The sequence below is a fragment of the Rhizobium sp. NLR8a genome (genome assembly GCF_019685235.1).
Taxonomy (GTDB): Bacteria; Pseudomonadota; Alphaproteobacteria; order Rhizobiales; family Rhizobiaceae; genus Rhizobium.
Map to the genome: position 1 here is coordinate 1 of NZ_JABDWI010000015.1, position 54716 is coordinate 54716.

The 54716-nt window shown below is 60.7% G+C and carries 60 protein-coding genes and 2 pseudogenes; 13 read left to right on the forward strand and 49 right to left on the reverse strand.

The window, feature by feature from the left end; translation table 11 throughout:
• The 5 genes and pseudogenes from HJC04_RS25625 to HJC04_RS25645 form a co-directional block, all read right to left on the reverse strand.
• Positions 1 to 196 (reverse strand): annotated as a pseudogene (locus tag HJC04_RS25625) (sugar ABC transporter substrate-binding protein); the annotation flags it as partial.
• Positions 197 to 295: 99 nt separating this feature from the next.
• The gene (locus HJC04_RS25630) at positions 296 to 1804 is read right to left on the reverse strand and encodes an aldehyde dehydrogenase family protein (protein WP_221123479.1); all 1509 of its coding nucleotides are present in this window, start codon (positions 1802 to 1804) and stop codon (positions 296 to 298) included.
• Positions 1804 to 2583, reverse strand: a complete 780-nt coding sequence (locus HJC04_RS25635) for an enoyl-CoA hydratase/isomerase family protein (protein WP_221123478.1) — start codon at positions 2581 to 2583, stop codon at positions 1804 to 1806. Before HJC04_RS25635 ends, HJC04_RS25630 begins: the two co-directional genes overlap by 1 nt.
• On the reverse strand, positions 2576 to 4189 hold the full coding sequence (locus HJC04_RS25640) for an acyl CoA:acetate/3-ketoacid CoA transferase (protein WP_210628225.1): 1614 nt from the start codon (positions 4187 to 4189) through the stop codon (positions 2576 to 2578). The genes HJC04_RS25635 and HJC04_RS25640 overlap by 8 nt, the downstream gene beginning before the upstream one ends.
• Before the next feature lie 22 nt (positions 4190 to 4211).
• Positions 4212 to 5267 (reverse strand): LacI family DNA-binding transcriptional regulator, encoded by a 1056-nt coding sequence (locus HJC04_RS25645; RefSeq protein WP_210628226.1) that lies wholly within the window; start codon positions 5265 to 5267, stop codon positions 4212 to 4214.
• A 400-nt stretch (positions 5268 to 5667) separates the two neighbouring features.
• Here HJC04_RS25645 and HJC04_RS25650 point away from each other — a divergent pair, with 400 nt between their 5' ends.
• Together HJC04_RS25650 and HJC04_RS25655 are read left to right on the forward strand one after the other, a co-directional pair.
• Complete coding sequence (locus HJC04_RS25650; protein ID WP_221147426.1) at positions 5668 to 7200, forward strand: PAS-domain containing protein; 1533 nt, start codon at positions 5668 to 5670, stop codon at positions 7198 to 7200.
• Positions 7201 to 7318: 118 nt separating this feature from the next.
• A complete protein-coding gene (locus HJC04_RS25655; RefSeq protein ID WP_210628228.1) occupies positions 7319 to 7942 on the forward strand; it encodes a carboxymuconolactone decarboxylase family protein in 624 nt (207 codons plus the stop codon).
• Positions 7943 to 7975: 33 nt separating this feature from the next.
• Here HJC04_RS25655 and HJC04_RS25660 read toward each other — a convergent pair whose 3' ends face one another.
• Both HJC04_RS25660 and HJC04_RS25665 read right to left on the reverse strand, forming a co-directional pair.
• On the reverse strand, positions 7976 to 8950 hold the full coding sequence (locus HJC04_RS25660) for an alpha/beta hydrolase (protein ID WP_221147487.1): 975 nt from the start codon (positions 8948 to 8950) through the stop codon (positions 7976 to 7978).
• A gap of 40 nt (positions 8951 to 8990) precedes the next feature.
• Entirely contained in the window at positions 8991 to 9314 is a 324-nt protein-coding gene (locus HJC04_RS25665; protein WP_210628229.1) for a hypothetical protein, read from the reverse strand.
• On the opposite strand from HJC04_RS25665, the gene HJC04_RS25670 reads away from it, so the two are divergent.
• Entirely contained in the window at positions 9304 to 9867 is a 564-nt protein-coding gene (locus HJC04_RS25670) for a nucleoside 2-deoxyribosyltransferase (protein ID WP_210628230.1), read from the forward strand. The two genes, HJC04_RS25665 and HJC04_RS25670, sit on opposite strands and share 11 nt — an antisense overlap.
• A gap of 12 nt (positions 9868 to 9879) precedes the next feature.
• Here the strand turns inward: HJC04_RS25670 and HJC04_RS25675 are convergent, their stop codons facing one another.
• Positions 9880 to 10767, reverse strand: coding sequence for a LysR family transcriptional regulator (locus tag HJC04_RS25675; protein ID WP_210628231.1), 888 nt, complete (start codon positions 10765 to 10767; stop codon positions 9880 to 9882).
• Between the two features lie 113 nt (positions 10768 to 10880).
• On the opposite strand from HJC04_RS25675, the gene HJC04_RS25680 reads away from it, so the two are divergent.
• From HJC04_RS25680 to HJC04_RS25695, 4 genes are all read left to right on the forward strand, one after another.
• Positions 10881 to 11732, forward strand: a complete 852-nt coding sequence (locus tag HJC04_RS25680) for an oxidoreductase (RefSeq protein ID WP_221147427.1) — start codon at positions 10881 to 10883, stop codon at positions 11730 to 11732.
• A gap of 151 nt (positions 11733 to 11883) precedes the next feature.
• Positions 11884 to 12882, forward strand: a complete 999-nt coding sequence (locus HJC04_RS25685; protein WP_210628233.1) for a ketopantoate reductase family protein — start codon at positions 11884 to 11886, stop codon at positions 12880 to 12882.
• A gap of 216 nt (positions 12883 to 13098) precedes the next feature.
• Positions 13099 to 13410, forward strand: coding sequence for a DUF1883 domain-containing protein (locus HJC04_RS25690; protein WP_210628234.1), 312 nt, complete (start codon positions 13099 to 13101; stop codon positions 13408 to 13410).
• 247 nt (positions 13411 to 13657) lie between these two features.
• Complete coding sequence (locus HJC04_RS25695) at positions 13658 to 14332, forward strand: VIT1/CCC1 transporter family protein (protein ID WP_210628235.1); 675 nt, start codon at positions 13658 to 13660, stop codon at positions 14330 to 14332.
• Between the two features lie 13 nt (positions 14333 to 14345).
• Here the strand turns inward: HJC04_RS25695 and HJC04_RS25700 are convergent, their stop codons facing one another.
• Complete coding sequence (locus tag HJC04_RS25700) at positions 14346 to 15662, reverse strand: replication-associated recombination protein A (protein WP_221147428.1); 1317 nt, start codon at positions 15660 to 15662, stop codon at positions 14346 to 14348.
• On the reverse strand, positions 15659 to 17062 hold the full coding sequence (locus tag HJC04_RS25705; RefSeq protein WP_221147429.1) for a DegQ family serine endoprotease: 1404 nt from the start codon (positions 17060 to 17062) through the stop codon (positions 15659 to 15661). Before HJC04_RS25705 ends, HJC04_RS25700 begins: the two co-directional genes overlap by 4 nt.
• A gap of 133 nt (positions 17063 to 17195) precedes the next feature.
• On the opposite strand from HJC04_RS25705, the gene HJC04_RS25710 reads away from it, so the two are divergent.
• Together HJC04_RS25710 and HJC04_RS25715 are read left to right on the forward strand one after the other, a co-directional pair.
• On the forward strand, positions 17196 to 17576 hold the full coding sequence (locus HJC04_RS25710) for a YkvA family protein (RefSeq protein ID WP_221147430.1): 381 nt from the start codon (positions 17196 to 17198) through the stop codon (positions 17574 to 17576).
• Positions 17577 to 17595: 19 nt separating this feature from the next.
• Entirely contained in the window at positions 17596 to 17946 is a 351-nt protein-coding gene (locus HJC04_RS25715; protein ID WP_210628239.1) for a lysozyme inhibitor LprI family protein, read from the forward strand.
• Between the two features lie 49 nt (positions 17947 to 17995).
• Here the strand turns inward: HJC04_RS25715 and ilvD are convergent, their stop codons facing one another.
• Complete coding sequence (gene ilvD / locus HJC04_RS25720) at positions 17996 to 19834, reverse strand: dihydroxy-acid dehydratase (RefSeq protein ID WP_210628240.1); 1839 nt, start codon at positions 19832 to 19834, stop codon at positions 17996 to 17998.
• Positions 19835 to 20174: 340 nt separating this feature from the next.
• On the opposite strand from ilvD, the gene msrP reads away from it, so the two are divergent.
• Entirely contained in the window at positions 20175 to 21122 is a 948-nt protein-coding gene (msrP, locus tag HJC04_RS25725) for a protein-methionine-sulfoxide reductase catalytic subunit MsrP (protein WP_210628241.1), read from the forward strand.
• Positions 21122 to 21778 carry a protein-methionine-sulfoxide reductase heme-binding subunit MsrQ gene (msrQ, locus tag HJC04_RS25730; protein WP_210628242.1) on the forward strand — a complete coding sequence of 219 codons (657 nt, stop codon included), beginning with the start codon at positions 21122 to 21124 and terminating at the stop codon, positions 21776 to 21778. Before msrP ends, msrQ begins: the two co-directional genes overlap by 1 nt.
• Before the next feature lie 28 nt (positions 21779 to 21806).
• On the opposite strand, the pseudogene HJC04_RS25735 reads toward msrQ, so the two are convergent.
• Positions 21807 to 22199 (reverse strand): annotated as a pseudogene (locus HJC04_RS25735) (DUF2809 domain-containing protein); the annotation flags it as partial.
• Positions 22200 to 22372: 173 nt separating this feature from the next.
• On the opposite strand from HJC04_RS25735, the gene HJC04_RS25740 reads away from it, so the two are divergent.
• Complete coding sequence (locus HJC04_RS25740) at positions 22373 to 23107, forward strand: phosphotransferase enzyme family protein (RefSeq protein WP_221147431.1); 735 nt, start codon at positions 22373 to 22375, stop codon at positions 23105 to 23107.
• 149 nt (positions 23108 to 23256) lie between these two features.
• On the opposite strand, the gene rplQ is transcribed toward HJC04_RS25740, so the two are convergent.
• The 31 genes from rplQ to rpsL all read right to left on the reverse strand — a co-directional run bounded on the left by rplQ (position 23257) and on the right by rpsL (position 42552).
• Positions 23257 to 23679, reverse strand: coding sequence for a 50S ribosomal protein L17 (gene rplQ / locus HJC04_RS25745; RefSeq protein ID WP_088685497.1), 423 nt, complete (start codon positions 23677 to 23679; stop codon positions 23257 to 23259).
• Positions 23680 to 23802: 123 nt separating this feature from the next.
• Positions 23803 to 24813 carry a DNA-directed RNA polymerase subunit alpha gene (locus HJC04_RS25750; protein WP_003547579.1) on the reverse strand — a complete coding sequence of 337 codons (1011 nt, stop codon included), beginning with the start codon at positions 24811 to 24813 and terminating at the stop codon, positions 23803 to 23805.
• A gap of 97 nt (positions 24814 to 24910) precedes the next feature.
• Positions 24911 to 25300, reverse strand: a complete 390-nt coding sequence (gene rpsK / locus HJC04_RS25755) for a 30S ribosomal protein S11 (protein WP_003547577.1) — start codon at positions 25298 to 25300, stop codon at positions 24911 to 24913.
• 133 nt (positions 25301 to 25433) lie between these two features.
• Entirely contained in the window at positions 25434 to 25802 is a 369-nt protein-coding gene (rpsM, locus tag HJC04_RS25760; protein WP_011424992.1) for a 30S ribosomal protein S13, read from the reverse strand.
• Between the two features lie 222 nt (positions 25803 to 26024).
• Positions 26025 to 26675 (reverse strand): adenylate kinase, encoded by a 651-nt coding sequence (locus HJC04_RS25765; RefSeq protein ID WP_210628244.1) that lies wholly within the window; start codon positions 26673 to 26675, stop codon positions 26025 to 26027.
• Positions 26672 to 28012 carry a preprotein translocase subunit SecY gene (secY, locus tag HJC04_RS25770; RefSeq protein ID WP_085777822.1) on the reverse strand — a complete coding sequence of 447 codons (1341 nt, stop codon included), beginning with the start codon at positions 28010 to 28012 and terminating at the stop codon, positions 26672 to 26674. Before secY ends, HJC04_RS25765 begins: the two co-directional genes overlap by 4 nt.
• Before the next feature lie 233 nt (positions 28013 to 28245).
• A complete protein-coding gene (rplO, locus tag HJC04_RS25775) occupies positions 28246 to 28722 on the reverse strand; it encodes a 50S ribosomal protein L15 (RefSeq protein WP_221147432.1) in 477 nt (158 codons plus the stop codon).
• Between the two features lie 16 nt (positions 28723 to 28738).
• Entirely contained in the window at positions 28739 to 28948 is a 210-nt protein-coding gene (gene rpmD, locus HJC04_RS25780) for a 50S ribosomal protein L30 (RefSeq protein ID WP_011424988.1), read from the reverse strand.
• A 13-nt stretch (positions 28949 to 28961) separates the two neighbouring features.
• Entirely contained in the window at positions 28962 to 29531 is a 570-nt protein-coding gene (gene rpsE, locus HJC04_RS25785; RefSeq protein WP_003573784.1) for a 30S ribosomal protein S5, read from the reverse strand.
• A gap of 130 nt (positions 29532 to 29661) precedes the next feature.
• Entirely contained in the window at positions 29662 to 30024 is a 363-nt protein-coding gene (gene rplR / locus HJC04_RS25790; RefSeq protein ID WP_210628246.1) for a 50S ribosomal protein L18, read from the reverse strand.
• Positions 30025 to 30036: 12 nt separating this feature from the next.
• Entirely contained in the window at positions 30037 to 30570 is a 534-nt protein-coding gene (rplF, locus tag HJC04_RS25795) for a 50S ribosomal protein L6 (protein WP_008521309.1), read from the reverse strand.
• Between the two features lie 42 nt (positions 30571 to 30612).
• Positions 30613 to 31011 carry a 30S ribosomal protein S8 gene (gene rpsH, locus HJC04_RS25800; protein WP_003547562.1) on the reverse strand — a complete coding sequence of 133 codons (399 nt, stop codon included), beginning with the start codon at positions 31009 to 31011 and terminating at the stop codon, positions 30613 to 30615.
• Between the two features lie 12 nt (positions 31012 to 31023).
• Positions 31024 to 31329, reverse strand: a complete 306-nt coding sequence (rpsN, locus tag HJC04_RS25805) for a 30S ribosomal protein S14 (protein WP_003573787.1) — start codon at positions 31327 to 31329, stop codon at positions 31024 to 31026.
• Positions 31330 to 31361: 32 nt separating this feature from the next.
• Complete coding sequence (gene rplE, locus HJC04_RS25810; protein ID WP_004674930.1) at positions 31362 to 31919, reverse strand: 50S ribosomal protein L5; 558 nt, start codon at positions 31917 to 31919, stop codon at positions 31362 to 31364.
• Positions 31912 to 32220 carry a 50S ribosomal protein L24 gene (gene rplX / locus HJC04_RS25815; RefSeq protein WP_008521328.1) on the reverse strand — a complete coding sequence of 103 codons (309 nt, stop codon included), beginning with the start codon at positions 32218 to 32220 and terminating at the stop codon, positions 31912 to 31914. The genes rplE and rplX overlap by 8 nt, the downstream gene beginning before the upstream one ends.
• Positions 32221 to 32230: 10 nt before the next feature.
• Positions 32231 to 32599, reverse strand: a complete 369-nt coding sequence (gene rplN / locus HJC04_RS25820; protein ID WP_003573790.1) for a 50S ribosomal protein L14 — start codon at positions 32597 to 32599, stop codon at positions 32231 to 32233.
• 261 nt (positions 32600 to 32860) lie between these two features.
• Entirely contained in the window at positions 32861 to 33100 is a 240-nt protein-coding gene (rpsQ, locus tag HJC04_RS25825) for a 30S ribosomal protein S17 (protein ID WP_004674926.1), read from the reverse strand.
• Between the two features lie 12 nt (positions 33101 to 33112).
• A complete protein-coding gene (rpmC, locus tag HJC04_RS25830; protein WP_004674925.1) occupies positions 33113 to 33313 on the reverse strand; it encodes a 50S ribosomal protein L29 in 201 nt (66 codons plus the stop codon).
• Positions 33314 to 33324: 11 nt separating this feature from the next.
• Positions 33325 to 33738 carry a 50S ribosomal protein L16 gene (gene rplP / locus HJC04_RS25835; protein WP_003573792.1) on the reverse strand — a complete coding sequence of 138 codons (414 nt, stop codon included), beginning with the start codon at positions 33736 to 33738 and terminating at the stop codon, positions 33325 to 33327.
• 38 nt (positions 33739 to 33776) lie between these two features.
• A complete protein-coding gene (gene rpsC, locus HJC04_RS25840; RefSeq protein ID WP_003573793.1) occupies positions 33777 to 34511 on the reverse strand; it encodes a 30S ribosomal protein S3 in 735 nt (244 codons plus the stop codon).
• Positions 34511 to 34900: a 50S ribosomal protein L22 gene (gene rplV, locus HJC04_RS25845; RefSeq protein ID WP_004674922.1), complete on the reverse strand. Its 390-nt coding sequence runs from the start codon at positions 34898 to 34900 to the stop codon at positions 34511 to 34513. Before rplV ends, rpsC begins: the two co-directional genes overlap by 1 nt.
• A gap of 2 nt (positions 34901 to 34902) precedes the next feature.
• Positions 34903 to 35181 carry a 30S ribosomal protein S19 gene (gene rpsS / locus HJC04_RS25850; RefSeq protein WP_007531666.1) on the reverse strand — a complete coding sequence of 93 codons (279 nt, stop codon included), beginning with the start codon at positions 35179 to 35181 and terminating at the stop codon, positions 34903 to 34905.
• Between the two features lie 15 nt (positions 35182 to 35196).
• Entirely contained in the window at positions 35197 to 36033 is an 837-nt protein-coding gene (gene rplB, locus HJC04_RS25855) for a 50S ribosomal protein L2 (protein WP_184452872.1), read from the reverse strand.
• Between the two features lie 11 nt (positions 36034 to 36044).
• Complete coding sequence (locus tag HJC04_RS25860; protein ID WP_003547550.1) at positions 36045 to 36338, reverse strand: 50S ribosomal protein L23; 294 nt, start codon at positions 36336 to 36338, stop codon at positions 36045 to 36047.
• Positions 36335 to 36955 (reverse strand): 50S ribosomal protein L4, encoded by a 621-nt coding sequence (gene rplD, locus HJC04_RS25865; protein ID WP_004674918.1) that lies wholly within the window; start codon positions 36953 to 36955, stop codon positions 36335 to 36337. Before rplD ends, HJC04_RS25860 begins: the two co-directional genes overlap by 4 nt.
• Before the next feature lie 13 nt (positions 36956 to 36968).
• Positions 36969 to 37610, reverse strand: coding sequence for a 50S ribosomal protein L3 (rplC, locus tag HJC04_RS25870; RefSeq protein ID WP_004674916.1), 642 nt, complete (start codon positions 37608 to 37610; stop codon positions 36969 to 36971).
• Positions 37611 to 37643: 33 nt separating this feature from the next.
• Positions 37644 to 37952: a 30S ribosomal protein S10 gene (gene rpsJ / locus HJC04_RS25875; protein WP_003547547.1), complete on the reverse strand. Its 309-nt coding sequence runs from the start codon at positions 37950 to 37952 to the stop codon at positions 37644 to 37646.
• Positions 37953 to 38259: 307 nt separating this feature from the next.
• Positions 38260 to 39435, reverse strand: a complete 1176-nt coding sequence (gene tuf / locus HJC04_RS25880) for an elongation factor Tu (protein ID WP_011424970.1) — start codon at positions 39433 to 39435, stop codon at positions 38260 to 38262.
• A gap of 68 nt (positions 39436 to 39503) precedes the next feature.
• Positions 39504 to 41603 carry an elongation factor G gene (gene fusA / locus HJC04_RS25885; RefSeq protein WP_210628248.1) on the reverse strand — a complete coding sequence of 700 codons (2100 nt, stop codon included), beginning with the start codon at positions 41601 to 41603 and terminating at the stop codon, positions 39504 to 39506.
• A gap of 29 nt (positions 41604 to 41632) precedes the next feature.
• The gene (gene rpsG / locus HJC04_RS25890; RefSeq protein WP_004669085.1) at positions 41633 to 42103 is read right to left on the reverse strand and encodes a 30S ribosomal protein S7; all 471 of its coding nucleotides are present in this window, start codon (positions 42101 to 42103) and stop codon (positions 41633 to 41635) included.
• Positions 42104 to 42180: 77 nt separating this feature from the next.
• Positions 42181 to 42552 (reverse strand): 30S ribosomal protein S12, encoded by a 372-nt coding sequence (gene rpsL / locus HJC04_RS25895; protein WP_003547537.1) that lies wholly within the window; start codon positions 42550 to 42552, stop codon positions 42181 to 42183.
• A 496-nt stretch (positions 42553 to 43048) separates the two neighbouring features.
• Between rpsL and HJC04_RS25900 the strand changes: the two genes are divergently transcribed.
• Entirely contained in the window at positions 43049 to 43342 is a 294-nt protein-coding gene (locus HJC04_RS25900; protein WP_085777819.1) for a transcriptional regulator, read from the forward strand.
• 101 nt (positions 43343 to 43443) lie between these two features.
• Here HJC04_RS25900 and rpoC read toward each other — a convergent pair whose 3' ends face one another.
• The 6 genes from rpoC to rplK all read right to left on the reverse strand — a co-directional run bounded on the left by rpoC (position 43444) and on the right by rplK (position 54663).
• Positions 43444 to 47652 (reverse strand): DNA-directed RNA polymerase subunit beta', encoded by a 4209-nt coding sequence (rpoC, locus tag HJC04_RS25905; protein ID WP_064801902.1) that lies wholly within the window; start codon positions 47650 to 47652, stop codon positions 43444 to 43446.
• Between the two features lie 188 nt (positions 47653 to 47840).
• On the reverse strand, positions 47841 to 51980 hold the full coding sequence (gene rpoB / locus HJC04_RS25910) for a DNA-directed RNA polymerase subunit beta (protein ID WP_210628249.1): 4140 nt from the start codon (positions 51978 to 51980) through the stop codon (positions 47841 to 47843).
• Positions 51981 to 52238: 258 nt separating this feature from the next.
• Positions 52239 to 52619 (reverse strand): 50S ribosomal protein L7/L12, encoded by a 381-nt coding sequence (gene rplL, locus HJC04_RS25915; protein WP_210628250.1) that lies wholly within the window; start codon positions 52617 to 52619, stop codon positions 52239 to 52241.
• A gap of 58 nt (positions 52620 to 52677) precedes the next feature.
• Positions 52678 to 53196: a 50S ribosomal protein L10 gene (gene rplJ / locus HJC04_RS25920; RefSeq protein ID WP_064801896.1), complete on the reverse strand. Its 519-nt coding sequence runs from the start codon at positions 53194 to 53196 to the stop codon at positions 52678 to 52680.
• 329 nt (positions 53197 to 53525) lie between these two features.
• Positions 53526 to 54227 (reverse strand): 50S ribosomal protein L1, encoded by a 702-nt coding sequence (rplA, locus tag HJC04_RS25925; RefSeq protein ID WP_064801895.1) that lies wholly within the window; start codon positions 54225 to 54227, stop codon positions 53526 to 53528.
• A gap of 4 nt (positions 54228 to 54231) precedes the next feature.
• Positions 54232 to 54663: a 50S ribosomal protein L11 gene (gene rplK, locus HJC04_RS25930; RefSeq protein WP_009985507.1), complete on the reverse strand. Its 432-nt coding sequence runs from the start codon at positions 54661 to 54663 to the stop codon at positions 54232 to 54234.
• Positions 54664 to 54716 lie beyond the last annotated feature (53 nt).

Consider the following 54716-nt stretch of genomic DNA (forward strand, 5'->3'; position numbering starts at 1 on the left):
CGGCAACCGGGACGTCCTTCCAGGCAAAACCTTCCTTCGATAGATCCTGCTTCAGGACGTTCAAAGCCGCTGCCTCGCCCCCCGACGTCCACCAGTGCAGCATCTGCACTTCCTTCACGTCGGCAGCGCGTGCGGAGACGCCGGCGCCGGCCACGGCCAGTGCGATCACGGCAGTCATTGTCAGAAACTTACGCATCGAAGAACCTCCCAGTTCCCGTTTGGAGATGCGGGACCCATTCCCGCACCCGATCACCCGCCCTCCTCAGGCGTAGTTTCGTCGCTGGCGAAGCCAGCCTCAGGTTCGCGGCATCCACCAGTTGGTGCGCTTGCCGATATGCATGTTCAGCGTCTTGGTCTCCGTATAGTCCTCGACCGCGTGGCGGCCGAGCTCACGGCCAAGGCCGCTCTGCTTGTAGCCGCCGAAGGGCAGTTCCGAGGCGCCGTCCATGAAGGTGTTCATCCAGACCGTGCCCGCCCGCACTGACCGACCGATGGTCAGGCAGGTATCGAAATCGCGGCTCCAGACACCGGCCGAGAGGCCGTAATCGATGGAATTCGCGATCCTGATTGCTTCGGCAGTCGTTTCGAACGTGAGAACCGAGAGGACCGGGCCAAAGACCTCTTCGCGCGCCACCGCCATGTCAGGCGTGACCGCTTCGAGGATCGTCGGCGACATGAACTGCCCCATGCCGAGGTCGAGCCTCTCGCCGCCATGCGCGATCCGAGCGCCGCTGCTCCTGGCGCCGGCGACATAGCCCGAGATCTTCTCCAGATGCTGCGGCGTTATGATCGCGCCGACCTGCGTCGAGGGATCGAGGGGATCGCCGACCTTGACCGCCTTCGACAACTCGGCAATCCGCCTGACGGCATCGGCAGCGATCGACTTGTGAAGGATCAGCCGCGAGCCAGCATTGCAGCACTCGCCGGCATTGAAATAGGCACCGAAGACCGCGGCATCGATGAAGGCGTCGAGATCGGCATCCGGGAAGACGATCTGCGGGTTCTTGCCGCCCAGTTCCAGTGAGACCTTCTTCAGCGTCTGCGCAGCATTCGCCATGGTCAATTTTCCCACGCCCGTCGAGCCGGTGAAGGAGACCATATCGACGTCGGGATGAGACGTCATGACCGCGCCGACCTCAGGTCCCGTACCGGTGACAATATTGACGACACCCTCGGGAATGCCTGCTTCCTGCAGGATTTCTCCGAGCACGAGCGTCGATCCCGATGTCAGTTCAGAGGGCTTGACGACGGTGGTGCAGCCTGCGGCAAGGGCGAAGGGCAGCTTCTGTCCGACGATCAGGAACGGGAAATTCCAGGGCGTGATGATCGACACCACGCCGATCGCCTCGCGCAGGACGACGCCGAGCGTGCCGTCCCCAAGCGTGTTGTAGCTTTCGCCGTGAAGGTCGCGAGCAAGAGCCGCCGCATAGCGCCATATGTCGACGGAGCCCGCGATCTCGCCCTGAACCTGGGTGATGGGTTTCCCCGCCTCGATGGCATCGAGAAATGCCAGTTCTTCCGCACGCGCCGCGATCAGATCGGCAGCCCTGAGCAGAATGGCCGACCGCTCGGAAGCGGTCATTCGCGGCCATGGCCCGAGATCGAAGGCCTTGCGGGCGGCGGCGATGGCGCGTTCGGCATCGCTCCTGCTGCCGGCCGGGAAACGGCTGACCACCACACCATGGCTCGGCGCGACGCGCGCGATCGGATCGGCGGCGCCGGCTTCCCATTTGCCGTCAATCAGCATCTTGAAATCGCGAGCTTTGTCATTGCTAAGCGCGGTCGGATTGACGAGAACCGTCATTACCATTCTCCCTTGAATCTTGCCGGGCGCTTTTCGCTGAACGACGCAACGCCCTCCTTCAGATCGCCGGTCTTGGCGGCGAGGATCGAGCCTAGGGCTTCGACCGCGGTTCCATTGTCTTCACCGTTCGCCGATGCGATCATCAGCTTGACGATCTCGATAGCGGCCGGTCCCCGTGCGGCAATCCGCTCGGCATAGTCCCTGGCAGCCGCCAGCGCGTTTCCCGTCGGAACCACCGCGTCGACGATCCCGAGCAGACGCGCCTCCTCGGCGGTAAAAATCTCGCCGCCGAGCGCCATGCGCCGGACGGCCTGCGCGCCAAACCGGCGCACGAGACGCTGGGTGCCGGACCAGCCCGGCACCATTCCGAGGCCGGTCTCCGGCAGGCCGATCTTGATGTGTTCCTCTGCGATGCGAATATCGGCAACGCCGGCCAGTTCGAGCCCGCCTCCGAGGGCGTGGCCATTGAGGGCCGCGACCAGCGGCACCCTGAGCGTCGCCAGTCTATCGAATATGCGGTGGCCGTGCCGCACCCAGGCGTGGCCGAACTCCTGAGGCAGCATTCCGCCCCAGGCCTTGATGTCGCCTCCGGCGGAAAAGCCCTTTCCTTCGCCGGTGAGAACGGCAGCGCGCACATTCGGGTTCGCCTCCACCGCGTCGGCCGCCTCCGCCAAGGCTTTCAGCATATCGAGATCGAGCGCGTTCAGCTTCTCCGGCCGGGAGATCGTCAGCGTCGCGACATGGCCATCGATATCGATCCTGACCGATCCACTAGCCATTGAAGGAGCCCTCCAGCGCCCGCGCCCTCCTTGCCGGAAGCGAGAGTCCGATCTCAGCCTCCCGGAACAGTGCGGCGTCCATCACCTTCAGGTCGGGCGCGACGATCAGTCGGAATTCGGACTGCTCGAGGATCTGGGTTTGCAGATCGACGCCGGGCGCGATCTCGGTCAACACGATGCCCTCAGGCGTCAGCTTCATGACGCACCGCTCGGTGACATAGGTGATATCCTGACCCTGCTCGATTGCGCGCCTGCCGCTGAAGGTGACGTGTTCGACCACGTTCACCAGCTTCTTCAGCTTGCCTTCCTTTTCGATGAGGAGAGCTCCGTCGGCGATCGAAAGCTTCGCACCGGCGTTGAACATGCCGGAGAAGACTATCTTCTTCGCCCGCGCCGTGATGTCGACGAAGCCCCCAGCGCCGGCGGTGACATGCGGCCGGAACGACAGCTTCGAGACGTTGACCGATCCGTCCTTTCCGATTTCGAGGAAGGACAACAGCGACGCATCGAAACCAGCGCCCTGGAAATAGGTGAACTGATAGGGAGACGGCATATAGGCGTCGGCATTGGAGGCACAACCGAAGGCGAAGTCGAGCAGCGGCACACCGCCGACCGCGCCCTGCTCGATCACCCAGGTGACAGCGCCGTGCAGCCCCTCCTCCAGCAGAATCCGTGGCACGTTGGCCGATATTCCGAAGCCGAGATTAACGCAGCTTCCCGCCTCTAATTCCTGCGCGACACGGCGCGCGATGACCTTCTGGACATTGAACTCCGGAACGCGGAAGCTATCGAGCGGGCGGAAGATCTCGCCTGATATTGCCGGGTCGTACCCAGTCTGCGTCGTCTGCTTCTGATCGGGATCAACGATCACATAGTCGACCAGCATTCCCGGCACGCGGACGTCATGGGGCTTCAGAGAGCCTTCATTGGTGATCCGCTTGACCTGCGCGATGACGATGCCGCCATTATTGCGGGCGGCAAGCGCCTGATCGAGGCCGCCGAGATAGGCGCCTTCATGTTCATAGGTGAGATTGCCGCGCTCATCGGCTGTCGTCGCGCGAATGATCGCGACCTGCGGGACGATCGCGGGGAAGAACAGCCAGTCGTCGCCCTCGAAGCTGACGCGCCTGACCACCGGATCGCCCGAAGCCAGGGCGTTCATTGCGCAGCCCTGCCGCTCGGGATCGACGAAGGTGTCGATGCCGACCTTGGTCAAGACACCAGGTCGCTTGGCGGCGGCCTCGCGATGGATGTCGAACAGGATGCCGGAGGGAATATTATAGGCCGGGATCTCATTATTGGTGATCATCTGCCAGATCAACGGCGGCTCGGCCGAGGACGGTCCCGAGGGATAGGAACCGCCGATGATGCGCTTGAGCAGACCTTTCCTCGCGATATGGTCGACGCCCTTGATGCCGCTCATATCGCCGGCGGCAATTGGGTGAAGGGTGGTAATGTGACTGGGATGACCGGTCGCTTCGAAACGCTCGCCGATCGCCTTCAGCATCAGGTCGGGGCAACCTAGACCGCTCGACGACGACACCGTAACGACGGCGCCATCCGGGATCAGCGCGGCCGCTTCGGCTGGTGTGAGATGCTTCTTCATGTGCGTCACTTCGAACCCCGTTTCAATTTCCCGCTCTGCCGGCCCTTATCGGCGCGGCTGTGCCGGCTCCGCAACTTTCGCGGACGACGAGCCGAACGGCTGTCGTCACCGTCTCCGCTTCGGCCTTGCCCGCATTGATCTGCTTGAGGAGCATCTGTGCGCCGCGACGCCCGATGCCCTGCGGATCGACCGAGACCGTCGTTAGCGCGGGAACCGCCGCCTGAGCCTCGATGACGTCGTCGAAACCCACGACGGCGAAGTCGGCGCCAGGCTCCAGACGGCGCGAACGCAATCCGTCGCAGACTCCGAAGGCGACGGCATCGTTGAAGCAGACGGCCGCAGTGGGCCGGTCGCCAAGAGCGATCGCTCTTCCGATCGCCTCCACGCCGCCCGCTCGCGACGGCGCGGACGAGATCACGAGTGCCTCGTCGTATCCGAGCCCGGCCGCCTCTATTCCGCTGCGGTAACCGGAAAGGCGATCGTCGAAGACAGCGGTGTCGGGAAAGCCGCCGAGAAATGCGATGCGCTTATGACCGAGACCCACCAGATGCTGAACGGCGGCCATCATGCCGGCCCGGTTGTCGGAGACTATCGACGAGACCTTGGCGCCAGGCAGGTTTCGGACGACAACCACGACGGGAATGCCTGCCGAGACCAGCGGCTTGAAGTCGGCGGCATCGGTGGCGCGCGCCGGCGAGACGATCAGGCCTGAAATGCCATGTTCGCGCATCGATGCGACAACCTCGCGCTGCCTGTCGATGCTCTCGCCGGTGTTCGACAGGAACTGCACGAAACCGGCCGACTGAACGACCATATCGACGCCGACCGCCAACTCCGCAAAGAAGCTGTTCGTCAGATCGTTCACGACAACTCCGATGATCCTCGATTTGGAACCGGCCTGCCGAAGATTGGCTGCGCCGCGATTATAGACGTATCCGAGCTCGCGCATCACGGCATTGACCTTGGCACGCGTCGCCTCATTGACCAGGGAGGAGCCCTGAAGCACGAGCGACACCGTCGACTTGGAGACGCCGGCGGCCTTCGCAATGTCGATGACGGTCACCCGCGCCTTTGTCACTTCACCCTCCCGACGTCATCGTCGACTGGTGCTTATTTATTTGGAACGTTCCAAATATGTCAAGAGCCATTTTAATTAGGGTTGCTCTTTATTGGCCTTTCTCTCTCCCCATCACGTCACGAGCGGGGACTTGTTTTTGGAACGATTTAAATCATGGAAACAACCCGACAGGCTTTTCCCAACGTTGCGAGTTCGGGCCAGCCTGCGAAATCTCTGGCTCTTCAAGTCTGAGGATGAATCGCGGCAGATGTCGTGGATCCATTAGGTTGATGCAGAATCGCGACGCATCTTTGCTGGAATTGCTCTCGAGGAATTCCCTCCCGGAGGTATTAGCGAAACTTTATCGTTTGTGGCCAATGCTACGGATAGGGGACGTGCCAGATTTAAAGCGGGGCCGGAAATGCCGCATTCGTTTGAAGCCATTCTGGAGAACCTGCCGCAGGGCATTGTTCTCCTTGATTCTGCCGATACGGTGACGGCTTTCAATTCCCGTGCGCTTGATATTCTCGGCCTTTCCGATGGCACTCTGCGCAGAGGAATGAATATCGACGGCCTGCCCGGCACCGCCGACTGCCGTGCAGCGGCTTGTTCACGGTTGACTACCGGCAGGCCGCACACCTCGCAGTTTGCACTGGCCAACGGACGGATGATCTCATTGACCTGCGCCCCGTCGAGAGCGGGAAGCTGGATCCTCAGCTATGAAGACATCTCGGCCCATATCCGCGTAGAAGACAATCTGAGGGAACAGCATCGCCGGTTCGACGCAGCTCTCAGCAATATGCCGCATGGGCTGTGCATGTTCGACGCGACGAAGAAGCTGATATTGTGCAACGCATCCTATGCACGGATGTACGATCTGCCGGATTTTTTGACTCGGCCCGGAACGTCGCTGGTGGACATCCTCGCCTATCGAAGCCAACAGGGAAATGGTCCGGCCGACACCGCCACCTATTTTGACGTCGTCTTCGAAGCGACGGCACTCGGCGCACCGGCGAGCCAGAACATCGCGCTCACCGACGGGCGCATCATCAAAATCACCCACAATCCGATGCAGAACGGCGGATACGTAGCGACACACGAGGACGTCACGAAGACCGTGCGGCTCGCGGAAGCGCTGCGCCGCCATCACGATCAGCTCGAAGTTACTGTGCAAAACCGAACGGCGGAGGTCGAACGGCAGGCGCGCGAGCTTGAGCGGATGCTCGCCCAGGAGCGGAGCATCAACGAATTGCAGCGGCAGTTCGTGGCGATGGCATCACATGAGTTCCGCACCCCGCTTGCAATCATCGATGCTGCCGCTCAGCGGCTGCTCCGGAAAGGGGGCGCGGTCGAGCCCGAATTTCTCAACGACAAGGTCGAACAGATCCGTGCATCGGTGAACCGGATCGTCGATCTCATGGAGAGCATCCTGACGGCCGGACGCCTCGATACCGGCAAGATCGATATCAGTTATGACGCCTGCGCCGTGGGAACGTTGATCAGAACCTGCTGCGAGCGGCAGTCGGCGATCTCGAAGACGCACGGCTTCGTGCTCGACATAGACGGGCTGCCGGAATTCATCGATGCCGATCCCCGCAGCTTAAGCCAGGTCTTTACCAATCTGCTCTCGAATGCGGTGAAATATGCGCCAGGAACCTCCGAAATTCGTGTTACGGCATGGGAGGAGACGGGCAATATCAAGGTTTCGATCAGCGACGATGGCGTGGGGATCGATGCTGAAGACGTGCCCCGGCTGTTTCAACGCTATTTCCGCGCGCGGACCTCGACCGGGATTGCCGGAACCGGTATCGGCCTCAACCTTGTCAAGCAGATCATCGAACTGCATCGAGGCTCGATAGAGGTGCGAAGTGCAAGAGGGTGCGGATCCACCTTCACCGTCACTCTTCCCATCAAGAGAGCCGCTGACATTCTGGCAAGCAACGACGTTGCCTGATCATTCAGGCCCTCAAACGGCGTCCTGTACGGCCGAGGGCTCGTTCCCGAACTGACTGCGCAGGATTGCTGTCCGGCATATCTACCCTATCCTTCTCGCAATAGAGGAGGACCATGTCATGGCTTTCATTCACACCCCGGATGCATCCGCCAGCGAGAGGACGACGTCGATGTACGCGTCGGCCGAGGCGAATTATGGTTATCTGCCGAACATGTATCGTGCCTTCGGCCACCGGCCGGAGGTGATGGAGAGCTGGGCGGGGCTGCTTTCGAGCATTCGCGGCCATATGAGCCTCAGGCGCTACGAATTGGTGACGCTGGCGGCGGCCAAGGAGCTTAAATCCTCTTATTGCATGCTGGCGCACGGCTCGGTGCTGCTGCGCGAGGGATTTACCAGCGAGGGACTGACGGCAGTTGTCAACGAGACCGAAAGGGCACCAATCGATGCCGGCGAGCGTGCGATCATGGCCTTTGCGGCCAAGGTGGCGCGCGATGCGACATCGATCACGCAGCACGATATAGACGGGTTGAAGAAACACGGGCTGAGTGACGCCGAAATTTTCGACGTCACGGCCGCCACAGCGGCCCGCTGTTTTTTCTCGAAAATGCTGGATGCGCTCGGCGCTGCGCCCGACCACGCCTATATCGAGCGGCTGGAGCCGAATGTGCGAAAGGCGCTCAGTGTCGGCCGGGAAGTCGAGCGGCCCCTGGCGCCTTCACCCTCGGGCGGCACATCGCAATGATGCAGTGTCGGCTGACGCCAGCGGCTGTGGCCCCTACTCTTCCGGTTTTTCGGCAAAATGCCGAATCGCAAACTCGGCAATAGTCTGGCTCGAGCGATCGGCATCGTCGAGTATCGCGGGAAACAGCTGCCACTGATGCGGCATGCCCGGCCAGACCTCGGTGGTGACATCCACGCCCTGCCCGCGCGCTTTGTCGGCGAGGCGCAGCGTGTCATCACGCAGGGCTTCGCCGGAACCGACCTGCAACAATAGCGGCGGGAATCCGGTCATGTCGGCATAAAGCGGTGATGCCTGAGGATCGGTGGCAGGCCGGCTGCCGAGATAGGTCTTGCGCAAAGTCTCGATCAACGCCTTATCGACCAGCGGGTCGCTGCCGGCATTCGCCGTCATCGATCCGCCCGTCGCGGCAAGATCGGTGATCGGGCTCAGCGCAATCACGGCCGCCGGCAAGGGTTTGGCCGCCTGCTTCTGCCGCAGCACCGCCTCGAGCGCAATGTTGCCGCCAGCGCCGTCTCCTGCCACGACGACGTTCTCGTTGCTATAACCGTTATCAAGAAGCCAGCGATAGGCCGTCAGCGCGTCGTTGATCTGGGCGGGATAGGTATATTCCGGCATCAGCCGATAATTGATCAGAAGCACGTCGCTGGATGCGGCCTTGGCGAGCGAACCGGCGAACAAGCCGTGCGTACGGATGGAACCACCGGAAAAGCCGCCGCCATGGATGTAGAGAATCACCCTTTTGCCGATCGGGTGATGGAGCCGGGCGGGCCACATCAGCTCGCCATCCACGCCGTCGGCATCGACCTGCCGGACCTGGATGCGCGTCGGCCCCGGCATCGTTTCCATCAGCCTGGCGAAAGCAGCCCTGCGCTCTTGCAGGCTGTCGGCGCCGGCAAAGTGCTCCTTCCACAGGCCGAGCAGTTTTTCGACCTGCGCACGCGAGGACTGGCTTTGCGGCCCGATTTCTTCTCCCAGCGCCAGCGGTGCCGATAGGATCAGCGCGGCGATGGCGGGAAACAGATATCCGAGCCGCTTCGGCGCACTTCGATCAGCATTTGACAAAATCCGCCCCTTCATCAATCTCTCCCGATGATGCTGCCATGACCGTATCATTGGCTGCTTCGCCCAGCGAAGTCAAAAGGGTGACAAGCGCAACCTTTCGCTTTTTCACGTCTCCAACGAGCAGGCTGATGCCGGCCCGCGCGGCAGCTGCCGGCCTGCTGCGGGCTGATCGGACTGTCAATGGAAGAAATCGAAATTGTTGCCGGCGCGGCTTGCCATCTGCCAGGCTTCCATCGGAAATGGATCCCGCCCTGCCCTCAACTCCCGTGCTTCGGCTCGCGTAGAAATGAAGGATACCGATGACCACCATTTACCTTGCCGGCCCGGAAGTCTTTCTTCCCGATGCAATGCCCATCATGGCAGAAAAACGCCGATTGGCGCGTCAGTGCGGCTTCGAACCGACCGGCCCCGGCAGCGACGAAAATCAAACGCCGATAAAGCGGACAGCTGCGGAGATTTACGCCCGCAATGACGTCGCCATGCGTAAGGCGGAAATCTGCCTCGCCAACATCACACCCTTTCGCGGCGTCAGCGCCGATCCGGGCACGGTCTACGAGATCGGCTTCATGATTGCTCTCGGAAAATCGGTCTTCGCCTATACCAACCACCCCGACGACTACGGCTTGCGCGTCCGCTCGATCTGGTATGCGGGAATGGAGATCGACGAGACGAGCGGACGCCCGCGCGGGCCTGACGGCATCGCAATCGAAAATCACGGCATGGCCGACAACCTGATGATCGACGGAGGCGTCGAGGCGGCAGGAGGCAAGGTATTCCGTGCAACCACCCTGCCGGCGGATCCTGCCCGAGACCTGGCGATTTATTTTGAGGCGCTTCAAACGATCGCTGGCTTGCGCGGGTAGGATTGGGCTCTTTCACACCGCCCTGATCGCGTCGATCACCGCCCTGAAGCCCGCAGATATATGGCGGCGGCTCGGATAGTAGATATAGAGCGGTTCCTCCGGCTGACACCAGTCGTCGAGCACCTGGATGAGTTCGCCGTCGGCAATGGCCTTTTCGACGCGGGGCTCCCAGATATAGGCAAGGCCGACGCCGCCGAGCGCTGCCTGCATCATCAGCTCGTGATCGTCGAGCGACAGTGGTCCGGTCGGCTGAAAGCTCACCGTCTGGCCGTCCTTCTCGAATTCCCAGGCATAACGTGCACCGGAGGGAAACATGTTCTGGATGCAGAGGTGGCGCTTGAGCTCGTAAGGCGTTTCCGGCTTCGGGCGCCTCTCGAAATAGGCGGGTGAACCGACCACGACCAGGCGGATACGCGGCTTGATACGCAAGGCGATCATGCCTTCGGTGACACGTTCGCCGAAACGGATGCCGGCATCAAACCCTTCCTCGACGATGTCGACCAGCCTGTCGGTCGCGTTGATTTCCAGCTGCAAATTGGGATTGCGTTGAAGCAATGGGGCGATGACACGGCCAATGACGAAAGGACCGATGGAATTCGGCACGTTGATTCTCACCCTGCCGAACGGCGTATCGCGGTATCGGTTCAGCGCATCGAGCGCGGCCGCCATCTCCCCGAAAGCCGGAACGAGATGTGAGACCAGGAGTTCGCCGGCTTCCGTCAGCGAAACGCTGCGTGTCGTGCGGTTGAGCAGGCGGATGCCAATTCGGTCTTCCAGATTGAGCACCGCATGGCTGACGGCAGAGGCTGTGACGCCCCGCTCCTCGCCCGCCTTGCGGAAGCTCTTGTGCCGCGCCACGGCCACGAAGGCCGCCAGTTCGGAAAGTTCAGTGGCCCTCATTGCTGAGTTTTGCTCATCATAGTTTCAATAATAACGAATCTTATACAGCATCTGGTTTTCAGTCAAATTCAGTCCGTCAGCACAGAGATGCGACGCCAACAAAGGAATTCGTCATGAAAGTCTGGTTTATCACTGGTGCATCCCGCGGTTTCGGCGCGCTGATGACCAAGGAAGCACTTGCATCAGGCGATGCCGTCATCGCCACGGCCCGCAACCCGAAGACCATCATCGAACAATTCGGGGACCATCCGAACCTGCTGGCCGTCGCGCTCGACGTCACCAACGAGGCGCCGGCCAAGGAGGCTGCGGCCGCCGGCATCGCCCGCTTCGGCCGCATCGACGTTCTCGCCAACAATGCCGGTTACGGCCTGCTCGGCGCCGTCGAGGAATCCACAGCCGAAGAGATCGAAAAGATCTATGCCACCAATGTCTTCGGTCTCCTGAAGGTGACACGCGCCGTACTGCCCTATATGCGTCGCCAGCGTTCCGGCCATATCCTGAACTTCTCCTCGATCGGCGGCTATTTCGGCTATCCCGGCTGGGGCGTCTACGGCTCGACCAAATTCGCAGTCGAAGGGCTGTCGGAATCCATGGCCGCCGAAGTCGAACCTTTCGGCATCAAGGTGACGATTGTCGAGCCTGGCTTCTTCCGCACGGACTTCCTCGCCGACACCTCGCTAGCAATAAGTCCTGCTTCCATCGCCGATTACGAGGGCACGCCGGCTGGAAACATGCGTAATTTCGCCGTCGACGCCAATCACGCCCAGCCCGGCAACCCCGCCAAGCTCGCGGCCGGCATCATGACAATGGTCAACTCGGCCAACCCGCCGCTGCGCATGCCGTTCGGCAGCGATACGGTCGCCATGATCGAGGCGCAGCATGCGAGTGTCGAAAAGGAACTGGCCGTCTGGCGCGAGCTTGCCGTCTCCACGGATTTTGCAAGCGACGCAACCGCTCGGGCCTGAGCAGCCAAGACCAATGCCGCCGTATTCGGATTTGGACGTGCGGCAGCGCCATGGAGGTGATACAAAGAACGCCTTGCGGCAAATTGGCATTCGCCTCTCGCCGGGGATGGCCTAGATGTAAGTCAGACCGTGACCCCTGAAGAGGCAACACATGCCCATCAAGACCATCTGTATTTATGGCGCCGGCGCCCTTGGCGGCGCCATCGCCGCCAAGCTCGCAGGCAGGGAAGATAACGACGTCGCCGTCGTCGCGCGTGGGGCGCATCTCGATGCGATCCGCAGCCACGGCCTCAGTCTGCGCGAGGCCGATGCGCAAACCCCGCTCAAGGTACGCGTAACGGCAACCGACGATCCGAAGACATTGCCGCGGCAGGATCTCGTCATCACCGGCCTCAAGGGACATCAGCTGTCGCCTGCCGCCGAAGGGATCGCCGGTCTGCTCAAGCAAGGCACCCGCGTCGTCATGATCCTCAACGGCATTCCATGGTGGTATTTCCATCGCGATCCCAGGAGCGGACATCAGGAACTGCAATTCGACGAGCTCGATCCCGGCGGCAGGCTCTGGCGGCTGATCAGCCCGGAACGCGTGATCGGCTGCGTCGCCTATCAAGGCGCGGAAGTGGTCAAGCCAGGCGAGATCCAACTTTCCCACAAAGGCCGCTTCGTACTTGGCGAGCCCTCCGGTGAAATGTCTGCCGAGCTTTCGGCCATAGCAGCGGTGCTGAGCGGCGCCGATCTCAATATTACGACCACGGCCGACATCCGCAGTGAAATCTGGAGCAAGTTGATGGGCAACGCCGCCTTCAACCCGATCAGCGCTCTGACACGGGCGCTGATGACCGACATCATGGCGGATCCGGCGCTCATGGACATGGTGAGCAAGGTCATGAAGGAAGTGCGCGCTGTCGGCGATGCGGTCGGTGCGGATTTCGCCATGTCTGTCGAGCAGCGGCTGGAGCAGTCGCGCCACATCGGCGGCGTTCGGACCTCGATGCTGCAGGACCTGATCGGCGGCAAGGCGCTCGAAATTACCCCGCTTGTCGGCATGCTGGTGGCGCTCGGACGCCTGACTGCCGTGCCGACGCCGGTATCGGAGACGATCCTGGCGCTGGTGACGCAGCTGGATCGGGAAAACCGGCGCGGCAACTGACAACCAGGAGAACGGCGGCCATCAGGGCGACCATTCCTTCCCGACATGGCGTGGGAGATTTCCGCCGCCCGCCTTTATGCCATAACTATATTTTTGCCCCTCGCCACGCATGGATTTCCTATCGCAGGCATGGGCTAAAGGGGCCGATTTCCAACTTTTCGTTAACTGGCATGCTGGTAAAATCTCATCGCCAAGTTATCAGATGCCGCGAGACCGATGCCGAAACCGAATTTCCGCTTCACCCATTACGATCTCAAGGAACAGCGAGCCGGAACGATCGTCGAGGTGTCGCTGAATGCGGTGAACAATGTTCGTCTGATGACGGCGCCGAACTTCCAGCGTTTCACCGAGGTTCTCGATTTCAAATATATCGGCGGCGTGGCGCGCAAGTCGCCGGTCAAGCTCGCCGTTCCGGAAAGCGGCCACTGGCATGTCGTCGTCGACATGGAAGGCCATCACGGGCTCGCGGAATCCGCCGTCAAGGTGATCGCCGCGCCTGTCAATCAGAAGACACCACGCCCTTCCTGAGCTTTGCAGCACCGGCATCTTTTCTGACGCGCCAGGACAGGCACGGACGTGCTTTGTCGACAAACCGTGATCACGAGACGCCCAATCGTACTGATCTTGATCACGATCAATGAATCATCCCGAGTCGTCGTTCACAATTCTCAGTCGCGGGGCTTCCACCACGCCGCCAGCTGCAGTCCGCTCCCATTCATACTCGGATCGCCGAGAGAGGAACAGCAGACGAAGATCTCATCACCTGGGGCAGCCCATGACTTCGAACCCGATCGATCGTGTCACTGATATCATCGATCCCGGCGATGCACTCGGTGAAGTCCTTTTCGGACTGATCATGGCGCTGACTTTGACGGTCGGCTCGAGACTTGTTTTTGAAGAAGAGGGGTTGGATGCTCAGGAGTTGATCGTCGCAACAGTCGGATGCAACGTTGCCTGGGGGATCATTGACGCCGTTTTGTTCGTTCTGGGGACGACGTTTTACAAGAGCAGGCGGCTGCGCCTTTTTCGGCAAATCAAAGCCGCCGGAAGCGAGACTGCGGCGCTCAACATGCTCGCGAAAGAATTCCCGATCGAAGAAGCACCGTTTTCTGCAAAGGCTGCCGATGCAGACGCGCTTTATAGATCACTGCTGACGCTCGCACGCAGGGCCGATCCTGTGAGGGCGTCTCTATCGAAAAATGATCTCCTTGCCGCCCTCGCGGTCGTTTTTCTCGTCTCGGTCACGTCCATTCCGGCCGTGACCCCTTTCTTTCTCATCGACAGCGCCCACCTCGCTCTGAGAGTCAGCAACCTGTTTCTCATCATGCTGCTGTTCGTGACGGGTTATGCGTGGGCGAAATTTTCGGGAGGCAGGCCTTTTTATGCGGGGATGACGATGACTTGCCTCGGATTGCTTCTGGTCGCCATAGCGGTCGCTCTTGGCGGTTAACCCCGCCCACGCGTCAGCGCGGATTGCGCTCTTTGCGCAGCTTCGCCCACCATTCCAGCCGCTTACGGATATCCCGCTCGAAGCCGCGCTCCGGCGGATCGTAGAAAGTCTGGCGGCCCATCTTCTCCGGAAAATAATCCTGGCCTGAAAAGGCGTCCGGCTCGTCGTGATCGTAGCGATAGCCCTCGCCGTAACCCTCGCCCTTCATCAATTTCGTCGGCGCGTTGAGGATATGCTTCGGCGGCAGCAGCGAGCCGTTCTGCTTTGCGGCCTGGCTTGCGGCCTTGAAGGCGGTGTAGACGGCATTCGATTTCGGCGCGGTGGCGAGATAGACGCAGGCTTGCGCCAGCGCCAGCTCCCCTTCCGGCGATCCGAGATAGTCATAGGCATCCTTGGCGGCGTTGCAGATCACCAGCGCCTGCGGATCGGCAAGCCCGATATCCTCCACCGCCATGCGCACCAAACGCCGGCCGAGATAGAGCGGATCCTCGCCGGCATCGAACATGCGGGCAAGATAATAGAGCGCAGCATCCGGATCCGAGCCGCGCACCGACTTATGCAGCGCCGAAATCAGATTGTAGTGGCCGTCCTGCGCCTTGTCGTAGACTGGGGCGCGGCGCTGGACGATACGCGTCAACGCTCCGGTATCGAAGCTCTCGCCCTCGCGGGCAGCACGCCAGATCTCTTCGGCGAGCGTCAGCACGGCGCGGCCGTCGCCATCGGCCATGCGGATCAGGCTGGCGCGCGCCTCCTCGGTCAGCGGCAGCGGCTTCTGCTCGATCGCCTCGGCGCGCGTCAGCAATTCCTCCAAGCTCTCCTCGTCATGTGACTTGAAAGTGAGGACGCGGGCGCGCGACAACAGAGCGGCGTTGAGCTCGAAGGAGGGATTTTCGGTGGTGGCGCCGACGAGAATGACGGTGCCGTCCTCCATAACAGGCAGGAAACTGTCCTGCTGGGCGCGGTTGAAACGATGAATCTCATCGACGAACAGCAGCGTCTGGCGACCGTCCATGCGGCGCATGCGAGCCGCCTCGAACACCTTCTTCAGATCGGCGACGCCGGAAAAGATCGCCGATATCTGCTCGAAGGCCAGCCCCGCCTCACCGGAAAGCAGCCGCGCCACCGTCGTTTTGCCGGTGCCTGGCGGACCCCAGAAGATCATCGATCCGAGCGAACCACTTTCGATCATCCTCTTCAGCACGCCGTCCTCACCGGTCAGATGTTCCTGACCAGTGACATCGGCAAGCGTCTTCGGCCGCAACCGGTCGGCAAGCGGCCGCCTGGCGGCAACCTCTTCCGGAACACGCGGCGCGAAGAGATCATTGCTCATCGGAAGAACTGCCTGATACGCTGGCCATCGCGCTCGATCTCGACCCGCCAGAGACCGGGATCGCTGCTGGCTATCTCGGCCAGTTCTTTGGTCGATTTTACTTCCGTTCCGTTGATCGAAACGATGATATCCTTGGGCTCAAAACCCAGACGAGCCGCCGGGGAATCCTGCTTGACATCGGCAACGACGACGCCCGCCGATTCCGAGGGCATGCGCAATTCATCTGCGACGCGCGGCGACAGGTTTTCGACGACGGCGCCGGTAAAGGGCGTCCGCCCGCCAATGACGCGCTGGTCGCGCGGCGAGGTCTCCGGCGCGCGGTCGAGCGCCAATGACAACTGCTGCTCGTGGCCGTTGTCGATGACGGTAAGATTGACCGTTTTGCCGAGGCCGGCTGTGGTCAGGCGATAGAGCAACGCGTCCGGATGCTCGACGGCGATGCCGTTGACTGACGTGACGATCTGGCCGGCCTTCAGCCCGGCCTTCGCCGCCGGGCTGCCTTCCGAAACCTTGACGACGAGTGCGCCGCGCACTTTGTTGAGCCCAAGGGCTTCGGCAACTTCCGACGTCACCGCATCGAAGCTCGCGCCGACATAGGGCCGCTCGAAGGATTTGACGCCGGCATCGGCGGAAGCGAGGAAGACTTTGACGAGATTGGCGGGAATGGCAAAGCCGATGCCGTTCGAGCCGCCGCCGCGCGAGAAGATCGCGGTGTTGATGCCGATCAGCTCGCCCTTCATGTTCATCAGCGCACCGCCGGAATTGCCCGGATTGATCGAGGCGTCGGTCTGGATGAAGAAGCCGAACTCGTTCTTGACCACCTGGTTGCGGGCAAGTGCGGAGACGATACCGCTCGTCACCGTCTGGCCGACACCGAAGGGATTGCCGATCGCCAGCACGAGATCGCCGACCTCGACGGTATCGGAATTGCCGATCGGTAGTGTCGGGAAGTTTTCCTTGGTGTCGATCTTCAGCACGGCGAGGTCGACGCGGTCGTCGCGCAGCACCACCTTGCAGGGGAATTCGCGGCCATCTGACAGCGCCACCTTGATATCGTCGGCGCCTTCGACGACGTGGTTGTTGGTGACGACAGTGCCGTTCGCCTCGACAATGACGCCGGAACCGAGCGAGGACTGCTTTTCGGATCGATTCGGCATCTGCTGGCCGAAAAACTGCTCGAAGAAGGGATCGCCCGCAAAGGGCGACTGGCGCTGGATGATCTTTTCCGCATAGACGTTGACGACTGCGCCCGACGTCTGCTTGACGAGCGGCGCGAAGGAGAGCTGCATCTGCATCTGGCTCTCAGGCACCGTCTTTGCCGTCTGCGCCCGGGCCGCAGCCGGCAGAACGAGCATCAGAGCGAAGAGCGAAACGGAGGCGCGCTTGAACAGGCCTTGCATGGGTATCCCTTTTGAATCCTCTTGAGCAACGTTGTAGCGTCCGACGCTAGAAAGGAAAGAGGGCGGAAGCATGGAAGAATAAGGCAAGGGAGTGCCTTGATGGCGCTGCGAATTTGATTCAGGAAGGTCAACCATGCAACTGATATCAAAAGCTAAAATCTGGGCAAAGTCACTGAAGCGTGACATCGTTGCGCTGTGGCTTGCCGCCCGCGATCCTCGCGTGCCCTGGTATGCGAAAGCGGTCGCCGGCGCCGTCGCAGCCTATGCGCTTTCGCCGATCGATCTGATCCCCGATTTCATTCCCGTGCTCGGCTATCTCGACGATCTCGTCATCGTTCCGCTCGGCATCTTGCTGGCGACGCGGCTCGTGCCGGCAGAGGTGATGACTGCGCTTCGCGTGGAAGCGGCTAGGCGGATCGAACGCCCTTCCGGCCGGGCCGGATTGATCTTCATCCTTGTCGTCTGGCTCGCCTGCATCATCTTTCTGGCTCTGGCGGTGCGCAAGCTGATTTGATCGGCAGTAAAGGAAGAAGATGATGACATGGCGAATGTCGGCCGCGCTCGGTTTGGCGATCCTGATTTTCTCATCGGATCTGGCATGGTCGGCGAGTTTCGATTGTGATGCGAAGGAATTGAAGCCGGACGAAAAGGCGATCTGCGACAATCGCGTCCTCAACGACGCCGACGTCAAGATGGTGACGACCTTCGAGCTGCTCTCCGGTCTGCTGGCCATGGGCTCGCGCGGAACATTGCAGGACGAGCAGACCGCCTGGCTGAAGAAGCGGCAGGAATGCGGGGGCGACGCCGCCTGTATCAAGGCTGCCTATGACGAGCGGATGAAGCAGCTCGGCGAGACCTACAAAAACATCAACCGACCGCTTTGACAGCGGCCGCGCCGCTGGACTCTTAATCAGGGGTCGTAGTTTCGACTACTCAGCGGGCGTTGAGATCCCGCACGGCGCCGCGGTCGGCGCTGGTTGCGAAAGCCGCATAGGCCTTCAGCGCGGTGGTGACGTTGCGCTTGCGAATCTCGGTCGGCTGCCAGCCCTTGCCTTCCTGCTCGGCGTGGCGGGCGGCGAGTTCGGCCTCGCTGACACGCAGGCTGATCGTGCGGTTCGGGATATCGATATCGATCATGTCGCCTTCGCGCACCAGGCCGATCGTGCCGCCATTCGCCGCTTCCGGCGAGACATGGCCGATCGAGAGGCCGGAGGTACCGCCGGAGAAGCGGCCGTCGGTAATCAGCGCGCAGGCCTTGCCGAGGCCCTTCGACTTCAGATAGCTCGTCGGATAGAGCATTTCCTGCATGCCGGGGCCGCCCTTCGGGCCTTCGTAACGGATGACGACGACGTCGCCGGCCTTGATCTCGTTGGCGAGGATCGCCTTGACCGACGCATCCTGGCTTTCGAAGACGCGGGCCGGGCCGGAGAATTTCAGGATCGATTCATCGACGCCGGCCGTCTTGACGATGCAGCCGTCCACTGCGAGATTACCCTTCAGCACAGCAAGACCGCCATCCTTGGAGAAGGGGTGTTCGACCGAGCGGATTACGCCGTTCTGGCGATCGGTGTCGAGCTCGTCCCAACGAGCTTCCTGGCTGAAGGCGACCTGGGTCGGGATGCCGCCGGGAGCGGCGCGATAGAAGTTGCGGACGGTGTCGCTGTTGGTGCGGGTGATGTCCCAGCGATCAATCGCATCGCCGAGCGTCTCGGCATGGACGGTCGGACAATCGCGGTTCAGGAGCCCACCCTTATCGAGTTCTCCGAGGATCGACATGATGCCGCCAGCGCGGTGGACATCTTCCATATGCACATCGCTCTTGGCGGGCGCGACCTTCGATAGGCATGGCACGCGGCGCGACAGTGCGTCGATATCGGCCATGGTGAAATCGACCTCGCCTTCGTGGGCCGCTGCAAGGATGTGCAGGACCGTGTTGGTCGAACCGCCCATGGCGATATCGAGCGCCATGGCATTCTCGAAAGCCTGCTTGGAGGCGATGGTGCGTGGCAGCGCCTTGACGTCGTCCTGCTCGTAATAGCGGCGGGCGAGATCGACGATCAGGTGGCCGGCCTCGACGAAGAGGCGCTTACGATCGGCATGGGTGGCAAGCGTCGAGCCGTTGCCGGGCAGCGACAGGCCGAGCGCCTCCGTCAGGCAATTCATCGAGTTTGCGGTGAACATGCCGGAGCACGAACCGCAGGTCGGACAGGCTGAACGCTCGATGACCTTGACGTCGTCATCGGAGATCTTGTCATCGGCAGCCGCGACCATGGCGTCGACGAGGTCAAGCGCATGTGTCTTCCCATGCAGCACGACCTTGCCCGCTTCCATAGGACCGCCGGAGACGAAGACGGTCGGGATGTTGAGGCGCAGCGACGCCATCAGCATGCCGGGGGTGATCTTGTCGCAGTTGGAGATGCAGACCATGGCGTCGGCGCAATGGGCATTGACCATGTATTCGACGCTGTCGGCGATCAACTCGCGCGAGGGCAGCGAGTAGAGCATGCCGTCATGGCCCATGGCGATGCCGTCATCGACGGCGATCGTATTGAACTCCTTGGCGACGCCGCCGGCCGCCTCGATTTCGCGAGCGACGAGCTGGCCGAGATCCTTCAGATGCACATGGCCGGGAACGAACTGGGTGAAGGAATTCACCACCGCGATGATCGGCTTGCCGAAATCCGAATCCTTCATGCCCGTGGCGCGCCAAAGGCCGCGCGCGCCCGCCATGTTGCGGCCATGGGTCGTGGTTCTGGAACGGTAAGCTGGCATCGGTGTCTTCCTCGACATGTCGGAAACATCAGGCGAAGCCGGGCCGGCAATGAAGCCTGCGGGCCGGGCGAACGCCGCTTTTTGGAATTGTCCTAATCCAATCGATGGGGGCTGTCACTACCGGCAAGGCCAAATCCGGTACGCTGCCGGGAGAAGCGCGTTGAGCGCAATTCGAATATATACGGTTCGGCGGGACCTTTGGTTACACCCTATTCCATCACAGCCGAACACAAAAAATTGGCTTCCTGTCAGCAATATTCAAGGCATAGAAATTGATCCGAACATGCGGGCGGTTCGTTTAAGGTCTATATTCGGAATATCCGCCCTGGAGGTTTTCGACATGCCAAGCTATCGCCCCCCAAGGATCGCGTCGTCGGAGATCACGCCGCGCCAGCTCTATCTGCGTCGCCGTGAGTTCCTGGGCGCAGCGACGCTTGGCGCCATGGCGCTCTATGGCGCCGGCAAGGCGAGCGCGGCCACCCTTTCCGCCGTCGAGAGCAAGTACAAGGTCGATGGGAAGACGACGCCGATCAAGGACGTCACGACCTACAATAATTTCTATGAGTTCGGTCTCGACAAGGGCGACCCCGCCGCTCTCTCCGGCGATTTCAAGCCGCTGCCCTGGACGGTCAAGATCGACGGCATGGTCAACAAGCCAGGCACCTTCGACGTCGAGGCGCTGATGAAGGAATTCCCGATCGAGGAGCGCACCTATCGGATGCGCTGCGTCGAGGCCTGGTCGATGGTCGTTCCATGGAACGGGTTTCCGCTGGCGGCGCTGCTCGACAAGGTGGAGCCGCTCGGCAGCGCCAAATATGTCGCCTTCGAAACCGTCGTGCGACCGGAGGAGATGCCAGGGCAGAAGGGCTTCTTTCAGTCGCTCGACTGGCCCTATGTCGAGGGGCTGCGGCTGGACGAGGCGCGCCACCCGCTGACGCTGCTTGCCGTCGGGCTTTATGGTGAAACGCTACCGAACCAGAATGGTGCGCCGATCCGGCTTGTTGTGCCGTGGAAATACGGCTTCAAGGGCATCAAGTCGATCGTCAGGATCACGCTCACCGACCAGCAGCCGAAGAACACCTGGCAGGTGACCAATCCGCAGGAATACGGCTTCTACGCCAACGTCAACCCGGCCGTCGACCATCCGCGCTGGAGTCAGGCAAGCGAGAGGCGCATCGGCGAAAGCGGCTTCTTCGGCGCAAGCCGCCGCCCCACCCTGCCCTTCAACGGCTATGCCGACGAGGTGGCGAGCCTTTATGCCGGCATGGACCTGAAGGCGAATTTCTGATGGCCGAACTGTCGCTTGCCATCCCGAAGCGCTGGCAGCCTGCCTCCGTCTGGCTGCTTTATGTCGTCGGGCTCGTGCCCGCCGCCTGGGCCTTTTATCTCGGCGCGACCGATCAGCTCGGCGCCGATCCGGTGAAGACCTTCGAGCTCTTCCTTGGCATCTGGACAATCCGCTTTTTGATTCTGACGCTTGCCGTCTCCCCTGCCCGCGAGCTTTTCGGCTGGAACTATCTGCGCTATCGCCGCGCGCTCGGCTTGCTGACCTTTTACTACGCGCTGATGCATTTTACCGTCTACATGGTGCTCGACCAGGCGATGGAAATTCAGGCCGTCATCAATGACGTGTTGAAGCGCCCGTTCATCATGTTCGGCATGGCCGGCCTTGCGATGCTTATTCCCCTGGCGGTGACTTCCAATAACCTCTCGATCCGTCGCCTCGGCAACACCTGGATCTGGCTGCACCGCCTCGTCTACATCATTGCCGCCTGCGGGGCTCTGCATTTTGCGCTTTCGACCAAGATCCTCGATCTCCAGCAGTTTATTTATGTGGGTTTGATTATCGCGCTCATCCTCTACCGCTCTTGGCGGCCGATCGCACGCAGTCGGAAAAAAAGCCAGGGGCGGCAACGCAATCGTGCGGCGGCGTCGGTTTCCTGACGGTAGTCAGCCGAGTCTCAACGACGCGCGGATCAAAGGCACAGGCTGCGGCGATGCCGACCGCGTAGGCGAGTATGTTCCAGAGGGAAAATATCCGGCCGAGCAACAAGGCGCCTGCAGTCGTCAGCCGAAACGCGTCCAACCCGGGCGTATGATAAAGCCGGAACAATTCGACCGAGATTGCTATGAAAAGCGCCATGACCGCAATGACCGCCCGCGGTGACCTTCCGAAGACGAGCGCCACCAGCAGATAGACCATCGCTCCCCAGAGCGCCGACCCGCCATATTTGACAACGACGAAAGGCAGATCGACCGCGTAGCCCAAGCGCCTGAGGGCCAGGCCGACCGCAATCACCACAAACACAGCCGCGAGACGGAGGAACTGCGATCGGGAATGTGCTTCGCGCAGAGAACCTTCCACCTTAATCTCCAGGGTTTGGTAAGCGGTGTCGCTGCCGCACCTTGACCAAGATGCTTTAGGCAGTTTCGATGATTGCCGCCATGGCTGCTTTGCGCCGGACACGGACATCTTGGCGTCCTAAACTTTCTCTATTTCTTCCGTCAATTGAATCATAGCCGCCAGGGATATCGCCAATGGGATGGGAAGTACTCGGGCAATGGGGTGAAGATGCGGTTCGCATCGAACGACTGACGGGTGGAGTTGCCAATGGCGTGTGGAGCGTTCGCGTCCACGGGCAGATCGCGGTCGGTGGTCTCGGCAGCCGGACCAACGCCGATCTCGCATGGGAAACCGAGCTGATCCAATACCTCGACAGTGAAGGCATGCACGTTCCAGTGCCGACCCCGACGACGGACGGCCGGCTGTTCGTGGACGGGCTGGTGGTGATGAAATACATGGAGGGCGGAGCGCCCGAGACAGGGTCCGACTGGCGTCGCGTGGCCGACACGCTCCGCGAGCTGCATCGGTTGACACAGGGCTGGCCGCAGCGTCCGGGCTGGCGATCGTCGACCGACCTCCTTCACGCGGAAACCGGAACGAGGATCAACCTTGCCGCGATGCCGCCCGAGGGCGTTATTCGATGTCGCGCAGCGTGGGCGCGGCTCGCCGGACGTCAGAGATGCGTTGTCCACGGCAATCCCAACAGCCCTGGCAACGTCCGCATAACCCCCGACCGGGTCGCGTTGATCGACTGGGACGAGTCACATGTCGACGCTCCCGACCTCGACCTGGTGCTGCCCGGCAACACTGCCGGTCTCGACGACGGCGCGCACGACATCGCCGCGCAAGCGTCAGCCGCATGGGAAGCCGCCGTCTGCTGGCAGGACGACTACGCCGCCAAGCGGCTCGCTGAAGTTCGAGCGGTCTGAGCAGTTTCGGCGGATCGATGGGCCGCATCCATGTCGGGAGCTTCCGGCGACAGCATTGCGCCAAAAGGAGCCTTTACGCACGCGCATGGACAAAGAAAAACAGCCGGGCTTTGCAGCCCGGCTGTTCCGTTTCCGGCGAAGCGGAAAATTTAAGCGGCGACGGCCTGCTCTTCGGCAGCAACGCGGGCCTTGTCGGCTGCGCCCTTGGCATAGGTGTCGCGATCAACGAATTCGATCACGGCCAAAGCGGCGTTGTCGCCCTGGCGGAAGCCGGCCTTCATGATGCGCAGGTAGCCGCCGTTGCGGGTGGCGTAGCGCGTTGCGATCGTGTCGAACAGCTTCGAAACGACGGCGGCATCGCGGATCTGCGAGATCGCCTGGCGGCGAGCATGCAGGTCACCGCGCTTGCCGAGCGTGACGAGCTTCTCGACGATCGGACGGATTTCCTTGGCCTTCGGCAGGGTCGTGACGATCTGCTCGTGGGTGATGAGCGAAGCCGCCATGTTGGCGAACATCGCCTTGCGGTGGCTTGCGGTTCTATTCAGCTTGCGGCCGGCTTTACCATGGCGCATTGCTACTCTCCTTTAATGCAGGTGCCCTTACGTTAACCGGGCCTGCCGTTTCCTGGCACATGCAGGCGATCGGCCTGCTGTTTGACGGGGAAAGGCAGCCGAAAGAGCCTGCCTTTTTGGTTTTTAATACTGGTCTTCGTAACGCTTGGCGAGATCTTCGATGTTCTCGGGCGGCCATGCCGGCACTTCCATGCCGAGGTGCAGGCCCATGGAAGCGAGAACTTCCTTGATTTCGTTCAGCGACTTGCGACCAAAATTCGGTGTGCGGAGCATTTCTGCTTCGGTCTTCTGAATGAGGTCGCCGATGTAGACGATGTTGTCGTTCTTCAGGCAGTTTGCCGAACGGACCGACAGTTCGAGTTCGTCCACCTTCTTGAGCAGAGCCGGGTTGAAAGCGAGTTCGGTGACTGCTTCCTCTTCGGTTTCCTTCTGCGGCTCGTCGAAGTTGACGAAGACGCCAAGCTGATCCTGGAGGATGCGCGCCGCGAAAGCGACGGCGTCTTCGCCGGTGATCGAGCCATCGGTTTCGATGGTCATGTTCAGCTTGTCGTAGTCGAGAACCTGTCCTTCGCGGGTATTTTCAACCTTGTAGGACACCTTCTTGACCGGCGAATAGAGGCTGTCGACCGGGATGAGACCGATCGGAGCATCTTCCGCACGATTGCGCTCGGCCGGAACGTAGCCCTTGCCGTTGTTGACGGTGAATTCCATGCGGATCTCGGCGCCCTCGTCGAGCGTGCAGATCACATGCTCGGGATTGAGGATTTCGATATCGCCGACCGTCTGGATATCGCCAGCCGTGACAACGCCCGGGCCCTGCTTGCGCACGACCATGCGCTTCGCGTCGTCGCCATCCATCTTGATGGCGATTTCCTTGATGTTGAGCACGATATCCGTGACGTCTTCGCGGACGCCCGGAATCGAGGAGAATTCATGCAGCACGCCGTCGATCTGCACCGCCGTGACGGCGGCACCGCGCAGCGAGGAGAGCAGAACGCGGCGCAGTGCGTTGCCGAGGGTGAGGCCGAAGCCGCGCTCCAGCGGTTCGGCAACGAGCGTCGCCCTGGTGCGCGAGCTCGAGGAGAACTCCACCTTGTTCGGCTTGATCAGTTCCTGCCAGTTCTTCTGAATCATGAGTTTGCCTTCCGTTCGTTGCCACCATCCAATCGTGACAACCGAGCTTGAAAACCACCAGGAGCGCCAGGGCGCTCACCGGTGACGAGAGCGATGATCAGACGCGGCGCTTCTTGCGCGGACGGCAGCCATTGTGCGGGATCGGCGTCACGTCGCGGATGGACGTGATCATGAAACCTGCAGCCTGGAGCGCGCGCAGAGCCGATTCACGACCCGAACCCGGACCGCAGACTTCGACTTCCAGCGACTTCATGCCGTGTTCCTGGGCCTTCTTGGCGCAGTCTTCGGCAGCGATCTGGGCAGCGAAGGGGGTCGACTTGCGCGAGCCCTTGAAGCCCTTGGCGCCAGCCGACGACCAGGCGATCGCATTGCCCTGCGCATCAGTGATGGTGATCATCGTGTTGTTGAAGGTCGAGTTGACGTGAGCGACACCCGACGAGATATTCTTGCGCTCGCGACGGCGAACGCGGACGGCTTCCTTAGCCATGCTATTCCTTTCGTTGATCTCTTCACCGCCGTAATACCAGCGGCTACACCGGAACGGCGCCTATATGGTCCCGCTCCAAACTCAAAAGAGGCCAGCGCGGACCGCCAGCCTCCCCACCCCGGTTTCCCGGAAATTACTTCTTCTTGCCAGCGATTGCCTTTGCCGGACCCTTGCGGGTGCGGGCATTGGTGTGCGTGCGCTGGCCGCGGACCGGAAGGCCGCGACGATGACGCAGGCCGCGGTAGCAGCCGAGATCCATCAGACGCTTGATGTTCATCGCGGTTTCGCGACGAAGATCACCCTCGACCTGATAATCACGGTCGATGGTTTCGCGGATCTGAAGGACTTCAGCGTCCGTCAGCTGATGCACACGACGTTCAGCCGGAATACCGACCTTCTCGACGATTTCCTGTGCGAATTTCGGACCGATCCCGTGAATGTAGGTCAGCGCGATGACCACGCGCTTTGCAGTCGGGATGTTGACGCCAGCGATACGTGCCACGCCTGTTCTCCTTGCATTCCAGTTGCCATCCGGCAAGTGGGCTTCGTTATGCGGTCCTTGAGAACCGCCCGTTCAAATTAGGTCCGCAACATGTCAATACGACCGAACCCGGACTTCCCTGGGAAATCCGCGCCGATCGCATGGAATGTCGCGAGTTGGCGCGGTGTTTAGCGGAATCACTGCTGAAAAGCAACCGTTCCGCCAAGTTTTATTTTCAAAGCCTTAAAGCTTGGAAAGAATGGCTTCGACTTCGGCGGTCACCTGATCTATCTCCGCCATGCCGTCCACGGACTTGAGTTTGCCCTTGGCATGGTAGTAGCCGATCAGCGGTGAGGTCTCCTTGTAATAGACCTGCAGCCGGGCCGTCATGGTTTCCGGAGTGTCGTCCGGGCGGCGCTTGAAGTGGGTGGAACCGCACTTGTCGCACACGCCTTCATTGGCCGGAACCTTGTCAGTGTCATGATAGACGCTGCCGCACTGTGCGCAGGAATAGCGGCCGGCAACACGACGGACCAGTTCGGCATCGTCGACACGGAATTCGATGACGACAGAGAGACCTAGACCCTTCGCCCTCAGCATCGCCTCGGTGGCGTCCGCCTGGACGAGCGTCCTGGGGAAACCGTCGAGAATGAAACCGTTGGCGCAATCGGGCTGATCGATTCGCTCGGAGACAATGGCGATGACGATCTCGTCCGAGACCAGCTTGCCGGCATCCATCACCGCTTTGGCGCGCTTGCCGACCTCCGTACCGGCGTTGACCGCCGCACGCAGCATGTCTCCCGTAGAAAGCTGCGGAATGCCGTGCTTTTCCACGATCCGCTGGGCCTGGGTTCCCTTGCCCGCGCCCGGCGGCCCCAAAAGGATAAGTCTCATCGCCCCCTCTTTCCTCCTCGCAACTTCGATTTCTTGATCAGGCCTTCGTATTGCTGCGCGATCAGGTGACCCTGGATCTGTGCAACCGTATCAAGAGTTACGCTAACCACGATCAAAAGCGAAGTCCCACCAAGGGATAATGGAATGCCGGTTTGCGACACCAGAATCTCCGGGAGGATGCAGACGAAGACGAGATAGATGGCGCCAATCACCGTGATGCGGGTCAGCACGTAGTCAATATATTCGGCAGTGCGCTCACCCGGACGGATGCCGGGAATGAAGCCGCCATGCTTCTTCAGATTGTCGGCCGTGTCCTTCGGATTGAAGACGATGGCCGTATAGAAGAAAGCGAAGAAGGCGATCAGCGCCGCATAGAGCACCATGTAGAGCGGCTGGCCATGACCGAGGGCGGCAACGATCGACGTCGCCCAGGCAGGCATCGCCGTGGTGTTGGCAAAACCCGCGACCGTCGCCGGCAGAAGTAGGAGCGAAGAGGCAAAGATCGCCGGGATCACGCCCGATGTGTTGAGCTTCAGCGGCAGGTGCGACGTATCGCCCTGGAACATACGGTTGCCGACCTGGCGCTTCGGATACTGGATCAGCAGCCGGCGCTGGGCGCGCTCCACGAAGACGATGACACCGATGACGGCGATCGCGACAATGATGACGAGCAGGATGAGGCCGGTCGACAGCGCGCCGGTGCGGCCGAGTTCGAGCGTGCCGGCAAGAGCGCTCGGAAGGCCGGCTGCGATACCGGCGAAGATAATCAGCGAAATGCCGTTGCCAATACCGCGCGAGGTGATCTGCTCGCCGAGCCACATCAGGAACATCGTGCCGCCGAGCAGCGTCAGAACGGTGGAAATACGGAAGAACCAGCCCGGATCGACGACAAGACCCTGGCCGCTCTCGAGGCCGGCGGCAATGCCGTATGCCTGGAGCGCACCCAGAATGACGGTGCCGTAGCGGGTGTACTGGTTGATGATCTTGCGACCCTGCTCGCCTTCCTTCTTCAGGTTTTCAAGCGTCGGCACGACCGAAGTCATCAGCTGCACGATGATCGAAGCGGAGATATAGGGCATGATGCCGAGCGCAAAGATCGCCATGCGCTGAACGGCGCCGCCCGAGAACATGTTGAAAAGGCCGAGAATACCGCCTGCCTGGCCGCGGAACGCCTGGGCATAGGCTTCGGGATTGAGACCCGGAAGCGGGATATGGGTGCCGAGCCTGTAGACGAGGAGAGCTGCCAGTGTGAACCACAGGCGCTTCTTCAAATCCTCGGCTTTGGCAAAGGTCGAAAAATTGAGGTTGGATGCCAATTGTTCCGCTGCAGAAGCCATGCGATTCTCCGCCCTACCAATTCCGGCGTCTCTGGGAAAATACCGGCCCCGGAATCAGTATGAAAATAATTCAAAACTGGGTTTTGGACGGATTGCAGCGCAACCCCATGCCTCACCCTTGTTTTCCAGTCTTACCGGCATGACGCGGGGGCGCCAGCCAAGTTTTTGTGAGGCCCACATATGGGAGCAAAATCGCCCGGTGTGAAGCACCCCGGGCGATATATCATCAGATATTATTCTGCTGCAGCCGGAGCCGAAAGCAGCGTCACTGTGCCGCCGGCCTTTTCGATCTTCTCGACGGCGGGCTTGGAAGCGCCTGCGACGACGATGGTGATCTTGGCCTTGAGCTCGCCGTCAGCGAGAACGCGAACGCCGTCCTTGGCGCGGCGGATAACGCCGGCGGCCTTTAGGGCAGATGCGTCAACAGTCGCCTTGGCATCGAGCTTGCCGGCGTCGATTGCTGCCTGAATGCGAGCAAGCGACACGACAACAAAGTCGGAAGCGAAAATGTTGTTGAAGCCGCGCTTCGGCAGGCGACGATAGATCGGCATCTGGCCGCCTTCGAAGCCGTTGATGGCGACGCCGGAACGGGACTTCTGACCCTTGACACCGCGACCAGCCGTCTTGCCGGAGCCCGAACCGATACCGCGGCCGAGGCGCTTGCGGCTGTGGGTGGAGCCTTCGTTGTCCTTGATTTCATTGAGTTTCATGAGCGTTTCCTCCGTCTCACTTCTCGTCGACGATGCGAACGAGATGCTGGACAGCACGGATCATGCCGCGAACGGAAGGAGTATCCTCCAGCGTGCGGCGACGGTGCATCTTGTTCAGTCCGAGACCGATCAGCGTGCGCTGCTGGACGTCCGGACGGCGAATCGGGCTGCCGATCTGTTCGATCGTGACGGTCTTCGCTTCAGCCTTCTTGGTAGCCTTGGCCATTGGTCAGCTCCTCTTATTCTTCAGAGGCGTTGCCGGAGGCGCTACGACGAGCCTGCAGCGTTGCATACTTGATGCCGCGCTGAGCTGCGATGTCCTTCGGGTGAACCTGGTGCTTCAGAGCGTCGAAGGTGGCGCGAACCATGTTGTAGGGGTTCGACGAACCGGTCGACTTGGCGACGACGTCGTGCATGCCGAGCGTTTCGAATACGGCGCGCATCGGACCACCGGCGATGATACCGGTACCAACCTTGGCCGAGCGCAGCAGAACCTTGCCGGCGCCATGGCGGCCATGAACGTCGTGATGCAGCGTACGGCCGTCACGCAGCGGTACGAAGATCAGCTCGCGCTTGGCGGCTTCGGTTGCCTTGCGGATGGCTTCCGGCACTTCGCGTGCCTTGCCATGGCCGAAGCCGACGCGGCCCTTCTGGTCGCCGACGACGACGAGTGCTGCGAAACCAAAACGACGGCCGCCCTTGACGACCTTGGCGACGCGGTTGATCGCGACAAGCTTGTCGACGAATTCGCTATCGCGCTCTTCACGGCTCTGGCGGTCTTCCCGCTGCGGCCTTCTTTCCTGTGCCATTGTCCTCTTCCTTTTTCTTTTCCGGGTGCAATCGGCAAACAAATGTGGACCGCATCAGCCTCCCCTTTTGGAGAGTGCCGCGGTCCGGCGAAAATCCGGCCGGCGCTTGACGCGTCCGGCCGGAAACTGATCAGAAGGTGAGACCGCCTTCGCGGGCCGCTTCGGCAAGAGCCTTGATGCGACCATGATAGATGAAGGCGCCACGGTCGAACACGACCTCCGACACGCCGGCCTTGGAGGCGCGCTCGGCGACGAGCTTGCCCACTGCAGCAGCGGCGGCGGTATCGGCACCGGTCTTCAGAGAACCGCGCAGATCCTTCTCGAGAGTGGAGGCAGACGCAAGCGTCTTGCCAGCCACATCGTCGATGATCTGGGCATAGATGTTCTTCGAGGAGCGATGAACCGACAGGCGCGGACGGCCATTGGCCACCGACTTGAGATGACGGCGCACGCGGTTGGCACGACGTGCAAGTGCTTCTTTCCTGCTAGCCATTTCGCGTGATCCTTACTTCTTCTTGCCTTCTTTGCGGACGATCCGCTCGTCAGCGTACTTGACGCCCTTGCCCTTATAGGGCTCAGGACCGCGATATTCGCGGATTTCAGCGGCGACCTGACCGACTTGCTGCTTATTGATGCCGGAGACAACGATTTCAGTCGGCTTCGGAACGGCGATCGTGATGCCGACCGGCGGCTCATAGATCACGTCGTGGCTGAAGCCGAGGGCCAGCTGCAGGTTCTTGCCCTGCAGGGCGGCGCGGTAACCGACGCCGTTGATTTCGAGCTTGCGCTCAAAGCCGTCCTTGACGCCCTTGAAGATGCCTTCGATCATCGTGCGGGACATGCCCCACTTCGAACGCGCATCCTTGGTCTGGTTCACGGGCGTCACAACGACCGCGTTGTTTTCGAGCTTGAGGCTGATTTCGTCGTTAGCAACGAAAAACAGCTCGCCCTTCGGGCCCTTTGCGGTAACCTTCTGGCCATCGACCGTAGCCGTGATCCCAGCAGGCACCTGAACGGGCTTCTTACCGATACGAGACATGTTTCAATCCTGTCTGTTCGCTATGGAGATCCCTGCCCAATCTTAGAAGACCGAGCAAAGAACCTCGCCACCAACGTTCTGTTCGCGAGCCTGGTGATCGGCCATCACACCCTTCGGAGTCGAAAGGATGGTGATGCCGAGGCCGTTCGCGACCTGCGGAATGGACTTGACCGAGACATAAACCCGGCGGCCCGGTTTGGACACACGGCCGATCTCACGGATCACCGATGCGCCTTCATAATATTTCAGCTCGATGCTGAGCTCCGACTTGCCATTGCCGAAATCGACAACGGAATAGCCACGGATGTAGCCTTCGGACTGCAGGACATCGAGAACACGTGCGCGGAGCTTGGACGCAGGCGTCGAAACCGACGACTTGCGGCGGGAAGCGCCGTTACGGATACGGGTGAGCATATCGCCCAACGGATCAGTCATTGTCATCTAACCTGCTCCTTACCAGCTCGACTTGACGATGCCCGGCACCTTGCCGAGATTGCCCAGTTCACGCAGCGCAATACGCGACATGCGCAGTTTGCGGTAATATGCGCGCGGACGCCCCGAAACTTCGCAACGGTTGCGAATACGGGTCTTCGATCCATCGCGCGGCAGGGATGCCAGCTTGATCGAGGCCTTGAACCGCTCTTCGATCGGAAGAGCCTGGTTCATGATGATCGCCTTCAACGCAGCCCGCTTAGCGGCCTGGTTGGCGACCGTAGTACGGCGGCGCTTGTTCTTTTCAACTGCGCTTGTCTTCGCCATGTCAGGTTCCTTTTCTACGCTCGTCGTTACGGTTATTGACGGAACGGGAAGCTGAACTCTTTCAGGAGAGCCCGTGCTTCGTCGTCGGTCGTCGCCGTCGTGCAAACGATGATGTCCATGCCCCACATCTGATCAACCTTGTCGTAGTTGATTTCTGGGAACACAATGTGCTCCTTGATGCCCATGGCGAAGTTGCCACGGCCGTCAAAGCTCTTCGGGTTCAGGCCGCGGAAGTCGCGAACGCGCGGGAGCGCGATGTTGACCAGGCGATCCAGGAACTCGTACATGCGGGCGCCGCGCAGGGTGACCTTCGCGCCGATCGGCATGTTTTCGCGGACCTTGAAGCCAGCGATAGAGTTGCGTGCACGGGTGATGACCGGCTTCTGACCAGCGATAGCAGCCAGGTCGGCAGCAGCAACGGTCGGCTTCTTGGAGTCAGCCGTGGCTTCGCCCACACCCATGTTGATAACGATCTTGTCAAGCTTCGGGATCATCATCTCGTTGGCGTAGGAGAACTTCTCCTGCATCGCCTTGCGGATGCGCTCGACATATTCTTTCTTGAGCCGCGGCTCGTACTTTGCCTCAGCCATCGATCACTTCTCCAGAACGCTTGGCAACACGGACCTTCTTGCCGTCAACGACCTTGAAACCGACGCGGGTCGGCTTGCCGTCCTTGTCGACGATTGCAATGTTGGACAGGTGAACCGGAGCTTCCTTGGCGATGATGCCGGCTTCCTGTGTCTGCGTCTGGCGCTGGTGGCGCTTGACGACGTTGACGCCACGGACGACCGCACGATCTTCCTTCGGCATAACCTGTACGACTTCGCCGGTGCGGCCCTTGTCCTTGCCAGCGAGCATGACGACCTTGTCGCCCTTACGAATCTTCTGCATCGTTCGCTCCTTACAGTACTTCGGGAGCCAGCGAGATGATCTTCATGTGGTTCTTGGCGCGAAGTTCGCGCGGAACCGGTCCGAAGATACGGGTGCCGATCGGCTCTTTCTTGTTGTCGATGAGGACTGCTGCGTTGGTGTCGAAGCGGATGACCGAGCCATCCGGACGACGGATGTCCTTGGCGGTACGAACGACAACCGCCTTCATCACGTCACCCTTCTTCACACGGCCGCGCGGGATCGCTTCCTTGATCGAAACGACGATGACGTCGCCGATCGAGGCATACTTGCGCTTCGAGCCGCCCAGCACCTTGATGCACATGACACGACGTGCGCCGGAATTATCCGCGACGTCGAGGTTTGTTTGCATCTGAATCATATCAGGTCGCCTTCTTGGTTTACCGGAATGGTTGGGCCTAAGCCCCCTACCCCGGCTTATGAAAATGTTCGCCGGCCGACCTGCCGTAACGGCAGGCAACAACACGGCATAGCTGAATAGCGCGGGGTCGATCGTGCCAGGGTGGTTTCCCGAACGGGACCTTCCGTGCGCTCAAAGCAAAAGAACGCCCGGCATTCGAGCGTTCTGACGCTGCTTCATACAGATATTTCGGCGAGACGCAAGGCCTCGGCCAAAATTCTGTTACTTGCCCTGGGCGGCAATCACCGTCCAGCGCTTGTCCTTGGAGATCGGCGCGCATTCCTCGATGGATACGGTATCGCCGATCTTGTACTGGTTGTTTTCGTCGTGGGCCTTGTACTTCTTGGATCGACGAACGGTCTTCTGGAGCAGCGGGTGAGCGAAACGACGCTCGACACGAACCACTACCGTCTTCTCGTTCTTGTCGCCAACGACGACGCCCTGCAGGATGCGCTTCGGCATATTTTTCTTCCTTTAGGCCTTAACTTCTGCCGCCTTCTGGCGGGCAATGGTTTTCACGCGGGCGATGTCCTTGCGGACTTCGTTGATGCGCGAGGACTTTTCGAGCTGGCCGGTCGCCTTCTGGAAGCGCAGGTTGAACTGCTCCTTCTTCAGCTTGGCAAGCTCGTCCTTGAGTTGGTCGGCGGTCAACGCGCGAACATCTGAGGCTTTCATGAGCTCAATCCTTACTCTGCAATGCGCTGTACGAAGCGCGTCTTGACCGAGAGCTTGGCAGAGCCGAGACGAAGCGCCTCACGGGCGATCTCTTCGCTGACGCCGTCGATCTCGAACATCATACGACCGGGCTTGACCTTGCATGCCCAGTACTCAACGGAGCCCTTACCCTTACCCATGCGGACTTCGGTCGGCTTTGCGGTTACCGGAACGTCCGGGAACACGCGGATCCATACACGGCCGGCGCGCTTCATGTAACGCGTGATCGCGCGGCGAGCCGCTTCGATCTCGCGTGCGTTGACGCGGTTGGGCTCCTGAGCCTTCAGGCCGAATTCGCCGAATGCCAGGTCAGAACCGCCCTTGGCGACGCCCTTGATGCGGCCCTTGAACTGCTTGCGGTACTTAGTACGCTTTGGCTGCAACATTTTCTTACTTCTCCGAGCTTATCTTTCGCCAGCGCTAATTACGCGTTGTCGCGTTCGCGGCGACGATCGCCACGGTCGCGTTCGCGGCTTGCCGGACCCTGTGCGTCGCCTTCCAGCGCGCGACGTTCGGAAGCCATCGGATCGTGCTCAAGGATTTCGCCCTTGAAGATCCAGACCTTGATGCCGCAGATACCGAATGCGGTTTCTGCTTCTGCCGTGCCGTAGTCGATGTCGGCGCGCAGCGTGTGCAGCGGCACGCGACCTTCACGGTACCATTCCGTACGGGCGATTTCCGCACCGCCGAGACGGCCGGCGCAGGTGATCTTGATGCCCTCGGCGCCAAGACGCATCGCGGACTGAACGGCGCGCTTCATGGCGCGGCGGAAAGCCACGCGGCGCTCGAGCTGCTGGGCGATCGACTGAGCGACCAGAGTTGCGTCGACTTCGGGCTTGCGCACTTCGACGATGTTGAGGTGCGTTTCCGAGTTGGTCATATCGGACAGCTTCTTGCGGAGCTTGTCGATGTCGGCGCCCTTGCGGCCGATGATCAGGCCCGGACGAGCCGAGTGGATCGTGACGCGGCACTTCTTGTGCGGACGCTCGATAACCACCTTGGAGATCCCGGCCTGCTTCAGTTCGCTCATCACGAACTTGCGCATTTTCAGGTCTTCGTGCAGCAGCTGGCCATACTCGGCATTGTCCGCGAACCAGCGGCTATCCCAGGTACGATTGATGCCGAGACGGAAACCGATCGGATTGATTTTCTGACCCATTATGCGGCCTCCTCTGCTGCCTGCACTTCACGAACGACGATCGTCAGGTGCGCGAAGGGCTTTTCGATGCGCGACGCGCGACCGCGGCCACGAGCGTGGAAACGCTTCATGACGATCGACTTGCCGACGTAGGCTTCGGCGACGACGAGTGCGTCGACGTCGAGATCGTGGTTGTTCTCGGCGTTGGCGATCGCGGATTCGAGCGTCTTCTTGACGGCGCCCGCGATGCGCTTGCGGGAAAACTCCAGCTCAGCGAGTGCACGCTCGACCTTCTTGCCGCGGATGGCCGCAGCAACCAGGTTGAGCTTCTGGGGGCTGACGCGGAGCGTGCGGGCGACTGCTTGCGCCTCGTTGTCCTTCAGCCGGCGTTCGGCTTTTGCCTTGCCCATTGTTACTTCCTCTTCGCCTTCTTGTCCGCGCCGTGACCGTAGTAGGTGCGGGTCGGAGAGAATTCACCGAATTTGTGACCGACCATGTCTTCATTGACACTGACCGGGACATGTTTGCTGCCGTTGTAGACGCCGAAGGTGAGACCGACGAACTGCGGCAGGATCGTGGAGCGACGGCTCCAGATCTTGATCACTTCTGCACGTCCGCCTTCACGAACCTTCTCAGCCTTCTTGAGAAGATAGCCGTCAACGAACGGACCTTTCCATACTGAACGAGCCATTGGAGACTTCCTCTCTTACTTCTTACGCTGATGACGCGAGCGCATGATCATCTTGTCGGTCGACTTGTTCGACCGGGTGCGCTTGCCCTTGGTCGGCTTGCCCCACGGTGTCACTGGATGGCGACCACCGGAGGTGCGGCCTTCACCACCGCCGTGCGGATGGTCGACCGGGTTCATGACGACACCGCGGTTATGGGGACGCTTCCCGCGCCAGACGGTACGACCGGCCTTGCCGTCGTTGATGTTGGCGTGGTCCGGATTGGAGACGGCGCCGATCGAAGCAAGGCAGATGCCGCTTACGAGGCGCTGCTCACCGGAGTTCAGGCGAAGGATCGCCATGCCCTGGTCTCGACCCACCAGCTGTGCGTAGGAACCGGCGGAACGGGCGATCTGACCGCCCTTGCCCGGCTTCATTTCCACATTGTGGATGATGGAGCCGACCGGGATATACTGCAGCGGCATGGTGTTGCCGGGCTTGACGTCGACAGCCTTCTCCGAAGCGATGACCTTGTCGCCGGCGGCGAGACGCTGCGGAGCGATGATGTAGGCCTGCTCGCCATCCGAATAGCTCACCAGGGCGATGAAAGCCGTGCGGTTCGGATCGTATTCGATACGCTCGACCGTGCCTTCGACATCGAACTTGCGACGCTTGAAGTCGACCAGACGGTAGCTGCGCTTATGACCGCCACCGATGAAGCGAGCCGTGATGCGGCCGAGGTTGTTACGACCACCGCTCTTGGTCAGACCTTCCGTCAGCGCCTTGACCGGCTTGCCCTTGTAGAGCGAGGAGCGGTCCACGATGACCAGCTGACGCTGGCTCGGGGTCGTCGGATTGAATGTTTTCAATGCCATTTTCTTATTCCTCAGAGACCGGTGGAGACGTCGATCGTCTGGCCTTCAGCCAGCGTCACGACAGCCTTCTTCACGTCCTTCTGCTTGCCGACGAAACCGCGGAACCGCTTGGTCTTGCCCTTGCGCAGCAGAGTGTTGACGGCCGTAACCTTGACGCCGAACAGCGCCTCGACAGCAGCCTTGATTTCCGGCTTTGTCGCCTGCTTGGCGACATTGAAAACAACCTGGTTGTTTTCGGATACCAGCGTGGACTTTTCGGTGATCGCCGGAGAGACGATCACATCGTAGTGGCGAAGATCGGTCACTTGAATCGCTCCTCTAGCGCTTCAACCGCAGCCTTGGAAAGCACGAGCTTGCCACGGCGCACGATGTCGTAAACATTGATGCCCTGGATCGGCAGAACATCGATGTTCGGGATGTTCTGTGCCGCAAGCTTGAAGTTGCCGTCAAGCTCTGCGCCGCCGATGAAGAGGGCGTTGGTCAGGCCGAGCGTCTCGAAAGCGGACGCGAGAGCCTTGGTCTTGGCTTCAGCTGCGACCAGGTTGTCGATGACGATAACGTCATCAGCCTTGATCTTGGCCGAAAGGGCATGGCGAAGGCCGAGTGCCCGAACCTTCTTCGGAAGGTCGTGCTCGTGGCTGCGAACGACCGGGCCATGGGCCTTGCCGCCGCCGCGGAACTGCGGAGCGCGAGCCGAATGGTGACGAGCGCGGCCCGTACCCTTCTGCTTGTACATCTTGGCACCGGTGCGCGAGACTTCAGCGCGGCCCTTTGCCTTGTGCGTGCCCTGCTGCTTCTTGGCAAGCTGCCAGCGGATAACGCGGGCGAGAATGTCTTCGCGGGGCTCGAGGCCGAAAATCTCGTCCGAAAGGGAGACCTTCCCGGCGTCTTTTCCCTCGAGGGTCTTGACGTTCAATTCCATTGATCTGGCTCCCTTACTTCGCGGCCGACTTGACGGCGTCGCGCACGATGATCCAGGCACCCTTGGAACCGGGAACAGCACCCTTGATCAGGATCAGACCGCGATCTTCGTCGGTCGAAACCACTTCCAGGTTCTGTGTCGTGACGCGCGTCTGGCCCATGTGACCAGCCATCTTCTTGTTCTTGAAAACCTTGCCCGGATCCTGGCGCGAGCCGGTCGAACCGTGCGAACGGTGCGAAACCGACACACCGTGCGTGGCGCGCAGACCGCCGAAACCATGGCGCTTCATGGCGCCGGCAAAACCCTTACCGATCGTCGTACCCGTCACATCGACGAGCTGACCGGCGGCAAAGTGACCCGCCTTGAGCTCCGTGCCGATCTCCAGCAGATTGTCTTCCGACACGCGGAATTCTGCGAGCTTGGCCTTCGGCTCGACGTTGGCAACGGCAAAGTTGCCGCGCATCGCCTTCGACGTATTCTTCACCTTCGCCTGGCCGGCACCGAGCTGAACTGCGGTATAGCCATTCTTCTCGACAGTGCGCGTGGCAACGACCTGGCAGCCGTCCATACGCAGTACCGTTACCGGGACATGCTCGCCGGCGTCATTGTAGACGCGGGTCATTCCCACCTTTTGTGCAATCACACCTGAACGCATCGGTTCAATCCTTCCAACTCAGCTCGAGCAAGCTCAGAGCTTGATCTCAACATCGACACCGGCGGCGAGATCGAGCTTCATCAGCGCGTCTACCGTCTGCGGGGTCGGGTCTACGATGTCGAGCAGGCGCTTATGCGTGCGCATCTCGAACTGTTCGCGGCTCTTCTTGTCGATGTGCGGGGACCGGTTGACCGTAAACTTCTCGATGCGGGTCGGAAGCGGAACGGGGCCCCGGACGCTTGCACCGGTGCGCTTCGCCGTCGACACGATCTCGCGCGTAGAAGCATCGAGAATCCGGTGATCGAACGCCTTCAGGCGAATGCGGATATTTTGGCCGTTCATTCGACGTTATCCTTGTGTTTGTTTTCCGCATGTCTCTGGACAAGACACGGGTTGTTCTTTCTTCCTAAGGCGGACCACCGGTTTCAAAGATCGAGAGGGCGCCGATACCCGACATCCCTATCCAGTCTTCAGGGCCTTCTAGCCCACCTTATTTGCTTGTTCAGTCACCGCTTCGTCGTCCAAAGCGGCGCGCAAATCGCGCTCGCGCGCCATTTGCTACATTTCTGTGTAATAAGCAAGCGGCTTGCGCCGCCTGCATCATAATATTGTCATCGAATCGGCCACCCCACCGGAGTGGCCGAAGGAATTACTCGACGATTGAAGCGACGATACCGGCGCCGACGGTGCGGCCGCCTTCGCGGATAGCGAAACGCAGCTTTTCTTCCATCGCAATCGGAACGATCAGCTCGACGTCAACCGTGACGTTGTCGCCCGGCATGACCATTTCCGTGCCTTCCGGAAGCGTCACGATGCCGGTAACGTCCGTCGTGCGGAAGTAGAACTGCGGACGGTAGTTGGTGAAGAACGGCGTATGACGGCCGCCCTCTTCCTTCGTCAGGATGTAGGCTTCTGCCTTGAACTTCTTGTGCGGCTTGACCGAGCCCGGCTTGCACAGGATCTGACCACGCTCGACGCCGTCACGGTTCACACCGCGGATCAGCGCGCCGATGTTGTCGCCGGCCTGGCCCTGGTCGAGCAGCTTGCGGAACATTTCAACGCCGGTCACCGTCGTCTTCGACGTCGGACGGATGCCGACGATCTCGACTTCTTCACCAACCTTGATGATGCCACGCTCGACGCGGCCGGTCACGACCGTACCACGGCCCGAGATCGAGAACACGTCTTCGATCGGCATCAGGAACGGCTGGTCAACCGGACGCTCAGGCGTCGGGATGTACGAGTCGACCGCTGCCATCAGTTCGCGGATCGCGTCTTCGCCGATCTTCTTGTCGGAATCTTCAAGAGCAGCAAGCGCCGAGCCCTTGACGACCGGAATGTCGTCGCCCGGGAAGTCGTAGGACGACAGAAGCTCGCGAACCTCGAGCTCGACCAGCTCGAGAAGCTCGGCGTCGTCAACCTGGTCGACCTTGTTCAGGAACACAACGATCGCCGGAACGCCGACCTGGCGGGCGAGCAGGATGTGTTCGCGCGTCTGCGGCATCGGGCCGTCAGCAGCCGAGCAAACCAGGATCGCGCCGTCCATCTGCGCCGCACCGGTGATCATGTTCTTCACGTAGTCGGCATGGCCGGGGCAGTCGACGTGCGCATAGTGGCGGGCCGGCGTCTCATACTCAACGTGCGCCGTCGAGATCGTGATGCCGCGCGCCTTCTCTTCCGGAGCCGCGTCGATCTGGTCGTACGCCTTGAACTCACCGAAGTACTTCGTGATCGCTGCCGTCAGAGACGTCTTGCCGTGGTCAACGTGGCCGATCGTGCCAATGTTAACGTGCGGCTTGTTGCGCTCAAACTTACTCTTTGCCATTTTCGGCTCTCCGTTTTGCTAGTCCCCGAGAGGAGCTAATTCTTGTTATCGGTCAATTGGTATTCCGGTCACTTCTGACCGGAATACTTTGCCTGGATTTCGGTTGCGACGTTCGACGGGACCGGCGCGTAATGATCGAAGGTCATCGTGTACTGCGCGCGGCCCTGCGACATGGAGCGCAGGTTGTCGACGTACTTGAACATGTTGGCCAGCGGAACGTTGGCGCTGATGACAACCGCGATGCCACGGCTTTCCTGACCCTGGATCTGGCCACGGCGGGAGTTGAGGTCGCCGATAACGTCACCGACGTAATCTTCCGGGGTGACGACTTCGACCTTCATCATCGGCTCGAGGAGCTGAGCGCCGGCCTTCTTCGCTGCTTCACGGAAGCAAGCGCGGGAAGCGATTTCGAACGCCAGGACCGACGAGTCTACATCGTGGAAGGCGCCGTCGATGAGCGTCGCCTTGACGCCGAGCATCGGGAAGCCAGCCAGCGGACCGGAAGACAGAACGCTCTCGATGCCCTTCTGAACGCCCGGGATGTATTCCTTCGGAACAGAGCCGCCGACGATCTTGGATTCGAACTTGAAGTCTTCGCCTTCCGGGTTCGGTTCGAAGATGATCTTGACACGTGCGAACTGGCCGGTACCACCGGTCTGCTTCTTGTGCGTATAGTCTTCTTCGGTCTGGCGCGTGATGGTTTCGCGGTAAGCAACCTGCGGCGCACCGACGTTTGCTTCGACCTTGAACTCGCGACGCATGCGGTCGACGATGATGTCGAGATGCAGTTCGCCCATGCCGGCGATGATCGTCTGGCCGGATTCCTGGTCCGTCTTCACGCGGAAGGACGGGTCTTCAGCTGCCAGGCGGTTGAGCGCGAGGCCCATCTTTTCCTGGTCGCCCTTGGACTTCGGCTCGATGGCGATCTGGATGACCGGCTCGGGGAATTCCATGCGCTCGAGGATAACCGGCTTCAGCGGATCGCAGAGCGTATCGCCAGTGGTGGTTTCCTTGAGGCCGGCGAGAGCAACGATGTCGCCCGCGAAGGCTTCTTCGATGTCTTCACGCGAGTTGGAGTGCATCTGCAGCATACGGCCGACGCGCTCGCGCTTGTCCTTGACCGTGTTCAGAACCGAGGAGCCCTTTTCGAGCTTGCCGGAGTAGATGCGTGCGAAGGTGAGCGAACCGACGAAGGGGTCGTTCATGATCTTGAACGCCAGCATCGAAAGCGGCTCGGCGTCGTCTGCATGACGCTCGATATCAGCTTCGGTCTTGAAGTCGATGCCCTTGATCGCCGGAATGTCGAGCGGCGACGGCAGGTAGTCGACGACGGCGTCGAGCAGCGGCTGCACACCCTTGTTCTTGAAGGCGGTGCCGCAGAACATCGGATGGAACTTGACGTCGATCGTGCCGCGGCGAACGAGTTCGCGGATCTTATCGTTGTCGGGCATGTTGCCTTCGAGGTAGGCTTCCATCGCAGCTTCGTCGATCTCGACGACCGTCTCGATCAGCTTTTCACGATATTCTTCAGCCTTGGCCTTCAGGTCATCCGGGATTTCGACGACGTCCCACTGGGCGCCGAGCGATTCGTCGCGCCAGATCAGGGCATTCATCTCGACGAGGTCGACAACGCCCTTGAAGTCGCTTTCAGCGCCGATCGGCAGCTGCATGACGACGGCGGTCGCACCGAGACGCGTCTTGATCATCTCGACCGAGCGGTAGAAGTCCGCGCCGGTCTTGTCCATCTTGTTGCAGAAGATCATCCGCGGAACATTGTACTTCTCAGCCTGGCGCCAGACGGTTTCCGTCTGCGGCTCCACGCCGGCGTTGGCGTCGAGCAGCGCGATGGCGCCGTCCAGAACGCGCAGCGAACGCTCGACTTCGATGGTGAAGTCGACGTGGCCGGGAGTGTCGATGATGTTGAAGCGGCGCATCTTGCCGTCACGGCCCTTCCAGAAGGTCGTGGTGGCAGCGGACGTGATCGTGATGCCACGCTCCTGCTCCTGCTCCATCCAGTCCATGGTGGCTGCGCCGTCGTGGACTTCGCCGATCTTGTGCGACTTGCCGGTGTAGTAAAGGATACGCTCGGTGGTCGTGGTCTTGCCGGCGTCGATATGCGCCATGATACCGAAATTGCGGTAGTCTTCGATCTTATATTCGCGAGCCATTGTGGACTGCCTTTCGATACCGTTCGGAATTACCAGCGATAGTGCGAGAACGCGCGGTTGGCGTCAGCCATCTTGTGCGTGTCTTCGCGCTTCTTGACGGCGGAGCCGCGGTTGTTGGACGCATCGAGCAGTTCGCCGGACAGACGGTCGATCATGGTGGTTTCGTTGCGCTTGCGGGCGGCGGCAATCAGCCAGCGAATGGCGAGAGCCTGGCGGCGCTCCGGACGGACGTCGACCGGAACCTGATAGGTCGCACCACCGACGCGGCGCGAGCGGACTTCAACGTGCGGGGCAATGTTGTCGAGCGCAGAATGGAAAACCGAAAGCGGCTCCTGCTTGGACTTGCCCTGGACGGCGTCGAACGCACCGTAGACGATGTTTTCAGCAACGGACTTCTTACCATCGAGCATGATGGCATTCATGAACTTGGTCACGACGAGGTCACCGAACTTCGGATCCGGGTTGATCTCGCGCTTTTCTGCTTTATGACGTCTGGACATACTTTTCGTCTCTTCAACCGTTAAGGCGCTTCATCACGCGGAGGACCTCGCGCAGCGCCGGATTATTCAAAACCGAATTACTTCGGACGCTTCGCGCCGTACTTGGAGCGACGCTGCTTGCGGTTCTTGACACCCTGGGTATCGAGAACGCCGCGGATGATATGATAACGGACACCCGGAAGGTCCTTGACGCGGCCGCCGCGGATCATGACGACGGAGTGTTCCTGAAGGTTGTGACCTTCGCCGGGGATGTAACCAATGACTTCGAAGCCGTTGGTCAGGCGGATCTTTGCGACCTTACGCAGAGCCGAGTTCGGCTTCTTCGGCGTGGTCGTGTAGACGCGCGTGCAAACGCCGCGCTTCTGCGGGTTCTCCTGGAGAGCGGGAACCTTATTACGCTTTACGTTCGCCTGGCGAGGCTTGCGGATCAGCTGGTTTACGGTAGGCATTCAACCATCCCTTACGTTTTTCTCAGTACCCTTGCGGGCTTGAACTCACGCCGTCTCCGGCAATGACGCATGCTTTCCGTCAATGCGCAAAATATGGCCCGATCCGCTTCCGCAGATGGACCACAAGGAGCAGAGGACGCATAAAATCCTGCGTCATGCGTGCAGCATCATGACTTCAACGTGCGTTTAGAACCTTGTTTGAGGTGAACTTCAGGGCGCGTCGCCCCGAACAGCCAAGCCTCACATGGGATCTGATGGGCGGGGTACTACTGGTTTCCACCCGTTCCGTCAAGGCCGGTTAAGAAATAAACTTGGCCGCATCACCTTGATATGCGGGCCGAACGCCCTGTTTTCATCCTTCTAGACGCATTCAGGGACGTGCGCCAAGATAAAAACTTGGGCCTTGCAGCAAAAGCGGTTAAGGAATCAGCAATTGCGGCGTTAGGTCCTCTCAGCGGATTCGACAAAGCGAATCTCCATGAACCGAGGACAGGCGATGATCACGACACCTGATAACGACAATAATTTCGACGGGCCGATGATCTTCATCATCATCGGAAAAGGCTATGAGTCCGAGGCAAGCGAAGGCATCGACCTGCACATCCTGCTGAAGGCGCCCGATGACGACACCGCCGTGCGCGAAGCCTTGAACGCTCTTGCCGAGGAGGGCTTCATCGAGGCCGATCTCGACCAGATCGGCATGCTGACCGAAATTCCGGCGGAAGAGCCGCACGCCTCGGCTTATCAGGGTGCGGTCGATGGCGAGGTCGCGATCATCCGGTTCAACTGACGGGAACGCCTTCCCTCCCCCGATCAATCAGAGGCTAGCACAAACGAAAACCGCCCGGATCGCTCCGGGCGGTTTTTCAATTCGTAGACCTCGGCTGCGGATTATTCCGCAGCCGGGGCGTTTTCGGCCATGTCCTGCAGCATCGGGGTGGCGACCGCCGCCCCAGTGCCCTTACGGCGCTCTTCGAGAATCAGCTCGTCGCGCGACGTGGCGATGCGGCGAATCTGGGTCATGGTGCCGCCGGTGCCGGCCGGAATGAGGCGGCCGACGATGACGTTTTCCTTCAGGCCCTGCAGGCCGTCGGTCTTGCCGGCGATTGCAGCTTCGGTCAGCACCTTGGTCGTTTCCTGGAAGGACGCGGCCGAGATGAAGGACGGGGTCTGCAGCGACGCCTTGGTGATGCCGAGAAGAACCGGCTCGCCGCTGGCGGGCTTCTTGCCCTGCTCGATCAGGTGGTCGTTGACGTCCTCCAGCTCGATCCGGTCGACGTTGTCGCCGACGATGTAGGTCGAGTCGCCGGCATCGGTGATCTCCACCTTCTGCAGCATCTGACGGACGATCACCTCGATGTGCTTGTCGTTGATGACGACGCCCTGCAGGCGGTAGACTTCCTGGATTTCGTTGACGAGGTAGGAAGCCAGAGCCTCCACGCCCTTGATCGCCAGGATGTCGTGCGGAGCCGGGTTACCGTCGAGGATGTAATCACCCTTTTCGATATAGTCGCCGTCCTGAAGGTGGAAGGGCTTGCCCTTCGGGATCAGGTATTCGACAGGCTCGACACCGTCTTCCGCCGGCTCGATGATGACGCGACGCTTGTTCTTGTAATCGCGGCCGAGGCGGATCGTACCATCGATCTCTGCGATGATGGCGTGGTCCTTCGGACGGCGCGCTTCGAACAGTTCGGCAACACGCGGCAGACCACCGGTGATGTCCTTGGTCTTGGCGCTTTCGAGCGGCGAACGGGCGAGAACGTCACCCTGGGAGACCTTCGTGCCCGGCTCGACCGACAGAATGGCGTCGACCGAGAGCAGGAAGCGGGCGTCACCACCACGCGACAGCTTCGCGACATTGCCGCTGGCGTCCTTGATGACGATCGCCGGCTTGAGGTCCGAGCCGCGCGGGGTCGAACGCCAGTCGATGACCTGACGCTTGGTGATGCCGGTGGATTCGTCGGTTGCTTCCAGAACCGAGAGACCATCGACGAGGTCTTCGAACTGAACGGTACCGGCGACTTCCGTCATCATCGGCCGGGTGTAAGGATCCCACTCCGCCAGACGCTGGCCACGCTTGACCTTGTCACCTTCGTCGACATGCAGCTTCGAACCGTAGGCGACACGCTGCGAAGAGCGCTCGACGCCACGCTCGTCCAGGATCTGGACAGTCATGTTGCGGCCCATGGCAACGAGGCTGCCTTCAGAGTTGCGCAGCACGTTGCGGTTCTTGATCTGCACCGTACCTTCGTACGAGGCTTCCAGGAACGACTGGTCAACCACGGTTGCCGTACCGCCTAGGTGGAAGGTACGCATGGTGAGCTGGGTTCCCGGCTCGCCAATCGACTGGGCGGCGATGACGCCGACGGCTTCGCCCATGTTGACCGGCGTACCGCGCGCAAGGTCGCGGCCGTAGCAGACCGAGCAGACGCCCGTCTGGATTTCGCAGGTCAGCGCCGAGCGGATGCGGATCGACTGGATACCGGCCTTCTCGATTTCGATGACATCAGGCTCGAGGATCATCTTGCCGGCATCGACGATGCGCTCACCCGTCACCGGATGATCGATGTCGTCGAGCGCCGTGCGGCCGAGAATACGGGCGCCGAGCGAGGCTACGACCTGGCCGGCATCGACGATAGCGGTCATGGTCAGGCCGGTTTCGGTGCCGCAATCGACGTGCGTAACGATGCAATCCTGCGCGACGTCGACGAGTCGGCGGGTCAGGTAACCGGAGTTTGCAGTCTTCAAGGCGGTGTCCGCCAGACCCTTACGGGCGCCGTGCGTCGAGTTGAAGTACTCGTTGACGGTCAGGCCTTCCTTGAAGTTCGAGATGATCGGCGTCTCGATGATTTCGCCCGACGGCTTGGCCATCAGGCCGCGCATGCCGCCCAGCTGACGCATCTGGTTCGGAGAACCGCGGGCGCCGGAGTGGCTCATCATGTAGATTGAGTTCATCGGCTTTTGACGGCCGGTGTTCTCATCGAATTCGACCGCCTTGATGCGAGCCATCATCTCTTCGGCGACCTTTTCGGTCGCCTTGCCCCAGGCGTCGACAACCTTGTTGTACTTTTCGCCCTGGGTGATGAGGCCGTCATTGTACTGCTGTTCGTATTCCTTCACCAGATTTTCGGTGTCGTTGACGATTTTGGCCTTCGTGTCCGGAATGACCATGTCGTCCTTGCCGAACGAAATGCCGGCGCGGCAGGCATGGGCGAAACCGAGCTGCATGATGCGGTCGCAGAAGATGACCGTGTCCTTCTGGCCGCAATGGCGGTAGACCGTGTCGATCATCTTGGAGATGTTCTTCTTGGTCATTTCCTGGTTGCAGATGTCGAAGGGCACCTTGCCGTTCTTCGGCAGCAGTTCGCCGATGAGCAGACGGCCGGGCGTCGTCTCATAGATCTTCGAGTAGGGCTTGCCATCCTCGCCGATCGACTTGAAGCGGCCGCGGATCTTGGTGTGCAGCGTCACGACCTTGTTTTCCAGCGCGTGATGCAGCTCGCCGAGATCGGAGAAGGCCATGCCTTCGCCCGGCTCGTTCTGGTTCAGGATCGACAGATAGTACAGGCCGAGAACCATGTCCTGCGAGGGAACGATGATCGGCGCGCCGTTGGCCGGGTGCAGGATGTTGTTGGTCGACATCATCAGCACGCGGGCTTCGAGCTGGGCTTCGAGCGACAGCGGCACGTGCACGGCCATCTGGTCACCGTCGAAGTCGGCATTGAAGGCCGTGCAGACGAGCGGGTGCAGCTGGATGGCCTTGCCTTCGACCAGGGTGGGTTCGAAGGCCTGGATGCCCAGGCGGTGCAGCGTCGGTGCGCGGTTCAGGAGAACCGGATGCTCGCGGATGACCTCGTCGAGAATATCCCAAACTTCCGGCTTTTCCTTTTCGACCAGCTTCTTGGCCTGCTTGACAGTCGAGGAATAACCCTTGGCGTCGAGGCGGGCGTAGATGAATGGCTTGAAGAGTTCGAGCGCCATCTTCTTCGGCAGGCCGCACTGATGCAGCTTCAGCTCCGGACCGGTGACGATGACCGAGCGGCCGGAATAGTCGACGCGCTTGCCGAGCAGGTTCTGGCGGAAGCGGCCCTGCTTGCCCTTAAGCATGTCGGACAGCGATTTCAGCGGACGCTTGTTGGCGCCGGTGATGACGCGGCCGCGGCGGCCGTTATCGAAGAGCGCGTCGACAGATTCCTGCAACATGCGCTTTTCGTTGCGGATGATGATGCCGGGAGCGCGCAGTTCAATCAGGCGCTTCAGGCGATTGTTACGGTTGATGACGCGGCGGTAGAGATCGTTCAGATCTGACGTCGCGAAACGGCCACCGTCGAGCGGAACGAGCGGGCGCAGATCCGGCGGGATGACCGGGACGACCTTCATGATCATCCATTCCGGACGGTTGCCTGACTCCATGAAGTTCTCGACGATCTTCAGGCGCTTCATCAGCTTCTTCTGCTTGAGATCCGACGTGGTGTCGGCAAGCTCGGAGCGCAGATCGCCGGCGATCTTTTCGAGGTTCATCGAGGCCAGCATCTCGTAGATCGCCTCAGCGCCGATCATCGCGGTGAACTGGTCTTCGCCGTATTCGTCGACGGCGAGCATGTACTCTTCTTCCGAGAGGAGCTGGTGCTCCTTGAGAGCAGTCAGGCCCGGCTCGGTGACGATGTAGTTTTCGAAATAGAGGACGCGCTCGACATCCTTCAGCGTCATGTCGAGCAGTGTCGAAATGCGCGACGGCAGCGACTTCAGGAACCAGATGTGGGCAACGGGAGCAGCGAGCTCGATGTGGCCCATGCGCTCACGGCGAACGCGCGACAGCGTAACTTCGACGCCGCACTTTTCGCAGATGATGCCCTTGTACTTCATGCGCTTGTACTTGCCGCACAAGCATTCGTAGTCCTTGATCGGGCCAAAGATGCGTGCGCAGAACAGGCCGTCGCGTTCCGGCTTGAACGTACGGTAGTTGATGGTTTCCGGCTTCTTGATCTCACCGTAGGACCAGGAGAGGATCTTCTCCGGAGACGCGATCGAAATCCGAATGGAATCGAAATTCTGTGCAGGCACCTGCGGATTGAAAAGATTCATGACCTCTTGGTTCATGCCTGTCTCCTTCATGGGCTAAAGCGCCCTCAAAATGCGATGGCCGGCGGCAATTCCCGGGAGCCGCCTCCCTCGCTTAAACGAGAATAACCGCAAGATGCGGCGAAACTTCCCTTCCGGGCCGACACGGATGCGGCTCCCGGCGGGACCGGCGTGCGCCGCATTGGCAGCGCACGCCCTATCAATGTTTACTCGGCCGCGTCCGGCAGCTGGGTTGCCTGCGCTTCGTCGAGCTTGGTGTTCTCGAGCTCGACGCTGAGGCCCAGCGAGCGCATTTCCTTGACGAGAACGTTGAAGCTTTCCGGAATACCGGCTTCGAACGTGTCGTCTCCGCGGACAATGGCTTCGTAGACCTTGGTGCGGCCGGCGACGTCGTCCGACTTCACCGTCAGCATTTCCTGCAGCGTATAGGCGGCGCCATAGGCTTCGAGCGCCCAGACCTCCATTTCGCCGAAGCGCTGACCGCCGAACTGCGCCTTGCCGCCCAGTGGCTGCTGGGTCACGAGCGAGTAAGGGCCGATCGAACGGGCATGGATCTTGTCGTCGACCAGGTGGTTGAGCTTCAGCATGTAGATGTAGCCCACGGTAACCTGGCGGTCGAACTGCTCGCCGGTACGGCCGTCATAGAGCGTCGACTGGCCGGTGTCCTTGAGACCCGCCAAACGCAGCATGTCGTTGACGTCACCTTCGTTGGCGCCGTCGAAGACCGGCGTTGCGATCGAAACGCCGCGCTTCCACTGGTCGGCGAGACGCAGAACGGACTCATCGTCGAAGTCCTGGACCTGTTCGGCCTTGGGACCGTCCCCGACGACATCGCCGATGGTCTTGCGCAGCGGCTCGATGTTGCCATTGGCCTTATACGCTTCGATCAGTTCGCCGATCTGACGACCCATGCCGGCGCAAGCCCAGCCCAGGTGCGTTTCCAGGATCTGGCCGACGTTCATGCGCGAAGGCACGCCGAGCGGGTTCAGAACGACGTCGACATGCGTGCCGTCTTCCAGGAACGGCATGTCCTCGACAGGCACAATGCGCGAGACCACGCCCTTGTTCCCGTGACGGCCGGCCATCTTATCGCCCGGCTGGATCTTGCGCTTCACGGCGACAAAGACCTTGACCATCTTCATGACGCCCGGAGGCATTTCATCGCCGCGCTGGACCTTCTCGACCTTGTCCATGAAGCGCTGTTCAAGGCGCGACTTGGATTCGTCATACTGGCCGCGGAGGGCTTCGAGTTCGCCCTGCACCTTCTCGTCCTCGACGGCGAACATCCACCACTGGGAGCGGGGATATTCGGAGACGACGGCGTTCGAAAGTTCGGTGCCCTTCTTGAAGCCCTTAGGGCCTGCGATGGACACCTGGCCGCGCAGCATGTCGATCAGACGGCCGTAGACGTTACGGTCGAGGATCGCCTGCTCGTCGTCACGGTCCTTGGCGAGACGCTCGATCTCTTCGCGTTCGATCGCCATCGCGCGCTCGTCCTTCTCGACGCCATGGCGGTTGAAGACGCGAACTTCGACGATCGTGCCGTAGGTGCCGGGCGGCATGCGCATGGAGGTGTCGCGCACGTCTGAGGCTTTTTCGCCGAAGATGGCGCGCAGAAGCTTTTCTTCCGGCGTCATCGGGCTTTCGCCCTTCGGCGTGATCTTGCCGACGAGGATATCGCCCGGCTGAACTTCGGCGCCGATATAAACGATGCCGGCTTCGTCGAGGTTCTTCAGCGCCTCTTCCGAAACGTTCGGAATATCCCGGGTGATTTCCTCAGGGCCAAGCTTGGTGTCGCGCGCCATCACCTCGAATTCCTCGATGTGGATGGAGGTGAACACGTCATCGGCAACGATCCGCTCGGAGAGCAGGATCGAGTCTTCGTAGTTGTAGCCATTCCACGGCATGAACGCGACGAGCGCGTTGCGGCCGAGCGCCAGGTCGCCGAGATCGGTCGACGGACCGTCGGCGAGAATATCGCCGCGGTTGACGACGTCACCGACGGTGACCAGCGGACGCTGGTTGACGCAGGTGTTCTGGTTCGAACGCTGGAACTTCTGCAGGCGGTAGATATCGACGCCGGACTTGCCGGCTTCGAGGTCTTCCGTGGCGCGGATAACGATACGCGTCGCGTCGACCTGGTCGACCACGCCGCCGCGGCGGGCACCGATGGCGGCACCGGAGTCACGGGCGACGACCGGCTCCATGCCGGTGCCGACGAACGGAGCTTCGGCACGCAGCAGCGGCACGGCCTGACGCTGCATGTTCGAGCCCATGAGGGCGCGGTTGGCGTCGTCGTTTTCCAGGAACGGGATGAGTGCCGCAGCAACCGAAACGACCTGCTTCGGCGAAACGTCCATCAAGTTCATGCTGTCGCGAGGCGCGAGCATAACTTCACCTGCGTGACGGCAGACGACGAATTCGTCGACGAAGGAGCCGTCAGCGTTCAGCTCGGCGTTGGCCTGGGCGACGTAGTACTTGGCCTCTTCCATGGCGGAGAGGTAGAGCACGTCGTTGGTTACCTTGCCTTCAACGATGCGCCGGTACGGGCTTTCGATGAAGCCGTATTTGTTGACACGCGCGAAGGTCGCCAGCGAGTTGATCAGACCGATGTTCGGGCCTTCCGGCGTTTCGATCGGGCAGATACGGCCGTAGTGGGTCGGATGCACGTCGCGGACTTCGAAGCCGGCGCGCTCGCGGGTCAGACCGCCCGGACCAAGGGCCGAAAGACGGCGCTTGTGGGTGATTTCCGAGAGCGGGTTGACCTGGTCCATGAACTGCGAGAGCTGCGAGGAACCGAAGAATTCGCGGACGGCTGCGGCAGCCGGCTTGGCGTTGATCAGGTCCTGCGGCATGACCGTATCGATTTCGATCGAGGACATGCGTTCCTTGATCGCGCGCTCCATGCGGAGCAGGCCGAGACGGTACTGGTTCTCCATCAGCTCGCCGACCGAGCGGACGCGGCGGTTGCCGAGGTTGTCGATGTCGTCGATCTCGCCCTTACCGTCGCGCAGTTCGACCAGCATCTTGACCACGGCCAGGATGTCGTCCTTGCGCAGGATGCGAACGGTGTCCTCGACGGAGAGGTCGAGGCGCATGTTCATCTTGACGCGGCCGACGGCGGAGAGGTCGTAACGCTCCGCATCGAAGAACAGCGAGTTGAACATGGCTTCGGCCGATTCCATCGTCGGCGGTTCACCCGGGCGCATGACGCGATAGATGTCGAACAGAGCGTCCTGACGGTTCTCGTTCTTGTCAGCCGAAAGCGTGTTGCGGATATAGGCGCCGACATTGATGTGGTCGATGCCGAGAACCGGGATCTCGTCGAAACCGTTCGCGAGAATGACGGCAAGCGTCTTCTCGTCGATCTCGTCGCCGGCCTCGAGATAGATCTCACCCGTCGAATAGTTGACGATATCCTCGGCGAGGTAGTTGCCGTAAAGATCGTCGTCGCCGGCCTTCAGCGCCTTCAGGCCCTTATCGGAAAGCTGGCGCAGCAGGCGCGGCGTCAGCTTCTTGCCGGCTTCCACCACGACTTCGCCGGTATCGGCGTCGACCATCTCGGTGATTGCCTTGGCGCCCTTCAGGGTTTCCGGCTTGAAGGGAATGCGCCAACCTTCGCCGTCGCGCTTGTAGAGCGACTTCGTGTAGAAGGTGTCGAGAATTTCCTCGCCGTCCATGCCGAGCGCCATCAGCAGCGAGGTGACGGGGATTTTGCGGCGGCGGTCGATGCGGGCGTAGACGATGTCCTTGGCGTCGAATTCGATATCGAGCCAGGAGCCGCGATAGGGAATGACGCGGGCGGCGAAGAGCAGCTTGCCGGAAGAATGGCTCTTGCCCTTGTCATGGTCGAAGAAGACGCCCGGCGAACGGTGCATCTGCGAGACGATGACGCGCTCGGTGCCGTTGACGATGAACGTGCCGTTGTTGGTCATGAGCGGCATGTCGCCCATGTAGACGGACTGTTCCTTGATGTCCTTGATCGACTTTGCGCCGGTATCCTCGTCGATATCGAACACGATGAGACGGAGAGTGACCTTCAGCGGCGCGGCATAGGTCAGGTCGCGCTGGCGGCACTCGTCAACGTCGAACTTCGGCGGTTCGAATTCGTAAGACACGAACTCCAGCATCGAGGCGCCGGAGAAGTCGGTGATCGGGAAAACGGACTTGAAGACGGCCTGAAGGCCTTCGTCAGGGCGACCGCCCTTCGGCTCTTCAACCATCAGAAACTGGTCGTAGGACGCCTTCTGAACCTCGATGAGGTTCGGCATTTCTGCGACTTCGGGGATCTTACCAAAAAACTTGCGTACGCGCCTGCGACCATTGAACGAAAGGGTCTGAGCCATCGTCGCTCCTTCAAAATTGCATCCGGGCCTGCAACGGACGGGAACCGATGGCCAGTCGACCCCGCCGATCAATGAGTAGTTCAACCTCGTCCCACCTCCCGAAACAGCCAGGCCGGATTGCCTTGGCGCTTCGGTTCGAGACCATGCTCTTGAAGAACCCATTACCCAAAAGCCGTTTTCACGCGGCTTTTGGGTAATTCGTTCAGGAAAACGGCAAATGGGAGGCAGTAAGTGCCACCTCCCACGTGCAGTTCAAGATTACTTGACGTCGGCCTTTGCGCCTGCGTCTTCAAGCTTCTTCTTGATGTCGGCGGCTTCAGCCTTGGAAACGCCTTCCTTGACAGCCTTCGGAGCGCCTTCGACGAGGTCCTTGGCTTCCTTAAGGCCGAGGCCGGTGATGGCGCGGACTTCCTTGATGACGTTGATCTTGTTGGCGCCGGCATCCGTGAGGATGACGTCGAACTCGGTCTTTTCTTCTTCAGCCGGAGCAGCAGCGCCTGCACCACCAGCAGCAGCAGCAACAGCTACCGGAGCAGCAGCGGAAACGCCCCACTTTTCTTCGAGAAGCTTCGACAGTTCTGCAGCTTCCAGAACGGTCAGCGAGGAGAGGTCGTCAACGATCTTTGCGAGATCAGCCATTTTACTAGTTCCTTTTGTTCGGTTCGAACCGGTTGATTATAAACAGCGAAAAACCGCCTTAAGCGGCTTCGTCCTTCTTGGCGTAGGCCGCAAACACGCGGGCAAGCTGGCTTGCCGGTGCGGCAACAACCCCAGCGATGCGGGTAGCCGGTGTCTGGATCATGCCCAGCAGCTTCGCACGCAGCTCATCGAGCGAAGGCAGGGTCGCAAGCGACTTGACTGCATCGGCGTTGAGCGTGGTTGTTCCCATGGCGCCGCCCAGAACAACGATCTTGTCGTTGGTCTTGGCGAAATCCATGACGACCTTCGGAGCGGTGATCGGATCGGTGCTGTATGCAATCAGCGTCTGACCCTTGAAGAGATTGGTAATCCCTTCCGCTTCCGTACCCTGAAGGGCAATTTTGGCCAGGCGGTTCTTCGCGACTTTGACGGTACCGCCAGCTGCACGCATCTTCGAACGAAAATCGTTCATCTGCGCGACTGTAGCACCAGCATAGTGGGCCACGACGACTGAGCCCGAAGCCTTGAAGACTTCGTTCAGTTCCGTGACGAATTCGCGTTTTTCCGCTCTTTCCACTGCCTATCTCCAGTTGGCGGGACCGAAAACGGGCCCGCCGGGTTGCCTTTTGCCTCCCGGGATCCAAAGAGATCCCAAGCGACGCTTGAGGATCCTGTCCCCCCGCGCTCCCGCGCCCATCAGGGCTAAAGAGGCACAAGGCATCCAAGGCTCGAACCGAGTTACGAGAAGTGAACTTCATGCAATTCGGGTCTTACCCGTCTCATGCAGGCGAAGTGATTAAGGGAAAACCACCTGCAATCTCGGACAGGATTCCGGATTTCTCCGGAATATTCCGGCCCCTTGCGAGGCCGGAAATTCAGTGACCGGGCCGAAGCCCGGTCATAAACTTATGCAGTCGGAGCTGCGGTGACCGAGCCGACTTCGATCTTGACGCCCGGGCCCATGGTCGAGGAAATCGCCACGCGCTTGACGTAGTTGCCTTTGGCGCCAGCCGGCTTCGCCTTGATGACGGCGTCGGCAAAGGCGCGGATGTTCTCTTCCAGAGCCTTGGCATCGAAAGAAGCCTTGCCGATACCGGCGTGAACGATGCCAGCCTTTTCGACGCGGAACTCGACGGCGCCGCCCTTGGAAGCCTTGACGGCTCCGGCGACGTCCATGGTGACGGTGCCGACCTTCGGGTTCGGCATCATGCCGCGCGGGCCGAGAACCTTACCGAGACGGCCGACGAGCGGCATCATATCGGGGGTGGCGATGCAGCGATCGAAATCGATCTTGCCGCCCTGGACGATTTCGACGAGGTCTTCGGCGCCAACGACATCGGCACCGGCTGCCTTGGCTTCGTCAGCCTTGGCGCCGCGCGCGAAGACGGCGACGCGAACCGTGCGGCCCGTGCCGTTCGGCAGGTTGACAACGCCGCGAACCATCTGGTCCGCATGGCGCGGGTCGACGCCGAGGTTCATCGAGACTTCGATGGTTTCGTCGAACTTGGCGACAGCCCGCTCCTTGACCATGCCGATGGCCTGAGTCAGAGCGTAGAGCTTGGTGGGATCAACACCTTCGTTGATCTTGCGTGTGCGCTTGCCAGCCATGATCTTAACCCACCACTTCCAGGCCCATGGCGCGGGCAGAGCCCTCGATCATCGCCATTGCACCTTCGATATCTGCTGCGTTCAGGTCCTTCATCTTGGCTTCGGCGATCGTCTTGATCTGAGCCTTGGTGAGGGTACCAGCCTTTGCGCCCTTGCCCGGGGTCTTGGAACCGGAGGTGATCTTCGCTTCCTTCTTCAGCCAGTAGCTGACCGGAGGCTGCTTCATCGCGAAGGTGAATGACTTGTCCTGGTAATAGGTGATGACGACCGGAATCGGCATGCCCTTTTCCATTTCCTGCGTGGCGGCATTGAACGCCTTGCAGAATTCCATGATGTTAATGCCACGCTGACCAAGCGCCGGACCAATCGGCGGGGACGGGTTTGCCGATCCTGCCTTGACCTGAAGCTTGAGCTGGCCTGCAACTTTCTTAGCCATATCTCTCTGCCTTTCATGAACGGCCGGTCGCCCGGCCCGTGATGCCGGATTTC

Excerpts from the sequence above, each read along its gene's own strand:
- HJC04_RS25630 (WP_221123479.1), bottom strand. The coding sequence starts at position 1,804 with ATGACGGTTCTCGTCAATCCGACCGCGCTTAGCAATGACAAAGCTCGC.
- HJC04_RS25635 (WP_221123478.1), bottom strand. The coding sequence starts at position 2,583 with ATGGCTAGTGGATCGGTCAGGATCGATATCGATGGCCATGTCGCGACG.
- HJC04_RS25640 (WP_210628225.1), bottom strand. The coding sequence starts at position 4,189 with ATGAAGAAGCATCTCACACCAGCCGAAGCGGCCGCGCTGATCCCGGAT.
- HJC04_RS25650 (WP_221147426.1), top strand. The coding sequence starts at position 5,668 with ATGCCGCATTCGTTTGAAGCCATTCTGGAGAACCTGCCGCAGGGCATT.
- HJC04_RS25655 (WP_210628228.1), top strand. The coding sequence starts at position 7,319 with ATGGCTTTCATTCACACCCCGGATGCATCCGCCAGCGAGAGGACGACG.
- HJC04_RS25670 (WP_210628230.1), top strand. The coding sequence starts at position 9,304 with ATGACCACCATTTACCTTGCCGGCCCGGAAGTCTTTCTTCCCGATGCA.
- HJC04_RS25665 (WP_210628229.1), bottom strand. The coding sequence starts at position 9,314 with ATGGTGGTCATCGGTATCCTTCATTTCTACGCGAGCCGAAGCACGGGA.
- HJC04_RS25675 (WP_210628231.1), bottom strand. The coding sequence starts at position 10,767 with ATGAGGGCCACTGAACTTTCCGAACTGGCGGCCTTCGTGGCCGTGGCG.
- HJC04_RS25680 (WP_221147427.1), top strand. The coding sequence starts at position 10,881 with ATGAAAGTCTGGTTTATCACTGGTGCATCCCGCGGTTTCGGCGCGCTG.
- HJC04_RS25685 (WP_210628233.1), top strand. The coding sequence starts at position 11,884 with ATGCCCATCAAGACCATCTGTATTTATGGCGCCGGCGCCCTTGGCGGC.
- HJC04_RS25690 (WP_210628234.1), top strand. The coding sequence starts at position 13,099 with ATGCCGAAACCGAATTTCCGCTTCACCCATTACGATCTCAAGGAACAG.
- HJC04_RS25695 (WP_210628235.1), top strand. The coding sequence starts at position 13,658 with ATGACTTCGAACCCGATCGATCGTGTCACTGATATCATCGATCCCGGC.
- HJC04_RS25700 (WP_221147428.1), bottom strand. The coding sequence starts at position 15,662 with ATGAGCAATGATCTCTTCGCGCCGCGTGTTCCGGAAGAGGTTGCCGCC.
- HJC04_RS25705 (WP_221147429.1), bottom strand. The coding sequence starts at position 17,062 with ATGCAAGGCCTGTTCAAGCGCGCCTCCGTTTCGCTCTTCGCTCTGATG.
- HJC04_RS25710 (WP_221147430.1), top strand. The coding sequence starts at position 17,196 with ATGCAACTGATATCAAAAGCTAAAATCTGGGCAAAGTCACTGAAGCGT.
- HJC04_RS25715 (WP_210628239.1), top strand. The coding sequence starts at position 17,596 with ATGATGACATGGCGAATGTCGGCCGCGCTCGGTTTGGCGATCCTGATT.
- ilvD (WP_210628240.1), bottom strand. The coding sequence starts at position 19,834 with ATGCCAGCTTACCGTTCCAGAACCACGACCCATGGCCGCAACATGGCG.
- msrP (WP_210628241.1), top strand. The coding sequence starts at position 20,175 with ATGCCAAGCTATCGCCCCCCAAGGATCGCGTCGTCGGAGATCACGCCG.
- msrQ (WP_210628242.1), top strand. The coding sequence starts at position 21,122 with ATGGCCGAACTGTCGCTTGCCATCCCGAAGCGCTGGCAGCCTGCCTCC.
- HJC04_RS25740 (WP_221147431.1), top strand. The coding sequence starts at position 22,373 with ATGGGATGGGAAGTACTCGGGCAATGGGGTGAAGATGCGGTTCGCATC.
- rplQ (WP_088685497.1), bottom strand. The coding sequence starts at position 23,679 with ATGCGCCATGGTAAAGCCGGCCGCAAGCTGAATAGAACCGCAAGCCAC.
- HJC04_RS25750 (WP_003547579.1), bottom strand. The coding sequence starts at position 24,813 with ATGATTCAGAAGAACTGGCAGGAACTGATCAAGCCGAACAAGGTGGAG.
- rpsK (WP_003547577.1), bottom strand. The coding sequence starts at position 25,300 with ATGGCTAAGGAAGCCGTCCGCGTTCGCCGTCGCGAGCGCAAGAATATC.
- HJC04_RS25765 (WP_210628244.1), bottom strand. The coding sequence starts at position 26,675 with ATGAGACTTATCCTTTTGGGGCCGCCGGGCGCGGGCAAGGGAACCCAG.
- secY (WP_085777822.1), bottom strand. The coding sequence starts at position 28,012 with ATGGCTTCTGCAGCGGAACAATTGGCATCCAACCTCAATTTTTCGACC.
- rplO (WP_221147432.1), bottom strand. The coding sequence starts at position 28,722 with ATGAAACTCAATGAAATCAAGGACAACGAAGGCTCCACCCACAGCCGC.
- rpmD (WP_011424988.1), bottom strand. The coding sequence starts at position 28,948 with ATGGCCAAGGCTACCAAGAAGGCTGAAGCGAAGACCGTCACGATCGAA.
- rpsE (WP_003573784.1), bottom strand. The coding sequence starts at position 29,531 with ATGGCACAGGAAAGAAGGCCGCAGCGGGAAGACCGCCAGAGCCGTGAA.
- rplR (WP_210628246.1), bottom strand. The coding sequence starts at position 30,024 with ATGGCTAGCAGGAAAGAAGCACTTGCACGTCGTGCCAACCGCGTGCGC.
- rplF (WP_008521309.1), bottom strand. The coding sequence starts at position 30,570 with ATGTCTCGTATCGGTAAGAAGCCCGTTCAGGTGCCTGCTGGGATCACG.
- rpsH (WP_003547562.1), bottom strand. The coding sequence starts at position 31,011 with ATGACAATGACTGATCCGTTGGGCGATATGCTCACCCGTATCCGTAAC.
- rpsN (WP_003573787.1), bottom strand. The coding sequence starts at position 31,329 with ATGGCGAAGACAAGCGCAGTTGAAAAGAACAAGCGCCGCCGTACTACG.
- rplE (WP_004674930.1), bottom strand. The coding sequence starts at position 31,919 with ATGGCTGAGGCAAAGTACGAGCCGCGGCTCAAGAAAGAATATGTCGAG.
- rplX (WP_008521328.1), bottom strand. The coding sequence starts at position 32,220 with ATGCAGAAGATTCGTAAGGGCGACAAGGTCGTCATGCTCGCTGGCAAG.
- rplN (WP_003573790.1), bottom strand. The coding sequence starts at position 32,599 with ATGATTCAGATGCAAACAAACCTCGACGTCGCGGATAATTCCGGCGCA.
- rpsQ (WP_004674926.1), bottom strand. The coding sequence starts at position 33,100 with ATGCCGAAGCGCATCCTGCAGGGCGTCGTCGTTGGCGACAAGAACGAG.
- rpmC (WP_004674925.1), bottom strand. The coding sequence starts at position 33,313 with ATGAAAGCCTCAGATGTTCGCGCGTTGACCGCCGACCAACTCAAGGAC.
- rplP (WP_003573792.1), bottom strand. The coding sequence starts at position 33,738 with ATGTTGCAGCCAAAGCGTACTAAGTACCGCAAGCAGTTCAAGGGCCGC.
- rpsC (WP_003573793.1), bottom strand. The coding sequence starts at position 34,511 with ATGGGTCAGAAAATCAATCCGATCGGTTTCCGTCTCGGCATCAATCGT.
- rplV (WP_004674922.1), bottom strand. The coding sequence starts at position 34,900 with ATGGGCAAGGCAAAAGCCGAACGCCGGCTGAAGGACAACGAGGCGCAA.
- rpsS (WP_007531666.1), bottom strand. The coding sequence starts at position 35,181 with ATGGCTCGTTCAGTATGGAAAGGTCCGTTCGTTGACGGCTATCTTCTC.
- rplB (WP_184452872.1), bottom strand. The coding sequence starts at position 36,033 with ATGGCATTGAAAACATTCAATCCGACGACCCCGAGCCAGCGTCAGCTG.
- rplD (WP_004674918.1), bottom strand. The coding sequence starts at position 36,955 with ATGGAATTGAACGTCAAGACCCTCGAGGGAAAAGACGCCGGGAAGGTC.
- rplC (WP_004674916.1), bottom strand. The coding sequence starts at position 37,610 with ATGCGTTCAGGTGTGATTGCACAAAAGGTGGGAATGACCCGCGTCTAC.
- rpsJ (WP_003547547.1), bottom strand. The coding sequence starts at position 37,952 with ATGAACGGCCAAAATATCCGCATTCGCCTGAAGGCGTTCGATCACCGG.
- tuf (WP_011424970.1), bottom strand. The coding sequence starts at position 39,435 with ATGGCAAAGAGTAAGTTTGAGCGCAACAAGCCGCACGTTAACATTGGC.
- fusA (WP_210628248.1), bottom strand. The coding sequence starts at position 41,603 with ATGGCTCGCGAATATAAGATCGAAGACTACCGCAATTTCGGTATCATG.
- rpsG (WP_004669085.1), bottom strand. The coding sequence starts at position 42,103 with ATGTCCAGACGTCATAAAGCAGAAAAGCGCGAGATCAACCCGGATCCG.
- rpsL (WP_003547537.1), bottom strand. The coding sequence starts at position 42,552 with ATGCCTACCGTAAACCAGCTGATCCGCAAGCCTCGCCAGGCGAACGTA.
- HJC04_RS25900 (WP_085777819.1), top strand. The coding sequence starts at position 43,049 with ATGATCACGACACCTGATAACGACAATAATTTCGACGGGCCGATGATC.
- rpoC (WP_064801902.1), bottom strand. The coding sequence starts at position 47,652 with ATGAACCAAGAGGTCATGAATCTTTTCAATCCGCAGGTGCCTGCACAG.
- rpoB (WP_210628249.1), bottom strand. The coding sequence starts at position 51,980 with ATGGCTCAGACCCTTTCGTTCAATGGTCGCAGGCGCGTACGCAAGTTT.
- rplL (WP_210628250.1), bottom strand. The coding sequence starts at position 52,619 with ATGGCTGATCTCGCAAAGATCGTTGACGACCTCTCCTCGCTGACCGTT.
- rplA (WP_064801895.1), bottom strand. The coding sequence starts at position 54,227 with ATGGCTGGCAAGCGCACACGCAAGATCAACGAAGGTGTTGATCCCACC.
- rplK (WP_009985507.1), bottom strand. The coding sequence starts at position 54,663 with ATGGCTAAGAAAGTTGCAGGCCAGCTCAAGCTTCAGGTCAAGGCAGGA.